General features: G+C 46.1%; 41 protein-coding genes, 2 tRNA genes and 2 pseudogenes (2 of these 45 only partly in view). 17 read left to right on the top strand and 28 right to left on the bottom strand.

Going from position 1 to position 57,671, the window contains the following annotated elements; genetic code table 11:
• The 3 genes from H9J30_RS06225 to H9J30_RS06215 all read left to right on the top strand — a co-directional run.
• Positions 1-146, top strand: the end of a protein-coding gene (locus H9J30_RS06225) for a TIGR03503 family protein (RefSeq protein WP_240130233.1). 1,360 nt of this gene lie to the left of the window's left edge; the window shows 146 of its 1,506 coding nt (coding positions 1,361-1,506); its start codon lies beyond the left edge, outside the window; it ends in the stop codon at positions 144-146.
• A gap of 157 nt (positions 147-303) precedes the next feature.
• Positions 304-380: transfer RNA gene (locus H9J30_RS06220), tRNA-Asp, on the top strand.
• 57 nt (positions 381-437) lie between these two features.
• Positions 438-514, top strand: a tRNA-Asp gene (locus H9J30_RS06215).
• 127 nt (positions 515-641) lie between these two features.
• Here the strand turns inward: H9J30_RS06215 and H9J30_RS06210 are convergent.
• A pseudogene (locus H9J30_RS06210) lies at positions 642-874 on the bottom strand (IS110 family transposase); the annotation flags it as partial.
• A gap of 317 nt (positions 875-1,191) precedes the next feature.
• Between H9J30_RS06210 and H9J30_RS06205 the strand changes: the two are divergent.
• Together H9J30_RS06205 and H9J30_RS06200 are read left to right on the top strand one after the other, a co-directional pair.
• Positions 1,192-1,737 (top strand): heme NO-binding domain-containing protein, encoded by a 546-nt coding sequence (locus H9J30_RS06205; protein ID WP_240130232.1) that lies wholly within the window; start codon positions 1,192-1,194, stop codon positions 1,735-1,737.
• On the top strand, positions 1,730-2,665 hold the full coding sequence (locus H9J30_RS06200; RefSeq protein ID WP_240130231.1) for a sensor histidine kinase: 936 nt from the start codon (positions 1,730-1,732) through the stop codon (positions 2,663-2,665). The genes H9J30_RS06205 and H9J30_RS06200 overlap by 8 nt, the downstream gene beginning before the upstream one ends.
• Here H9J30_RS06200 and H9J30_RS06195 read toward each other — a convergent pair.
• The 14 genes from H9J30_RS06195 to rmuC all read right to left on the bottom strand — a co-directional run bounded on the left by H9J30_RS06195 (position 2,662) and on the right by rmuC (position 28,232).
• Positions 2,662-3,054 carry a hypothetical protein gene (locus H9J30_RS06195; RefSeq protein WP_240130230.1) on the bottom strand — a complete coding sequence of 131 codons (393 nt, stop codon included), beginning with the start codon at positions 3,052-3,054 and terminating at the stop codon, positions 2,662-2,664. The two genes, H9J30_RS06200 and H9J30_RS06195, sit on opposite strands and share 4 nt — an antisense overlap.
• Positions 3,055-3,109: 55 nt before the next feature.
• Positions 3,110-5,254, bottom strand: a complete 2,145-nt coding sequence (gene recD, locus H9J30_RS06190; protein ID WP_240130228.1) for an exodeoxyribonuclease V subunit alpha — start codon at positions 5,252-5,254, stop codon at positions 3,110-3,112.
• Entirely contained in the window at positions 5,251-9,051 is a 3,801-nt protein-coding gene (gene recB, locus H9J30_RS06185) for an exodeoxyribonuclease V subunit beta (protein WP_240130227.1), read from the bottom strand. Before recB ends, recD begins: the two co-directional genes overlap by 4 nt.
• Positions 9,048-12,833: an exodeoxyribonuclease V subunit gamma gene (gene recC / locus H9J30_RS06180; protein ID WP_240130226.1), complete on the bottom strand. Its 3,786-nt coding sequence runs from the start codon at positions 12,831-12,833 to the stop codon at positions 9,048-9,050. The genes recB and recC overlap by 4 nt, the downstream gene beginning before the upstream one ends.
• A 129-nt stretch (positions 12,834-12,962) precedes the next feature.
• Positions 12,963-15,134 (bottom strand): transglutaminase TgpA family protein, encoded by a 2,172-nt coding sequence (locus tag H9J30_RS06175; RefSeq protein WP_240130345.1) that lies wholly within the window; start codon positions 15,132-15,134, stop codon positions 12,963-12,965.
• 23 nt (positions 15,135-15,157) lie between these two features.
• The gene (locus H9J30_RS06170; RefSeq protein ID WP_240130225.1) at positions 15,158-16,246 is read right to left on the bottom strand and encodes a DUF58 domain-containing protein; all 1,089 of its coding nucleotides are present in this window, start codon (positions 16,244-16,246) and stop codon (positions 15,158-15,160) included.
• Between the two features lie 50 nt (positions 16,247-16,296).
• A complete protein-coding gene (locus H9J30_RS06165; protein ID WP_240130224.1) occupies positions 16,297-17,208 on the bottom strand; it encodes an AAA family ATPase in 912 nt (303 codons plus the stop codon).
• 351 nt (positions 17,209-17,559) lie between these two features.
• Positions 17,560-18,339 (bottom strand): cupredoxin domain-containing protein, encoded by a 780-nt coding sequence (locus H9J30_RS06160; RefSeq protein WP_240130223.1) that lies wholly within the window; start codon positions 18,337-18,339, stop codon positions 17,560-17,562.
• Positions 18,340-19,070: 731 nt separating this feature from the next.
• A complete protein-coding gene (locus H9J30_RS06155; RefSeq protein ID WP_240130222.1) occupies positions 19,071-20,951 on the bottom strand; it encodes a hypothetical protein in 1,881 nt (626 codons plus the stop codon).
• Positions 20,900-22,468 (bottom strand): ATP-binding protein, encoded by a 1,569-nt coding sequence (locus H9J30_RS06150; protein ID WP_240130221.1) that lies wholly within the window; start codon positions 22,466-22,468, stop codon positions 20,900-20,902. The genes H9J30_RS06155 and H9J30_RS06150 overlap by 52 nt, the downstream gene beginning before the upstream one ends.
• Complete coding sequence (locus H9J30_RS06145; protein WP_240130220.1) at positions 22,462-22,848, bottom strand: hypothetical protein; 387 nt, start codon at positions 22,846-22,848, stop codon at positions 22,462-22,464. Before H9J30_RS06145 ends, H9J30_RS06150 begins: the two co-directional genes overlap by 7 nt.
• Before the next feature lie 877 nt (positions 22,849-23,725).
• On the bottom strand, positions 23,726-24,427 hold the full coding sequence (locus tag H9J30_RS06140) for an EAL domain-containing protein (protein WP_240130344.1): 702 nt from the start codon (positions 24,425-24,427) through the stop codon (positions 23,726-23,728).
• A 193-nt stretch (positions 24,428-24,620) separates the two neighbouring features.
• The gene (locus tag H9J30_RS06135) at positions 24,621-26,546 is read right to left on the bottom strand and encodes a transglycosylase SLT domain-containing protein (protein WP_240130219.1); all 1,926 of its coding nucleotides are present in this window, start codon (positions 26,544-26,546) and stop codon (positions 24,621-24,623) included.
• Between the two features lie 72 nt (positions 26,547-26,618).
• The gene (rmuC, locus tag H9J30_RS06130; protein ID WP_240130218.1) at positions 26,619-28,232 is read right to left on the bottom strand and encodes a DNA recombination protein RmuC; all 1,614 of its coding nucleotides are present in this window, start codon (positions 28,230-28,232) and stop codon (positions 26,619-26,621) included.
• A 262-nt stretch (positions 28,233-28,494) separates the two neighbouring features.
• Between rmuC and msrP the strand changes: the two genes are divergently transcribed.
• Together msrP and msrQ are read left to right on the top strand one after the other, a co-directional pair.
• Complete coding sequence (gene msrP / locus H9J30_RS06125) at positions 28,495-29,529, top strand: protein-methionine-sulfoxide reductase catalytic subunit MsrP (RefSeq protein WP_240130217.1); 1,035 nt, start codon at positions 28,495-28,497, stop codon at positions 29,527-29,529.
• Positions 29,530-29,639: 110 nt separating this feature from the next.
• Positions 29,640-30,287 carry a protein-methionine-sulfoxide reductase heme-binding subunit MsrQ gene (gene msrQ / locus H9J30_RS06120; protein WP_240130216.1) on the top strand — a complete coding sequence of 216 codons (648 nt, stop codon included), beginning with the start codon at positions 29,640-29,642 and terminating at the stop codon, positions 30,285-30,287.
• Positions 30,288-30,384: 97 nt separating this feature from the next.
• Here the strand turns inward: msrQ and gloA are convergent, their stop codons facing one another.
• The gene (gene gloA, locus H9J30_RS06115) at positions 30,385-30,795 is read right to left on the bottom strand and encodes a lactoylglutathione lyase (protein WP_011072117.1); all 411 of its coding nucleotides are present in this window, start codon (positions 30,793-30,795) and stop codon (positions 30,385-30,387) included.
• Positions 30,796-31,424: 629 nt separating this feature from the next.
• On the opposite strand from gloA, the gene H9J30_RS06110 reads away from it, so the two are divergent.
• From H9J30_RS06110 to H9J30_RS06090, 5 genes are all read left to right on the top strand, one after another.
• Positions 31,425-32,636 (top strand): cation diffusion facilitator family transporter, encoded by a 1,212-nt coding sequence (locus H9J30_RS06110; RefSeq protein WP_240130215.1) that lies wholly within the window; start codon positions 31,425-31,427, stop codon positions 32,634-32,636.
• Positions 32,636-33,097 carry a MarR family winged helix-turn-helix transcriptional regulator gene (locus H9J30_RS06105; RefSeq protein WP_011072119.1) on the top strand — a complete coding sequence of 154 codons (462 nt, stop codon included), beginning with the start codon at positions 32,636-32,638 and terminating at the stop codon, positions 33,095-33,097. The genes H9J30_RS06110 and H9J30_RS06105 overlap by 1 nt, the downstream gene beginning before the upstream one ends.
• Before the next feature lie 238 nt (positions 33,098-33,335).
• On the top strand, positions 33,336-35,429 hold the full coding sequence (locus H9J30_RS06100) for a prolyl oligopeptidase family serine peptidase (protein ID WP_240130214.1): 2,094 nt from the start codon (positions 33,336-33,338) through the stop codon (positions 35,427-35,429).
• Between the two features lie 247 nt (positions 35,430-35,676).
• Complete coding sequence (locus H9J30_RS06095; RefSeq protein ID WP_240130213.1) at positions 35,677-37,302, top strand: phosphoethanolamine transferase; 1,626 nt, start codon at positions 35,677-35,679, stop codon at positions 37,300-37,302.
• 157 nt (positions 37,303-37,459) lie between these two features.
• Entirely contained in the window at positions 37,460-38,488 is a 1,029-nt protein-coding gene (locus H9J30_RS06090) for a GGDEF domain-containing protein (RefSeq protein WP_240130212.1), read from the top strand.
• A 166-nt stretch (positions 38,489-38,654) separates the two neighbouring features.
• On the opposite strand, the gene H9J30_RS06085 is transcribed toward H9J30_RS06090, so the two are convergent.
• Positions 38,655-39,299: a DUF938 domain-containing protein gene (locus H9J30_RS06085; RefSeq protein ID WP_240130211.1), complete on the bottom strand. Its 645-nt coding sequence runs from the start codon at positions 39,297-39,299 to the stop codon at positions 38,655-38,657.
• Positions 39,300-39,615: 316 nt separating this feature from the next.
• Between H9J30_RS06085 and H9J30_RS06080 the strand changes: the two are divergent.
• Positions 39,616-40,904: pseudogene (locus H9J30_RS06080) on the top strand (NAD(P)/FAD-dependent oxidoreductase).
• 75 nt (positions 40,905-40,979) lie between these two features.
• Here H9J30_RS06080 and H9J30_RS06075 read toward each other — a convergent pair.
• Complete coding sequence (locus tag H9J30_RS06075; RefSeq protein ID WP_240130210.1) at positions 40,980-41,855, bottom strand: LysR substrate-binding domain-containing protein; 876 nt, start codon at positions 41,853-41,855, stop codon at positions 40,980-40,982.
• 232 nt (positions 41,856-42,087) lie between these two features.
• On the opposite strand from H9J30_RS06075, the gene H9J30_RS06070 reads away from it, so the two are divergent.
• From H9J30_RS06070 to H9J30_RS06055, 4 genes are all read left to right on the top strand, one after another.
• A complete protein-coding gene (locus tag H9J30_RS06070; RefSeq protein ID WP_240130209.1) occupies positions 42,088-43,227 on the top strand; it encodes an S-(hydroxymethyl)glutathione dehydrogenase/class III alcohol dehydrogenase in 1,140 nt (379 codons plus the stop codon).
• A 126-nt stretch (positions 43,228-43,353) separates the two neighbouring features.
• A complete protein-coding gene (fghA, locus tag H9J30_RS06065; protein ID WP_240130208.1) occupies positions 43,354-44,193 on the top strand; it encodes an S-formylglutathione hydrolase in 840 nt (279 codons plus the stop codon).
• Between the two features lie 347 nt (positions 44,194-44,540).
• Positions 44,541-45,383 carry a trypsin-like serine protease gene (locus tag H9J30_RS06060; protein ID WP_240130207.1) on the top strand — a complete coding sequence of 281 codons (843 nt, stop codon included), beginning with the start codon at positions 44,541-44,543 and terminating at the stop codon, positions 45,381-45,383.
• 112 nt (positions 45,384-45,495) lie between these two features.
• Complete coding sequence (locus tag H9J30_RS06055; RefSeq protein ID WP_240130206.1) at positions 45,496-46,284, top strand: S1 family peptidase; 789 nt, start codon at positions 45,496-45,498, stop codon at positions 46,282-46,284.
• 148 nt (positions 46,285-46,432) lie between these two features.
• Here H9J30_RS06055 and H9J30_RS06050 read toward each other — a convergent pair whose 3' ends face one another.
• The 10 genes from H9J30_RS06050 to hisC all read right to left on the bottom strand — a co-directional run.
• Positions 46,433-46,768, bottom strand: coding sequence for a YdbL family probable chaperone protein (locus tag H9J30_RS06050; protein ID WP_240130205.1), 336 nt, complete (start codon positions 46,766-46,768; stop codon positions 46,433-46,435).
• A 24-nt stretch (positions 46,769-46,792) separates the two neighbouring features.
• Positions 46,793-46,993 (bottom strand): YnbE family lipoprotein, encoded by a 201-nt coding sequence (locus H9J30_RS06045; protein WP_240130204.1) that lies wholly within the window; start codon positions 46,991-46,993, stop codon positions 46,793-46,795.
• Between the two features lie 12 nt (positions 46,994-47,005).
• On the bottom strand, positions 47,006-50,257 hold the full coding sequence (locus H9J30_RS06040) for an intermembrane phospholipid transport YdbH family protein (RefSeq protein ID WP_240130203.1): 3,252 nt from the start codon (positions 50,255-50,257) through the stop codon (positions 47,006-47,008).
• Between the two features lie 212 nt (positions 50,258-50,469).
• The gene (locus H9J30_RS06035) at positions 50,470-51,657 is read right to left on the bottom strand and encodes an aromatic amino acid transport family protein (protein ID WP_240130202.1); all 1,188 of its coding nucleotides are present in this window, start codon (positions 51,655-51,657) and stop codon (positions 50,470-50,472) included.
• 572 nt (positions 51,658-52,229) lie between these two features.
• A complete protein-coding gene (gene hisIE / locus H9J30_RS06030) occupies positions 52,230-52,889 on the bottom strand; it encodes a bifunctional phosphoribosyl-AMP cyclohydrolase/phosphoribosyl-ATP diphosphatase HisIE (protein WP_240130201.1) in 660 nt (219 codons plus the stop codon).
• A gap of 88 nt (positions 52,890-52,977) precedes the next feature.
• On the bottom strand, positions 52,978-53,751 hold the full coding sequence (gene hisF, locus H9J30_RS06025) for an imidazole glycerol phosphate synthase subunit HisF (RefSeq protein WP_240130200.1): 774 nt from the start codon (positions 53,749-53,751) through the stop codon (positions 52,978-52,980).
• The gene (gene hisA, locus H9J30_RS06020; RefSeq protein WP_240130199.1) at positions 53,733-54,470 is read right to left on the bottom strand and encodes a 1-(5-phosphoribosyl)-5-[(5-phosphoribosylamino)methylideneamino]imidazole-4-carboxamide isomerase; all 738 of its coding nucleotides are present in this window, start codon (positions 54,468-54,470) and stop codon (positions 53,733-53,735) included. The genes hisF and hisA overlap by 19 nt, the downstream gene beginning before the upstream one ends.
• Positions 54,471-54,606: 136 nt before the next feature.
• Positions 54,607-55,257, bottom strand: a complete 651-nt coding sequence (gene hisH, locus H9J30_RS06015) for an imidazole glycerol phosphate synthase subunit HisH (protein ID WP_240130198.1) — start codon at positions 55,255-55,257, stop codon at positions 54,607-54,609.
• 147 nt (positions 55,258-55,404) lie between these two features.
• Positions 55,405-56,496, bottom strand: a complete 1,092-nt coding sequence (hisB, locus tag H9J30_RS06010; protein WP_240130197.1) for a bifunctional histidinol-phosphatase/imidazoleglycerol-phosphate dehydratase HisB — start codon at positions 56,494-56,496, stop codon at positions 55,405-55,407.
• A gap of 81 nt (positions 56,497-56,577) precedes the next feature.
• Positions 56,578-57,671: the 3' portion of a histidinol-phosphate transaminase gene (gene hisC, locus H9J30_RS06005; protein ID WP_240130196.1), read on the bottom strand. The gene runs 97 nt beyond the window's last position; the window shows 1,094 of its 1,191 coding nt (coding positions 98-1,191); the start codon falls outside the window, past its right edge — the gene reads right to left on this strand; its stop codon occupies positions 56,578-56,580.

The following is a 57,671-nucleotide window of genomic DNA, read 5'->3' as shown; positions in this document are numbered from 1 at the left end:
TTTGGCGTAAACGTCAAAGTTTGGCTCAAGCTTTAGCCGCCGCAGAGCAGCGCATAATGGATGAAGCTGAAAAGAATAAAGCAGAGGCACCATCACTCGATGAAATTGATCTAACCATGCCTGATGAGTCCGATAATCGTAGATAACTAAAGTGGCAACGTTGAGATGAAACTTGCTGATATTTCGTTCATTTATCATAGGGTTTAGTGCATTTTGGCTAAATTTTAACTAAACGATGCAATAGAGTGAAAAAAACGGTTGACGCTTCGAACACTCAACCGTATTATTCACCGCAACTTGAGTGGAGCGGTAGTTCAGTTGGTTAGAATACCGGCCTGTCACGCCGGGGGTCGCGGGTTCGAGTCCCGTCCGCTCCGCCAGTCAAGTTGTTGAAAGTTAAAATTATAGTGCTGTAACAGCGGTATAATAAAAAGTTTGGAGCGGTAGTTCAGTTGGTTAGAATACCGGCCTGTCACGCCGGGGGTCGCGGGTTCGAGTCCCGTCCGCTCCGCCAACATTCATTAAGCCCATGCTATTAATAGCATGGGCTTTTTGATTTTTACGCTTTCTACTTACTCATACCGCTTCGCATATAGCGAGGGCATCGTTGGCATCTTCTTTTGGTTTGCAACTAATGGCTAAACATGTTGGGCAGGGATCTGTTGCACTTGATAACCAAGTGCTTGAAATAGTCTTCCCCAGTAATACGCCGTCACACAGGCTTACATAGCAATAGGCTACCTTCAGGGAGTTGTCTAATTTTATCGAGCAGCTTGTTTCTGCTAACCTTTTTCTTACTCATGATTGAGTTATCCATAAGACAAACTTGAAAAACATTTTTGGCTAAATCGATACCAATAACTTTAATATCCATGATGGAAACCCCTAGAACTATTTGTCAGCTGCGAGCTTGGCATAATACTGCAAGCTTAGGTGCTGAGCCGTCCATCACATCACTACACATCACTCAAGGTCTTTAGTCGCAGATGAGTAAGCTTAGAGCTAGCTTACGATTTATCGTGACTAAATCGCGCTATACCTTTGGTTTTATTTTTCTCTTTAAGCGTCATATAAAAATACTGGTGAACATTGAGATTGGCTGCTAATACTTTATAGGTAATGTATAGGACAAATGTGACACGGTCATGGACTGAGTCAGTCAGTTTGACGTGGTAACCCTATGAGGTGCTTATGAAAGGAATTATTTTTAATGTGCTGGAAGATATGGTCGTAGCCCAGTGCGGAATGTCAGTTTGGAACGATCTATTGGAAAAACATGCTCCTAAGGATCGCGTGTATGTGTCTGCCAAAAGTTATGCTGAGTCCGAGTTATTTAGCATTGTTCAGGACGTGGCTCAGCGGCTTAATATGCCAATACAGAATGTAGTTAAAGCATTTGGGCAGTTTCTTTTTAATGGCTTGGCCTCCCGTCATACCGATGTTGTAGACAAGTTTGACGATTTTACCTCCTTAGTCATGGGGATCCATGATGTGATCCATTTAGAGGTGAATAAGCTATACCATGAGCCTTCGTTGCCGCACATTAATGGACAGTTATTACCGAACAATCAAATTGCGTTAAGGTATTCATCCCCCCGTCGGTTATGTTTTTGCGCAGAGGGACTGTTATTTGGTGCAGCGCAGCATTTTCAGCAAAAGATCCAGATTAGCCATGACACTTGCATGCATAGTGGTGCCGATCATTGTATGTTAATCATCGAGTTACAAAATGACTGACAGCGAAAATCCCTATTATGTAGCCTATCTGCGGGAAAAAAAGGCCAGACAGGAAGTGGAGCAGCTACTTGAGGGCAGTACCCGCCAACTCTATGAGAAAAATGTGTTGTTGCAACAACAAATCGATCTGATTAAGCAGCAACAGCAATCAATGATCCAGCAGGAAAAATTGGCTTCTCTTGGTACAGTTGCCGCTGGCGTTGCCCATGAAATTAATAATCCGCTTGCCTATATTCTCTCCAATGTCAGGAGCTTAATCAGCTATGCTCAGGACTTATTGGCAAGCATGGACGAAGGCGATAAGCAACAGATTGATCAGGCTAAGTTGCAGTTTATCAAGGAGGATCTGCCTGAACTGGCAAGTGATACTTGCCAAGGTTTAATGCGTATTAAGGATATCGTTAACCATTTACTCTTTTTTGCACGAACGGATTCGACAGGTAAATCCGTTATTCAATTAGTCGATGCTTTAGAATTTACCCTTAAATTGTTGCGACCGATGCTTAACAATGTATTGATAAAAAAAGAGATTTCGCATGTTCCTATGATTTTGTTTAATGTAGGCGAACTCAATCAGGTGTTAATGAATATTATCGTTAATGCTTATCAGGCTTGCGATGTGGTCAGTGATAGACCCTCTGAAATATGGCTTAAGCTCACTCAATCTGATACAAACATTTGCTTAACGGTTGTCGATAATGGATGCGGTATGGATGAGTATACCTTGGGGAGAATGTTTGATGCTTTCTACACCACTAAGCCTGTTGGGACTGGGACGGGAGTCGGCATGTCGATTGTGTTACAAATTCTTCGCCAGCACGATTGCACGATTGAAGTGAAATCCGAGCCAGATAAGGGGACTGAGGTGATGATTCTTTTTCCAATAGATCCTCAAGCTGTTTATATGACTTCTAGCTCGATAACCTAGATAGGGTAGTTCAAATCAAAATTGATCCTTAGCCCTAATTGATAGGCGTGATCCTGCATAAGATGAGTCATCAACTCGATATCCTGCAACTGTGGTAGCGTAATTGGGCGGGCTTCCCATCTTGGGGCGTGGCCAGCATCATTCAAATGAGCAAGATACACGCGCAGTTGGCTTTGATGCAGGGTAAAAAAACGCATATTACAGCGTTCAGCAATTGATAAATAAGGTTCAAAATCAAGCTCGTACACTTGCATTGCCTCAAATTCAGACCAACGAATATAGCGTGTGCTTTCATAGTATTGAGCGGGTAACTGCGCCTCAGGCTTGATGCTATCAAATAAATTGATGACATCTTGCATCTGTTGCAGTTTTATCATTGTTTGTTCCATCAACTCCTTGCTCCTTTTTTTTGCTATTTTTATTTATTAATCAATTTTTTAAATTTTAATTGATTATCGACTTATCGCGCCAGAGTCTATCCGCTAAACCTGAGGCGCGCTGGGTAGCTTGCAAGCTAGCACGCTCGAAGACTTGCTGTGTACCTAAACAGCTAAAGTGTTGTTTTGCACGGGTAATAGCAGTGTAAATCAGCTCTTTGGTGAGCAATTGCCACTGAACTAGGCTCGGGCTTGGGGGGAGCACTAGGGCGACTCGATTAAATTCACTGCCTTGGCTTTTATGTACCGTCATGGCGTAACAGGTTTCATGGCTAGGTAGCCTTGCGGGTAGCACTTTAAGCAGTTTGCCATCGGCCTTAATAAAGTGGGCCATCAGGCGGTCAGCTCTCTCTTCATCCTGCAAAATCAAACCAATATCACCGTTAAACAGGCCTAAGTTATAGTCGTTACTTTGGATGATAATGGGGCGCCCGAGGTAAAATTCCTGCAGCGGCTGAATAAGTTTGGCCTGCGCTAACGCCTTCGTCACCGCAAGATTAATCCCTTCGACACCATAATCGCCGGTTCGCATGGCGCACAAAATGCGATATTGATTAAATTTGGCAATCGTCTCCATGGCGCTTGGCGGGCAAAATGGTTCACTCGTGTGTATTGTGGTGGCGTGCGTTGGCTGTAATAGGCGCAAATAGTCACCGTATTGCTCACAGGCTTGTGCAAGTAGCGCTTTAAGTCCGATATTGCTGCTAGGTTCACTGATTTTTGCTTGAGTTTGGCTGTGCTCTACGCTGTGTTCATACCAGGTTAATTCGGCAAGCCCCCTTTGCCAAACGGATAAAATACCTGCGAGATCGGCGCGGTTGACTGCGCTGGCCAGCAAGCCAATCCCGGCATCGCCTTTAAATCGATGGCTGTGGGTTAACATACACAGGCTATCGCCAATTTTAGGCTCACTGTGGATAAAGGGGGTTAAATTAAAGCCCGTGAGCGCGGTTAATTGCTCGGCCTGTGCTTGGCTATAACGCATTTTCCACTCGGTATGTTGAGGCTTCAGTCCGGCGCAAATATCGGCAAGTACGGCGCCTGCCTCAACTGAAGCGAGTTGGTCCTGATCCCCTAGCAATATTAAGCCTGCGTGTTCCGGCAATGCGCTAAGCAGCTTGTACATCATAGGTAAATCGACCATGGAGGCTTCATCCACAATCAAAAGATCGAGCCGTAATGGGTTACCTTGATGATGGCGAAAATGCGCTGAGTTGGGGATGACACCCAGCAGGCGATGTAAGGTTGATGCCTCCTCGGGGATACGACTCAGTGCGGTTAATAACACTTGGTTTTCTTGAGGGTTTTCCTTGCTCGCTTGTTGAAGCTCTTGCTCAAGTCTGGCTTTAGAGGCCTTAATGGATTCGCTTAAACGGGCGGCCGCTTTGCCTGTCGGGGCGACAAGTCTTATCTGCTTTGGTGTACCTAATTGTTGTAACAACAGCAATTTAGTCACCGTGGTGGTTTTACCTGTACCGGGGCCACCGGTTATCACCGCCAGCTTTCTACCGAGCGCAGTAGCGGTGGCGACCTTTTGCCAATCGATGTTTGCTTCAACGGTTTGGGTTGCGCTTGGAAATAAGCAATCCAGTTGCCTGCGTAGCTGTAAAAGTGACTGATTATCCGATGCTAAAGGCTGCGAGGGCGTTAACGAAAGCGCCGTCGCTGATAACCTTGTTAAGGCGCTGGCGACTTGGGTTTCAAAATGATGATAACGCTCAAGATAGAGTCTACCATCTTCAAAAATCAGTGGTTTATTGCTATTTGGTGCACCAATGGCGTCAAAGTGTTGCAGTGCGTCAATCAGTTCAGTAAGGCTTAAACGGATTTGACAGCGGTTTACTGGCTCTGCCATCGGATTGGTTGGCACTATATATTCGAGCACTAGACAAGTATGTTGGGCCGACAGTTGCTGACTCAACAGGGCGCACAGCAGCATAAACAGTGGCTCTTGGGCGTCATTGGGGTGAAGACGGGCCATCTCGAGGGCAAAATGGCGATCAAGTGCAGTGATAAGCCGCTCTTTTTCCCAATATTTGAGCAACTCAGCCAGTGGTGCTTTAAGTCTCAGCGCGCCTGTATTGTACCAATTGGCTGCAAGGGCTGTGGCGTTATTCATGTCGGTGCTATTCATTTCGGTGCTGTGGTTCATACCATCGCTCCCGTATTATGTTGACTCATATGGCTTTCATCTTGGCTGCGGTTAAATAGCGCATCTAAGGCGAGAATGAGTGCCTTAGGTGGCTTATCGTAGTAAACCCCAAAGCCGGGATACTGAACCGACATTCCCCGTAAAAATAAGTAATAACAGCCGCCGATATGGGTATCGTAGTCATAGTTTGGCAGTCGCATCGCTAAATAACGATGCAGGGCGAGGGAGTAGAGAATATATTGCAAATCGTACCTATGATCGCTAATCGCCTGCTTAAGCGCACCATAATGGTAAGCCTGAATCGTGTCGCCTAAATGGTTTGATTTATAGTCGGCGATATAAAACTGACCTTGATATTCAAAGGTTAAGTCGATAAAGCCCTTGAGCATGCCCTGTAATTCATCAAAATGCAGCGCGGTATCGTAACCAAATTGCCCGAGGAGTTGATTAAGCTCTGCATCTCTTAATCGATTTAAAGGCAGGTAAAACTCCATCTCCACTAAGGTGTGTTGCGGCGCGAGCGCGGCTAAACACAGCTCGGGATTGATGAGCTGATTATCCTGCGCCATTAATGCCAGCGGCGCCTGCAATATTTCCATATACCAGTCTTGCAATAAGGGTTGCCACTTGGGGGCGATGCCGTATTGCAACATAGCCTTAGGTAACTCACGCGGTAAATCGATTTCAGCTTGAGTAAAATCAATTAGCTCAAGCACTAAGTGCATAAAACTCCCCGCATTGGCGCCGCGCTCAAAGCTAAAGCGATTGAGCAGCGGTTGCTGCGGCATATCAGCGCTATCTTGCCATGAGGATTCACTTAGGCTATTGGCGGGTTCTGCGCCAAATACCGCGCTAACTTCATCATCGGCGCCCGGGCTGGCTTTGGCGTGGGGTGCATTTTTGACTAAACCTGAATAACTGCCTACTCGCCATGGGGTGCGATACTGACGGGTGACGTTACGGGCATTTAAGGTGTGGGATTGCGTTTCACCCGTGTGTAGCTTGCTATCATCAATGCTGTCAGTAACGCACTCAACGCTGATCGCTTGCGCATTCGACTCTACACCATTAAGCAGCGCCTGCGCCGCACTGTGCAGACGTGCAAAATCACAGTCGGCATCGGTTACTCCTAAAAGATAACCGATAGCGGTTTCATGCAGTTGGCTTTTGAGCCCGGCTTTTAACATCCGGCTATGGTTAGCGATGTACAAATAACACAGGTACACGGGGCGGGTGAGTGCCACATAAAGTAGGCGAAGATCTTCGGCTAAAGTTTCTTGCTTTGCCTGCTCCCAGCCTTCGTCTGTGCCTTCAATATCCCATACCACCTCCTGCGCCCCATCCGCATCAGTTCTGTGATAGAGCATGGGTGTCGGGCGGCGGCGATTATCCCGCGCAAGGCTAACAAAGGGGATAAAACACACTGGGTATTCCAGCCCCTTACTCTTATGGATAGTCACGATTTGCACCAGATTTTGCTCACTCTCAAGGCGAAGCTGCTGCTCATCTGTCCCTGTATTATCAATAAGTTGTTGCTCATACCAATTGAGTAGGGCACTGATGCCATCAATCTCAGTGGCCTTTTGCTGCAACAGCTCGGCTAAGTGGCGAAAATCTGTTAGTCGTCTCTCGCCATTGCTCGCCTCATCGGGCTCTTCGCTATCTTGGTCGGCAGTGGCTGTAAGGCTGGGTGTTTGCAGTAGGCGGGCCACCATATGGGTGGCGTTGGCTAAGCTCAGCAGCGCCGGCATAATGCCGCGCTTTTGCCAGATCTGATGTAGCGCAAAAAACTGCTCGAGCAGCATTTGGCGCTGCTCTTCATCTTGGTTAAAGGCATGAATTTGCTCGGCACTATAGCCAAGTAGCGCGGTGGCGAGAGCGCTGCGCAGGGCGCGCTCATCCTTGGGGCTGGCTAATGCGCGCAGAATGAGCGCCATTTCTCGCGCTTCAACGGTATCAAACACACTATCGCGGCTTAAAAATACCGCGCCAATCTGGCGTTTACTGAGTGCCGTTTTCATGACTGCGGCTTCGTTTCTATCCCGCACTAAAATGGCAATATCTTTGGCAATTAACGGCCCTTTTGGCGTATGGCATTGGCCATTGGCGGCCTCGGTGAGTAAACGGGTGATCTCGGCGGCGGTATCTTCGGCCAAGGTTTGTCTGGCGCTGGCTTTATTCAGCCCCGTTTCGCCCTCGCGTAACAGTTTTAACCGCAGAGCGGCACTATTGGCTGTACTTTCGACTAACTGTTTTGCCGCTGCACTGGCGGGTGTTTTTACCCTGTCAAAGGGAATCGATTGGCTAATAAAAGGATTGGGATGCTGGGCAAATAGATGATTCACTCCCGCTACCAGATTACGACTCGAGCGATAGTTAGTGTCGAGAAAATAGTGCGCCTGGGTTTGCCTGCGCGCCTCGATATAGGTGTAAATATCGGCGCCGCGGAAGGCATAAATCGCCTGTTTAGGGTCACCAATCATCAGCAGGCTTAATTTGCTATCCGTGCGAGCCTTGGGTTCGACAGCCGTCGAATTTTGAGTATCAACCCCCAAACGGGTTTGATAAATCCCCGAGAAAATCGCAAATTGCAAGGGATCGGTATCTTGGAATTCATCGATTAAGGCCACGGGGAAGCGACTTGCCACCGCTTTGGGCAAAGTGTCGGGATTGGCCTGCATCGCTGCGGCTAAGGTGGTCAGCAAATCATCCGGTGTCAGCACATTTTTAAGCTGTTTTTGTTTGGCAAACCGCTCGCTGATCCCTTGTTTAGCACTGAATAAAAATGCGGGTTTAATCGCGTTAATCAGCGTGGCTAATTGCTCCATATGGTCAAGCAGTGGCGCATCGCTCGCGCTTGGGAGTACACCGCCTTTATTGAGCTTAAGTTCTGAGAGTGACAAGGCCTCAAGCACTTTTAGCGGCGGTAAGCCATGACCAAAGGCGATAAAGTTATCCAGTTGGTCGAACATTTCCGCCAGTTTGGGGTAGCTATCGCTCGCCTTACCAAAGCGCTGGCCATTAAGCGGCAGGCTATGAAGTAACGCTAACAGCGCATCGCGGCCACGCGGCCAGGCGAGTTTAAAGCGCTGCACACTCTGGCTTAAGGACTCAGCCAAACGAGCAAAGGGCTGCACGGGTTGAAGTGGTTTAGCCTCACTGGCACCCAACAAGGCCCGAAGCTGCTTGACTAAGCCATCGGGATCGCCAAATTCGCTGGCAATAATCTGGGCTAAATATTCAGGCAGCGGATAGCAGGCTTCACGCCAAAAATCCCGCACCGCATGGTGCAAAAACTCGCTGTCGTCTAAGGTAAAATCTGACTCGAACAGTAAAGAGGATTCGAAGGCGAGATCGGCTAAGATCCGTTGGCAAAAACCGTGAATGGTAAAAATCGCTGCTTCGTCGAGGGATTTGAGCGCCAAGTCGAAGCGTCTTAGGGCGATAGCGCGCTCAGATTCTGGGATCTTATCGTACAGCGCTTGTACAAAGGGATCGTTAATTTCGAGCCCTAAGAAACACTTAAAGGCCACCTGAATGCGGCGGCGAATCCTGTCCCTCAGCTCTTCGGTGGCGGCATTGGTAAAGGTCACTACCAGAATTTGTTCGCAACTCAGTGGTTCGCTTAAGCCATCTCCAAGCAGTAGTCGCAGATACAAGCCCGAAATCGTATAGGTTTTACCTGTGCCCGCACTGGCCTCTATCAATCGGCTACCACCAAATGGCAGGCTGAGCGGATCTAACGGCAGCGCCTGTGATGTAGTAGGAAGTATCATATTGTTTGATAGTTCACTCATTGCTGCGCTCCCTCAGATATTGCGGCTTGTGGTTCTGCATTGAGCACAAACGCCTCAAGTTGGGCGAGGGTGTCTTTATGGTACAAGCTCAGCATGGGTCGATAGATCTCGTCGGCCAGTTTGCCAAAATTTGCTTCGGTAAAATCCTGGGGAAACCGAAATAGCCGCTGGTAATGGGGATCGGTGCCTTCGCCAAGCTCACCTTGTTCGTCCAGCCATTCGCTTTGCGCCGCCTCGAGCCGCACACTGTGTTGACTATCGTGTTTGCCATCAAGTTGATTGGTTTCATCCTCATTGCTCTCTGCACTGGCGTAGGCAAGGGAGGTTTTGGGCATAAAACACAGTGGATGCAACTGTCCCTGATAAAAATGTTGTAACAAGTGAGCCAGTTGAGCATGGGCCTGCTTTGGCGCAATGGGCGAGAGGGCGTGAAAATGCCCCATATCGAGTAGATAGCTAGGTTGTAGATGATCGCTAGGCTGAGTTAGTCCTGCGGCCATTAAACATAAATGGCGCAGATACAGCGCTAAAATATCCCGCCCATGGGCACTGCCGGGGCGATAACTGACCAAGCCTTTTGGACTGATATCATCAATGCGACCTTCGAGGATCACGCGCTTTACCGACACCTTAGTCGTTGCAGCACCGTGAGATAGAGGTAACTCAAAGGCGAGCCGAATATCCGCATGGCGCGTGGATACATCGCCACGCATAAATAAGGTTCTGCCGACAAGCGGCGCGATATCATGGCTATATTGGCGTAGCAGCAGATCATCAAAGGGCTGCATGGGTAAATTACCACTGGCTTTTAAACGTTGTAATAGTTCGCTACTGGGCTGCGCCTGTCCTTGTTCAAGAGCGCCTTGTTCGAGCGCATCATCGAGCAACCTTGCCTGTAACAGATAACGCTCAAGCGCATTGAGGCTAAAGGGCTCATCATTATCATCCGCTTGAATATTCAGGTTTAAATCAATCTTTAATGTGCGGTTAAAGAAATATTGCGCGGGATTGCGAAAGAATCGGATAAAAGCGGAGATATCGACATGGTCTTCTTCGCTTAGTGGCTCAACATCTTGTTGAATATCATTATCCCCAATCGTGTCATCTTCGAGCACGATCAGCGTGTTGGCATCAATAAAACGACGCTGGAGTGATTGCGTGCTGATGTCCGGTGGGCACCATTGCTGGCTGTAACTTTGTTTTATCGCCTGCGCTTGCGGCTCTGTTGACTGATACAGTTTAGGATCAAAAGGTTGTAGCGGCTGGTGGCTTATGATGGTCTCAAGCAATGCCTGTTGGGCGGCTTCATTACCCACAGCTGGCGTTTCTGCTGCAAGCGATTCTGGCACATAACACAGCTGGCAATATTCAATCAGCTCGGAGACTAGCATCGACGGAATGCGCTCCGAGTTATCCCGCTCACTGCGGCCAATATAGCTGATGTAAAGCTGCTCCCGTGCCGAGAGTAGTGCTTCTAAAAACAAGTACCTATCGTCTAATCTGCGGGAACGATCGCCTTTACGCGCACCAAAATGTGCCATCAGATCAAAGCCCACAGGATGTTGCATGCGCGGGTATATGCCATCATTCATGCCGAGCAGGCACACCACTTTAAATGGAATCGAGCGCATCGGCATTAAAGTACAAAAATTTACACTGCCCGCCAGATAACGCTGGCCAACCCGTGACTCGGTTAAGCGTTGATTAAACCATTGTGCGAGTACTTCGATGCTTAAGTTTAAGGCGTTTGAGTGTAAGCCGCTTTGGTCTAAGAAGTTGGGGGTTAAGTCGTATGCCGTTGTATAGCTGTCAGCAGGGCTGGCGGCCAGTAACTCTTGCTCTAAGGTGGCAATGGCGTCGCGGATTTCCTGTAACTGTTCACGCTCATCCTCATCGGGAGCGTAAAAAGCAGTTAACAGTTCAGTCAGTTCAAATAAACGCTGGCAAGGCGCTTGAGGCTGGGCTAATTGCAGCGTGGTTTCATCGAGGACTTCAATAAAGTTCAACAGTTTGCCAAGGGCCTGTGCCGATTGGCCTTCAACCCCAGAAACCACTAAATAGCTTGGCGCCTGTGGGCTTGCTTGATACAAGGGGGCATCGTCCCTTAAGGCATAGCCCAAGATTAACCGTTTGATACCAAAGGCCCAGGAGTTTTGCTCAAAGGCAGGCACACCATGTTTAACACGGCTTTGCTCATCGCGCCCCCAACGTACACCAGCTTCATCTAACCAACGGCGGATCAGTGGTAGCTCGTCTTCTTCGAGTTGAAAACGCCGTAAAATCGCTGGCACTTCTAGAATGCTTAAAATATCGGTCAGTCCGAAGCGACTCTGATTAATATTGAGTAAATTCAAAAAGCTATTAATGAGTGGCGATTCCTGCGCTGCGCCGCGGTCGGCAATGGCGTAGGGGATATATTCGAGCCCCTGTTTGGCGGCAAACACCGCATCGATATAGGGCGCGTAGGCGGCGACATCTGGCATCATTACCACAATATCTTTGGGCGTGAGTTGGTTGTCGCGATCCAGCAGGTCGAGTAAATGATCGTGCAAGGTTTCGACTTCGCGCAGCGGGCTGTGGCAGCTCTTGATTTGAATCGAATGGTCGCTGTTTTTTAACACTCTTCGATTGGCAACGTATTGATATAGCTCGGCATCAGGCCCGAGTACGCGGTTGAGGGTTTGCATTTCTAAGATATCGTATTGCACCCCCGCCAGCATGCTGGCGTTGCTATGCGGATCGTTAGGATCGCCGCAGGGCTCGCAGTACACATCATCGCCAAAATCGCAGTGTTCAGGCGGGAGTTCGAGCAGCATATCGAGTAATTCGCGGCCCATTTTGCCATTGTTGGCAAGCAGCGGATTGCCGACCTCGAGTTTATCTTCCCATTGCTCGGCCAATTGGCGTTTGCCAGCATATTGCAGCGCCATTCGGGCTCGATGCCGAGGATCGATAATATCGCCCCAATAATGTTGGCAGGGGCTGAGGTTAAGGATGATCACATCAATTCGGCCCGCGAGCTGGTGGAGCACGTCTATGGTTTGTGGGGCCATAGACGAAATGCCAAACACAAATAAACGCTCAGGCAATTTGGCAATGGAATGGGTGCTATCAGCCAGCGCGGCAATTAAATCCTGATGTAAATTGGCCCTGTGGTAATGGCTTTGACGCAGCTCATCACGGTTGAAGGCAATCAGCGCCCGCCAAAGAATAGGTTGCCAGCGTTGTTCCTCATTCAATTTGAGTGTATCGAGTGGTTCATTGGCCTCCCATGCTGCAATCCAGTCGGGGCGGTAAACTAAATATTGGTCGAAGATATCGGCGATACGGCCGCAGAGCTGATAAAGCTTAATATTATCGGAGGCGATTGAGTTTGACGCTTCAAGTTGATTATTTGTTGTGCTCGAGCCAGGGCGACTTGACTCCATATGACCTAAATAATGCCGCAGTGGCCCAAAGGATTCCTCCTCAATCAGGCGAGGCAGTAGCTGCATTAATTTCCAAGTCATTGCCGCTTTAGTAAAGGCGTTTTCCTTGGGGACATTGGGGAGTAAATCGTGGCACAGTTGCCAGATAAAACTGGAGGGCAAAGGGAACTCAAGTGCGGCGGCAATACCATTTTGTTTTGCAATTTCAAGGCGTAACCAAGTCGACATCCCAGGGCTTTGCACCAAAATATGCTCGCTTTGCAATAACGCCGTGCTGGGGAGTGGTTGGCGCAAATACGCAGCGAGATGGGCACAGAGCACTTCCATTTGGTTGGATTGGATTAACTTCAGCATATTCGACTCACGATTTGGGATTGCTGTTATGCATAGCCAATTGCTTTTATGCATAGCAAACGGGCTTGGCAATTCTATGTGTTTGATTTATAAGATTCAACAATCTTATCTTTGAGCTGTTTCTGGCGTCTATTTTAACTGTTTACTTGGGCCAAATAGCAGCCAGTTGAGGGCTTTGGCCGCGGCATTAAAGCGCTTTAGCGCCTCTTGATAGTCCTTATCCGCCAGGTTTTGGTATTTCAGTGCGACGTAGCTTTGGGTGAACGTGTCAAACTCACGACAAAACTGAGGGGATTGCTGCTGGTGCGTGTCAATAAGCTGCGCGGCAAAGGCGTTCGGGCCTAAGTGGGCTGGGCGGGCGATGCCAAATTTACTGAGTCGCTGGCAAATGCGTTGGTACTTAGCGCTGATGGGATCTTGTTCCCTTTTAAAGCGAAATAGCCCTACGCTGTAGGCGATATAGATGCCAATAAGCCCAATACACACACTCATAAACATCGCAACTTTGGCCTTAGTGACTTCTCCTAAAATACCGCTTAGCACTTTGTTTTGTCGTTCTTGATTAAAACCGAGCACCCACAAACTCCAGTAATAATCAACGCTAGCAAAGCGTTGCCTCAACTCGTTGAGCCAAGGCATAGATTTAAACCGTAAACTGCTAAAAGGGCTTTCTTGCAGGTAACTTTGCTCAGGGGAAAACTCGGCATCAAAGCCTTGTTCAATCCGATTAGGTGCCACCATGGCGGTCGGATCAAAACGCACCCAGCCTTCATTCTCGAGCCACACCTCGGCCCAGGCGTGGGCCATGTATTGATACACGCTGAGGTAATTGGCCTGTGGGTTGTATTCGCCTCCTTGATAGCCTGTCACCATCCGTGCTGGTATGCCGCTGGCACGCGCCATAAAAATAAAGGCAGAGGCATAATGGGCGCAAAAGCCTGCTTTGTTTTCAAACAGAAAGTCATCGACTTGTTGGCGGCCAATCGGTGGGGGCGTGAGGGTATAGAAGAACGGCTGTTGATTAAAATAGCCCATCATGGCCCAAAGTCGCTTATGGGGTTCTGGATATTTAGCCTTAAATTCAGCGGCGAGTTGGCGCGTTCGGGGATTGCTGTCCGCTGGCAGATTGAGGTTTATTTGTCGCTGTTTGGCACTTAAAGTGAGATCCATTTTCGCCTGTGGCCACGAACTGGCATTGTAGCCCATTCGTTGATCGACATTACGCAGCGCATAGAGCCGATAGTCGGGCAAGTTCACTAGCTTATCATCTTGGCTGTAGGCCACATCAAGGCCAAATAGCCAAGGTTGATGACTGGGTTCGGCAATCACTTGGTAACGGTAAACCCTTGGCTGGCTATTGCTGGTACTGTTTTGTGTTTTTGGCGTTAACGAGGGCAACTGCCGCGCAGGATCTGGCCTTGAGGGCGGAAAGAAAAACGCATCCTTTTGAATTTGTTTGATACCCGCATCTTGGCGCCATGTTAAGCCGTCATAATCTTCCAGCACTAGGGCGCGCCAGTAGAGCTCGGCTTGCGTGGGGCTGGCATCGGTAAAACTCACCCTAAATGCCAAGGCCGATGAGCGAGTGAGTTTACTGATATCGCCCACGGCAAGGGAGTCCGACAGCCCGGTTTGGGCTTCCTTCATATTGGGCACAAGCCAAAGCGGTGCAAAACGGGGCAGTACCAAAAAAAGTAATAACGCTAAGGGCATACTTTGCAGCAATAATTTAGCGCCAATCCATGCCGTGTGTTGCCAGCGATGTTGGCTTTGGTAGAGGGTGACCAGTACGCAGGTATTGATAATCGTGACGCCAATAAGGTGCACGGTATTGAGCATGGATTGGTGGTCAATAAAGGTGAGGGCAATTAGAAAATAGCCGACAATCACGACGGCCCTTACATCCCTAACACTTCGCATCTCAATGTATTTTAATGCATAACCTAAAATGAGCAGGTTGACTAAGGCGTTTAATAGCCCTATTGTGCCCGAGACCAGTGCCAGCGTGATTGCCGCGCCGATAGCAAGGCTTGTGACAAGATAACGGGGGGGTTTAGCGACTTTGCCGACATAGATACCAATGCGCCACAGCAAGCAAATAGCGCAGATCCCAAGTGTCCAAGGGGTGGTTTTATCAAATAACGGGCTGAGCACCGCTAAATTGGTGAGCAATAGCCAAAACAGGGTTTGACGACTGATATTATCCCCAGTTTGAGGTCCATTAGCATGATAAGCACTTAGCTGAGCTGCACTCGCCTTGGATGAATGAAGACGTTGTTGATCTGCACTTTTAGTGGTCATTGCTGTGGTTATTGATTTGAGGCTCATAGGCGATCCTCAACATGTGATGCAGCATGAGTGCTATGCCTGTGGGGAGGAATATGTGGCTTATGACTAAGCTCATGATTAACAAGTATTTTGTCGCTTTTATTTTGCGTTTGTGCATGAGTTCCATAAAGTGCCAGCGCCCTTTGGCAGGCGATTCGGTGCGAGTTACCGAGGGCAGGCGCAAGAATAATATCTTCCCCATTAGGCTGTTGCAGCCAAAGGCCAAAATATTGCTCAAGCTGACTTAAGCGGTTCACCTGCCAGCTTAATTGACTGAGCTGCTGTTCGAGGTGCGTAGGAGTAGGGGCTAATTTTAACCAGACCGGATCACCTTGGGGCTGTTCAAACTCCTTGGTTAACATGCCACGCCCTTGGGCCCATTGCTTCCATGCCACTTGCTTTAATGACTCACCGAGTACATGGGGTTTAAGGCCTTTATATTCATCAATACCAGCAATATATTTGCCAGCCTGCTCAAGCGGTTCGTCCTGTCCGGATTCGGTTGCGGCTTCAAGCTGTAAGGGGCTTTCAAACGGCTGGGCATAGACAATATGGGCGTTATCAAGGTCGATATGCGACCAAGCTCGGCAGAGTCCTAAAGGGTAGGTGGATTCAATTTTCAGCCGTCCAGCGGAGACTATTCCACGCTGTTGATTGGCAAACGATACCAGTGCTTGCTCGTCCGGCGTGCCAACGTGTTTGACTAAATAACCTAAATTATTCGGATAATTTAGGTTGATATGATGACTGCTGTGGTTGGAGTTAAGCAAAATAGGAAAAGTGATCGTCTCGCCCGCATACACCTCCGGCGGCGTGAGTGCCCGTAGTCGCAGTCCGGCCAAGTTTTTGTAACTATAGAGAATGCAGGTATTGAATAAGCTGAGCAGCAAAATACTCAGGCCAATCACCAGATTGTTCTGATAGTTAGTACCAAACAAGTACAGTAGCAATACCAGCCCCAGCCAAACAAACCCAAAGCCACTGGGCAGAATAAAGATACTGCGATGGCTTAGGGTGAATTCAGCACTTGGCGGCATGCGCCTTGCCAACCAACGTTGCAAAAAAGCAGAAAACACGCGTTTCACACTGTCCTCATCTTCTTATTAATATTCACATTTAATGGCGGATGGAGTCGTTACATGATCGGATTCACACCTGCGAGGATCCGCTCCGAGAGCGCTTCTCCCTGTAATTGACTGCTGGTTCTAAGCCGGTGTTCGGCCACGCTGCAAAATACCGCCTGCACATCTTCGGGCACTAAATAGTGTCTACCTTCTAAAAATGCCCAAGCCTTGGCTGCTTGTAACAGGGCTTTGGTTGCCCGTGGCGACAGGCCAATGGCGTCCGTTTGGCTTCGAGAATCATGGATTAAGGCCAAAATATAATTAAGCAGCGCATCTGATGCAGTGACCTTATCGCATTGCTCCTGCAATTGGGTTAACGCCAAAGGGGTTAAACATTGCGGCAGATTATCCAGAGTTTGTGGCGTTTGCACTGTTTTGAGCATCGCAAGCTCGGCATCGTGGCTGGGATAACCAATGGAAATCCGCATCATAAAGCGGTCAAGTTGGGATTCGGGTAGAGGGAAGGTGCCTGATTGTTCAGTCGGGTTTTGCGTAGCAATCACAAAAAATGGATTGGGCAATCTGTGGGTAATACCATCGACAGAAATTTGCTGCTCGGCCATGGCCTCGAGCAAGGCGCTTTGCGTCTTAGGACTGGCGCGGTTAATTTCATCGGCCAGCACCATCTGCTTAAAAATCGGGCCGGGATGAAACACAAATTGCGCTTGGTGTTTATCAAAAATCGATACCCCGAGAATATCGGCGGGCAGCATATCACTGGTAAATTGAATGCGTTGATAACTTAAGCCTAGGCTCTGGGCGAGGGCATGGGACAAGCTGGTTTTGCCCATACCGGGTAAATCCTCAATCAATAGATGCCCACGGGCGAGAATACACGCAAGGGCTAAGCGAATTTGCCATGGCTTGCCCAATAAAACTTGTTCAAGTTGTTGTAATAGTTGGCTTAAACCAGAATGTGCCACGGGAGACTCCTTGTGCATGGATGAGGTCATTCGCTCTACCACTATGGCGGAATATGCCGCGCTTAGCCAGTCGCTTTTACTGTGAAATCAATCGGCTTAGTGTGATTCTTACCGTCCACAGAGAGGTGAGCCAAGGCATTCCATTATCTGCACACTCTATGATTTGAGGCTGAAAAGCGTTAATAGAGTAGATAAAGCGGTGAATGATTTATTAGATTTTTAAGCTCTTTCTGAGCCTGTTTATAGGTAAGCGATTAATAAATCCCACATACCTGTACTGGTCAACCCAAACTGGACACTTTTTACTTGAGAATTTTATAGTCTCATGGCTGTCCCCGCTATTGTACAAATTTAGGTTAAAATTTTAGTTTTTTTAGCTTGAGAAAATAGTAAATCATGCAGCCTGTTCTGGATCTCTCCTTGTTCCCCTAGCGCTGAATCAAATGGTTTATCATAAGCAGTTAAATGAACTACATTCTCTAACTCATCAACATCTAACCATTCGGCATTTTTTAGTGTACTAATAGGCAAGTTTACTAATTCGAAAAAACGCTTTCCAAGCCACATTTCAGCACCTACCGCTTCTATATACCCAGACTGAAACTGCCATCGCCCTGGATTATCGGAGGTATCAATAGTCATTTCAGCTAATGGCGGTGGAAGCCCATTATGCTTTTTAGGCAACTGACTATGGTCAATACCTTCTATCTCAAAACTTTGTATACTTGTCATATTTTGTAGAAAATCGAATCTCGTATTATATATCCTTGCGTGAACAAAATTTTCATGTTCAACAATGTTCTTCAACCACTTGTCTCGCAATGATATTAAACAATCAAGATCGCTAACCACTAATCTAGCAAATGCCCTATCAACTAAATGAAAAAACCTAATAGATGGTCGCATATTTGGCTCATCCAAACCTATTTCTATATCAAATGAAATCTGTTTAGACGCTCTATCCAAATACTCTTTAATCTTATCTCTTTCAATTATTACACCTGTAAAACCATCAGTTAACACATCAAAATTACACTTTGAAATATAATCACTAAAGCAAGTTATATCCCAAATATCACTAGCTCTATAAAAATTTTCGTACGAAAAAATAAACTCTATTGATAACGTCATTATTTACTATATTCCTTAACAACCATTTTTATATCTTGACTTGCAGCATATGCCTGCAAATACTCTGTGGCAGCAAGTCCTCCTGGCTGAACCCTTAAATCAAGAGTTCGATTATGACTTAAAATCACATTATTAACCTTTAGTGGTTATCTTTCTAGTAGCTAAATCGTCTATATGTGCTTTTATATCGGTATGCCATGACACACCATTAGTATTAACCGTCTTCAAACTCACTACCATATCATTAAGATGGAAGTCAATTAATGGGAAGTTTTGTGTTATAACCTTTTTCGCTACTCCAGTATCAGGATCGACTATCAAGTAATCATCAGTATTGCCCCACTGACTATATTCGGTTTAGCTAATTCAGCTTGTATCTGACGTCCTCTGTGCATAGGGTTTACGTTAGGGTCCCATACATCATCCACTTTCAAGTATTGCCCCGTCTCTCTGGGTGAGCCTATTTGCTGCTGTGTTCCATCGGGCTTAATGTAATAGTAACTACTTGATTCTCTTTGAAATATTACATTTCCATCGTGTATTGAATACAGGGCGTTCGCATGAATGTGCATTAATTGACCATTGATGCAAAACCAGCCAAAAGGACGCTCTCCAAGTTAATATCAATTAATATTGCCACCCAATATAAATCACCAACAGCGGCCGAGCGTAGCGAGTAATTTATCCACAGCAACTTGCTATAGGGCTGCGTTCTTTCACGGTTCATCAAACTATCTGCTTTCCAGATAATCTCTTTTCTTTTCATATTCAATAGATTTTAATTTATCTTCAATCTGTTTTTCGACGTAAGACCTATGCTCAAGAAACTTAATGGAAGTAAAAAATGGTAATAAACTCTCAAGAAAGTTCTTTTCACGCTCCAATATAGGGACTAGGCTACCCGACCAAGACCGGGTAGTTAACTCACAATCTAGAGTCTGAAAGTCTTTAAATTTAGTATTAGAATTTATAAATATCCCCAGCAATTCTCGCCTTGATTTTTCGCTTAAATATTGAGCTGCATTGAATATGAAACAAATAAACTTGATGTCGTCTGCATTCTTTGTGATGGAGACCCGAAAAAACGTATCCTTTTTGAGCGATATATCCTCTGATTCAACTTTATCTTTGGTAAATAATTTACTAAATATATTTTCTCTGTATCTATACGAGTACTCATCCTTACACTGAAGGTATTTTGCGTAACCTTCTATTTCTTCTAGGTATCTTTCTCTTTCCCATAAAAAAAACAACTCCGGCATATTGGTATGTAAATCAGGCCATTTTTCATTTTCGTAAATCTGGTCGATTAACCTATATAAGAAATTAAAATTTTCATTTACCAAAATCTTTAACGCATCGCCGGAATAATCCCAGTAACGCTTCAAATTGAATCCAGCGAGATACGCATCAAAAACCAATTCCTTGTCTGGCAAGAACTCATCAAACCATTTCCCAAATATGGTTGATTGCTTGCTAAACAAGTGCTCCAGCGGTCTTGCATAGTTTTTGTCTTCATTAGACTTGAGCACCAACACACTAACAACTTTACTATAAATTTCACAGTCAACATGCTTGTACTTGTCCAAGTAATCTAACCACCCATGCAATTCATTACTTGGAGTGTTTGAAATGTGCTCTACTAATAAAACTGATTCATTTTTAGTAATAGATTCTTCAGGAAATTGTGCAAAATATGCAGATAACCACAATTTCTTATACCGGAATTTTCTGTTACTCAGTAATGACAAAACCTCACTACTTGAAAGAATGTTAAACAAATTACTAACGACAAAATGAGGGTTAATTTCAAAATGGTCATCATATTCAAGGTATTTTGATACCAATTCCGGATAAATTTCAGGTGCGGCTTCAAACAATGCTCGAAGGCACATTTCCAAACCTGTTTTTAGAGAATAATCTCTATCTCTACCAGATAAAACTTGATGTAACATTTTGCATTTTTCAATAAAATCAACAAAATCATTCATTGAAACACCTGAAAAGTGTTCAACTAAACTTTTATGTCGATATTGATTGTACTCTTCGTAGCCCATGTCGAGCATTCGGCGTTCATGCCTGTCTTCAAGAAGTAAATTTGATAATTCAAGAGTTTCATTAAAAAACTCTTCTTTCCAGGCCTTTGGAAAACTCAAACCTAGAGACTCTAAGTGGTTGCAATAATCCTGCATAATCAGACAGTTGGAGATGTTTTTCGTATTAAGGGTTTTAATAAAATGCTTTTCAAGAAACGGCAAGTCAGCCTCAGCCATTTCCTTACCCTCACGTCTTATTCTACCAACGTACTCTCTAAAGCAACCTAGAACAAAAGGTTCAAGCTCAGGGTTCGCTGCAAGGATAGTCATATTAGAGACTATATTTTCCCTCAAAGGAAGTAGTTGTTCGTCAGGAAACAGCCTAAAAGTAATTATACTTATCGTATCACCGCTAGACCATTGGTGTTCCTGGTGCTCAACTTTTAAGAATGAATTTGCGATTAGTATGAAAAGCCTGCCAAATAAGTAGTTTTCCCCTTTGTCCATTAATCCAACTAGGGTATCTATAATATGTGCTTGGATATAATATGCGTATCGCCAATCGCCAATCGCCAATCGTCAAGCTTAAAGTTATAGCACCCTGATAATGCCCGTACAACAAAACCAAGAGAAGTTTTATCTTTGACTAGATATTTAAGCAATAACTCGAAAGACATTTTAAATTCTTGCTCGCCATAATACCTAAAATTAGTTAATAGGCTAATCAGAGATGAATTGCTTGGATCGTCCTTGGATTCTTCAAAGCTCTCACTGCTCCAATCAACGTTAACGCTTGGCATTTTTTCGATGAGGTTTGCAGCAAAAAGTAGAGCCTCAGTTGGAAGAGCAAACCAAAAGGTGCTAAGAAATTCTATTGATTTTTCAACACTTTCACTTTTATAAAGTTCGTCAAATATATCCTTTATTTCATTTCTAATATCAGCAACAACTCTCTTTTGATCAAAAGCACTTATAACAGGATTTAATGAATCAACAATTGTTCTTCTATAGTCAGGATAGAAATCATTAACAATAGACGAAAATGGCACGACCTTTTTATCAAATACAGCAATGTAGAATAGATATGTAGATAAAACTTGATCTGTTATCTTTACAACTTCATCCTCATACAAATCAACTATCTCATTCTTATGCAAGAAATCAACAAGCACCCAAAATTCTTCGGACTGAATGCCAAATGAGTTTTCTACCCATCTCATTTGCTGCTCGTTCAGCTTGTCAATCTTTCTAAAAAATGAAATAGCACAGGTTACAATAATTAACTTATCATCATCAACAACCTGTTTTACATTTTCATTTCCACCAAAATAGTCTTTATATAGAGAAGTAACATTCTGTATAGATTGTATTTGATTTGTTTCTATTACAACCTTTGACGCCATGATAGCCAAACGCGGATTGCCACAAGAAACTTCCTGTATTCTTTTTTGATATTCTCCATTTTTAATGCCATATATACTTTCTGATAACTCTTTAATCTGAGCGTTCGTTAATGGCACCATAACTTGCTCATGAAGTTCAGTGTATTTTTTAACTTTTTCTATAACGGAGGTGCGGGCATAATCCCTAACAGTAGCAATTATACGAAAGGTTCTGCTTTCATCATTCTCGTTAAGATAATGGAGGAGATAATCAAGCCTATTGTCCAACCTATTAGCATCATCCACAAAAATTAGATAATCACCAGGCTCGCTTAAATTGGCTGTTATATCTCTGATTAGATCTGCGCCTTTATCAAAAAGACAAATTACAATAAGACTATTATTCTCACGTTGCAACTTCTTTGCTAAGGTCACAGATAATAGTGTTTTCCCTAGCCCTGCGGCACCAGAGACGAGTAAAAATTTTGCTGTTTCTAGTGTTTTAGTTGCGCTGCTTAGAAGGTCATCACAAAATAATAATTCATTATCAATAGGCGTTGTGAAGTTACTTTTACCATACCGGACGATAAAGTCTTCAACGCTTAGTAATTGACCAGTGTCTAATGGTAAACCTAAGTATGTTTCAGAAAGAACTGGATAGGAGTTTTTAATGCTTAACGAAATGGAGTCGAGGCCGTTAAGAGTTAACATGCCCCCCTGTCATAGCAGAGAGTTCTAAGACTATTAATTTCTTTGGTTGTGAGTTTTCCTAAGTAGCAAATAATAATTCCACTTATTTTGTCTATGGGTATACCTGTTTTAAACTCGTCAAAGCATTTACCTAAGTCATCTTCTAGTTTTTGTGCTAGGCGCTCTTGTTGAATAGTGTATTCGGAAAAAACATATGTCCCATCTTTCTGCATAAACAAACAGTCAGGAGTCCCTTTTACTACCCGATCAGTAGTTTTCATCATCCCGATTGGGTTTATGTTTTCAAACCCTTTTCGGTATAGCCAATCATCACACAGCCGTTGAAATTTACCCCCCTCCATTTCAAGCAACTTGGATTTGATTTGATTTTGACTTCCCATAATCCCTCTGAGTGGAAATTGCTTCTACATATTAGTTGGCTGGATCCGATTGATCTTATCCAGTAATAATGGACACTTTGTATCATTACTAAAGTTTGGTCAATCTTGGTACCTCAACATTAGCCTAAAGTCACACTGCTGAAGCGGAATGGGGCAATATCTTTTAGCCTAATGAACAGTTCAATGGTCGTTAAGATTGGCATTGTTGCAACAGTGACCGTTGGCGGCATGGATGCCGCCGTCGAGCCTATAGGGACATATTCACGGCGTGTCATTGGGGAAACAATGACAATTCATCCTGCACACCTGACGACAAACTTATCTCGTTTTGGGGCAATACCTTTTTAGCTGAAAGAACAGCGAAAGGGTTAGTGAAGATTGGCATTGTTGCACCAGTGACCTTCTAAAACATGGATGTTTTAGTAGAGCCCTCAGGGATGAGTTTATGGCGAGTCACTGGCGAAACAATGACAATAAATGAGCACAACTGACGACAAATTTGTATTGCTTTGGGGCAAAAGCTTTTAGCCAGATGAACAGTTCAATGGTCATTAAAATTGCCATTGTTGCAACAGTAACCGTTGGCGGCATGGCCGCTCTTTCACATCTGACCCATAGGGATATGGGAAATGCCACTATGATGTCGGGAACATCATAGGCCATGTGAACGCGGTATTTACACTTCAATGTGTTGAAGATGCCGCCGTCGAGCCGTCAGGGATGATTCCTGTGAAATAAAATGGCGGCGTGCCACAGGGGAAACAATGACAATCAATATCTGCACTATGTGACTATAAAATTCGAAGAACACTTAACATTATTAATGGCGGCAAACCAATATGCACTCTGCCATTTTTGTATAACACCTTATCCTTCCCTAACAAATTAACTTTTCGCTTTGCTCTGGGCGGATAAACCAAGGTTTAAATAAAAATCCCTGTACGAGATCGACATTCAGTTCGCGGGCTAGCTGGAGCTGGGCTTCGGTTTCTATGCCTTCGAGGATGCATTGTTTGCCAGTGCGTTTTCCAAATTCAATCAATGCACTGAGTAGTGCGATACCGTGAGGTTCGGCAACTAAATTTAGCCAGTGACGATCAAACTTCAGATAATCCACATTCATCATTAAATCGACCGACAGCATGGAGTGGGGCGCGCCGATATCATCAAGTGCCACGTTAATATTGGCTGCTTTAAATTGATGAAACAGTTGATTGGCAAGCTCTGCGTCATTAATGCAGGTATTTTCAATAATCTCTACTGTTAGTTGCGGGTGACTGGAGAGTAGGTCGAGTAACTTTTGGGTATGCACGCCGTTTGCTGCATGGGGATCGACATTCACAAATAAGCTTTGTTCAGCTGGAGCGTGTTTAAGCTGAAAGGCTTTGGCCTGAAATTCGATCGAAGCAAGTGCATCGCTGTTTTCGTGTAACTGCTCAAATACCAGATTAGGAGCGATGGCTTGACCTTGCTCAAGGTAGAAACGGGCGAGTGCTTCATAACCATGAATGTGTTTAGTGTGAGGGCAAACGAAGGGTTGGTATTCGCAACTTAAGGATAAACCGCTGAGCTTGAGCATGTAGCAACGCATGGATAATGACTAATTGCTAATTATTCGCATTTAATAGTGCTAAGTGCAAATAAGTTTGCCTGAGTGATGTGCGTTTGCTGATTTTATATACATAGCTTAACGGTATGAATTTGAAACGGTATTATGTTTGTTAATGTAATAAAGGTGGCCTTTGCCACCTTTATTACATTTAGTCTTGTCCTTAGTAATGGAACTTCAGCTCAGCCTCGTTAAATAAAGGCTGTGGCTGTTGTTTTTGCGCTTCGTAAATCAAGCGATAACTTAACACGGCTTGTACATATTCACGGGTTTCGGTGAAGGGAATAGACTCGATAAAACTCATCGCATCGAGTTGACCATTTGATTCAGCTAACCAGCGGCGAACCCTTGATGGGCCTGCGTTATAAGCGGCTGTGGCTAATACGCGGTTTTGATTGAATTCCTTCAATAATTGGGCGTAATAGGCGCTGCCTAAGTTTAAGTTAAGTTCGGCACTGTAGAGATCCTTTGGATCGTTGTACTTAGCACCGTGTTTCTTCGCAGTCGCCTTAGCGGTAGCGGGCATGATCTGCATTAAACCGCGGGCACCAACGCCAGACGTTGCATAGAGGAAAAACGCACTTTCGCGTCGGCTAATGGCGCGGATTTCATCGATATTAACCTTGTGCTTTTTGCTCGCATGTTCAAAGCCCGATTGATGCGCCATTGGGAAGCGTAGGGGGATGTCGTCCCAAAGTTTGCCTTGAATACTGGCTTCGACGCCAAAGTCATACCAGCCTTGATCATGGGCATAACGACCATAGCGGGCGCGCATGTCATTATTGCTGCGTTTAAGCAGGGCAACCCATTCATAACGGGCGTCGAAGTAACGATCGAACGCCATCAGTTCCTGTACGCGCACAAAACCCAAATCATCTTCCATTTTCGGACTGGTAGCATCAACGACAGGCTCTGGGCTTTGATTTAAAGACACGGGTTTATTGAGTAATTGCGAGGCGGCAAAACCGTAAAAACCACGCTCATTGCTAACGGCAGCAAGGGCTTTGGTCGCGCTTTCTGGGGCGTGTTTGGCATTGGTGCGATACAGCCAATATTGCCAGCGTTCTTTGGCTTGAGCTTCAGGTGATAATAAATCTAAGTAGCGAGCAATATGGGTGCTGTCCTGCTCGCGAATCGCCCAACGTAAACGACGTTCGAACATATCGTCGCTTTTCATCTCTGGCAGCAGATTATCGGCCCAGTCTTTAAAATTATCATCCTGCTCAATCAATACGCGGCGCACCAGATACTTTTGCAGCTGTAGATCTTGCGCGGGACTAAAACGTTTGGCTTTGTGATATCGAGTATATAAATCTATTGCTTGGTCGAGATCCTTACGGGCAAGGCGCTTTAAGCCCGCTGCAACGATATCGCCTACAATCGGATTTTTATCCTTAAATTTTTCGGTGTGACGCAGGCTATTGGGATCTTTAAATACGGCGACTAAGCGTTTGGCTTCGGCGCTATGGACAGTGATTTTTTGCGATAGAAAGCTCAAAAGACTGGTTTGGCCCTCATCGAAGCTCAGTAACATCCGCGCCCAAATCACCTCTTGAGTGCGCTTGCCCGCTTTGGTCCAGGAATTGAACAGAGGGTCACATTCTTTCGGACGGGAATCACCATAGACCCATAGCGACTGCGCGGCGGTATAGGCGGTTTGAATTTCGCCTTTGGCAAGTTTGGCCTCATAAAAGTAACATTGCAGCCTGACATCGGTTGGTGCGTTTTGAGCCAGTGTCAGAAAGTCGTTCCAGCGTTTTTGGCTACCGGCATTGAGTAAATATTTTGAACGCAGTCTCTGATACATGGGTGTTGTTTGATATTTATCTATCAAAAACTTAGCGTCATTACCGCGTAAATCATTGAGCCGACCTATATCGATATCATGGTCTAAATAGATTGCCAGCGGATATTCACCTAACTTTGCGCGCAGGGGCTTATAGGTTGCATAGTCTTGTTTCTTCAAGGCTTTTTCAGCTTCAAGAAAGGTCTTTTGAGTCGACGTTAAAGCAAAAGCCGCAGAGGCATTAAATGCACCTGCGATAATAATTGCGCTGGATAACACCATCTTTGTGAATGGTTTGCACATGCAGAACTTGCCTCCGGGCATCAAGGTTACAATCGATTTTTCCCTATCGATTCAGGTTTATAAGATAATGATTTAGGCGTTTTGCTGCGTTTGGGTGTTGAGTTGTTCGAGTGCGGTGGCATCCTCAGTTTTTGTTACCCTGGTTTGGTATTCAGTTGTTTTAGCTGAGTTATCGTTTTCGATCTCGCTAGTTTCATCAACATCGCTGTCGTCTAAGGCTTCATTTAGCGCCTTCTCAAGTAACATCTTATCGAGTTGTTTGCTGGTATCAACACCCAGTTGCTGCATTAAATGCGCTTGACGCACTAAATTACCTTTACCCGAGGACAATTTATTCATCGCACTGTGATAGGTTTTCTCAGCGTTATCCAATGCGCGGCCAAGTTTTTCCATATCCTCGAGATAGCCACAGAGTTTGTCATAGATCCGGCCCGCTTGTTTAGCAATGGTTTGCGCGTGCTGATTTTGGTATTCGTAACGCCAAATATTATTGATGGTGCGCAGGGCTACCAAGAGGTTGGTTGGGCTGACCAGCATGATATTTTGCTCAAGGGCAAAGTTGACCAAACTGGGGTCATGCTCCAATGCCAGCAGAAAGGCTGGCTCAATGGGGATAAACATCAACACATAATCTAAGCTTTTAAGCCCATGTAAACGCTGATAATCCTTTTGGCTCAAGCCTTTAATATGGTTGCGAATGGATAGTACATGTTCATTGATGGCCTGCTCGCGAACGAGGGGGTCTTCACTGTTAAAATAACGCTCGTAGCTGATAAGTGACATCTTAGCATCGATCACCACGTCTTTATTTTCAGGCAAATGCACGATAACGTCAGGCTTAAAGCGCTTACCGCTGTCATCTTTAAGGTCTTGCTGGGTGTGGTATTCGTGACCTTCGCGTAGGCCACTTTCCTGTAACACTCTATCTAAAATGACTTCTCCCCAGTTGCCTTGCTGCTTATTATCGCCTTTTAGGGCTTTTGTCAGATTGATGGCATCTTGGCTCATTTTTAAGTTGAGCTCACGCAGGTGCTCTAATTGATGCTTGAGGGCGCTACGCTCGGATTGCTCATGGTTGTAGGATTCGCGGATTTGTTGCCTAAAACCTTCTAACTGTTGCTTTAACGGCCCGAGTACGCCTTCTAATTGATTAGCATTTTGATGTTTAAAGTTCTCGCTGCGTTCTTCAAAAATACGATTGGCAAGATTTTCAAATTGGGTTTGCAGACGCACTTCGGCACTTTCTAAGGTGGCAATTTTTTCCCGCAGTGATTCTTGCTGGGCGTCGGCCTTAGCTTGAATGGTTTGTTGTAGGGCATTGGATTTAGACAACGCCAGTTGTAATTCGAGCTGACGGCGGTGGCTATCGCTTAATTGCTGCTCTAAACTCGGCACGCGCTCGGCTAAGGCTTCAGCTTTGCCTAGATGTTCGATTTTTTGCTCTAAGCGCTGCTGGCACAGGCGAAGTTGGCTATCTTTGTCATCCACTAAAATTTGTTGCTGCGCGAGGGAGAGTTCTGCATCTTCGTTAACTTGCCGCATTTCTTGCTCTAACTCGTCCTTTAACTGTTGCCAGCGTGAACGGGTAAGACGTTGATTGAGTAGGGCACCGATTAACAGTCCTAAAAAGGCCACGGCGATAAGGCCGATGATCTGAGCGAGGGAAAATGATTGTGAAAATGGCATCGTACTAGCACTCCTTTTGCGATGGCGCTTAGGGTCGCATGCCCCTAGAAAGGCTTCAAGTGCTTTGGCAAACAATCTGTTGGGGAATCGCTTGAATGAACAAGTCTTAGTCGGTGAGATTGATAAAGTGTCGCGATGAAATTTTTTTGCGGTTTTCTGTGTCTATATTCCTACAGCTTACCAACACAGGTTCAATGACCTGTGTGATACTGGCGAACGCTTTCGTTAGCAAAACCGGTCCATATTTCAGTAGAGGTGTCAATTGGCCAATCATTCACGTTTTACACCGGGTATTTTAAAAAAAGCCCGCTGGCATATGCAGGATAATCAAGTTACGCCTGAGTCAGTCTTTAAGGCGCGCCGCCACATTGTTAAAGCCATGGGCTTAGGTGCGATTGGTGCCAGTATTCCGGGTTATGTGCAGGCGGGATTATTTGATTTGTTTGGTGAACAGCCCAAAACTAGCTTTATTACTACGCCATTGACGTTTGAAGCTAATGCTCGATTTGGCCAGGATGAGGTGCGCACACCTTTTGATAAGGTCTCGACCCATAACAACTTTTATGAGTTTGGCACCAGTAAACAGGATCCATCAGATAATGCGCAGCGGTATAAAGTCGAGCCTTGGCAATTGCGTATTGAGGGGGAAGTTGAGCGCCCCATTACGCTTGATTATCAGGATCTGACTAAGATGTTTCCGCTAGAAGAGCGTACCTATAGACTGCGGTGTGTTGAAGCTTGGTCGATGGTGATCCCTTGGGTCGGGTTTCCACTTGCGGCGTTATTGAAAAAAGTGGGCGTAACCAGCAAGGGAAAATATGTCGCTTTTGAGACTGCCTTCGATCCCGAGCAAATGCCTGGGCAAAAGAGTCGCTTGATGGGGGGCGGCATTCATTATCCCTATGTGGAAGGCTTAACCATTGCCGAGGCCATGAATGAACTGACGCTGATGTCAGTCGGGCTGTATGGTAAAACCTTACTCCCGCAAAATGGCGCGCCGATCCGCTTAGTGGTGCCGTGGAAATATGGCTTTAAGAGCATAAAATCCATTGTGCGTATTCGGGTGATGGACAAGCAGCCGCCCACCAGTTGGAATCAACTTGCGCCCCATGAGTACGGGTTTTATGCCAATGTGAATCCTGCAGTCGATCATCCCCGTTGGTCACAGGCGAGTGAGCGGCGCATCGGTGAAGGTGGGTTATTCTCGGCGCAGCGCATCGATACATTGCCTTTTAATGGCTATGGCGAGTTTGTCGCCTCTTTATATGACGGCATGGATTTGAGGCAGTTTTATTAACCCATTCGGCGACCGTATTCTAGGCGCAATCGATTGCACCAATAAGTTGCAATATCTGTCTAGCGAGAGAGTTGTTAGCGCCTTTAAAGGGGAAAAAGAGTAGGAGTCTTATGTTCAACATCACGGCGTTAAGAGTCTCGCCAAAACAGCTGCTCTGGGTAAAGTTAGTCTTTCATTTGATTGGGCTTATCCCGATTATTTGGTTGGTTTTTACTGTGTTGTCTGGTCGTGCAGGTGGTGACCCTGTGCAGCATATTATCCACTTTACTGGAATTGGCGCACTCAATGCGCTACTGGCAACACTTCTGATTTCACCGATTGCCAAGAGATTTAAGTTAGGTTGGTTAATGCAGACTAGAAGGCTTGTCGGCTTGTATGTGTTTGCCTATGCCACACTGCATATTGTGGCGTTTTTCAGCTTAGATCTGTTGTTTGCGTGGGGGTTGTTTTTTACTGAAGTAGCTAAACGGCCTTATATTTTAGTTGGCGCCGTGGCTTATGTGATAGTGAGCGCTTTAGCGTTTACCTCATTTAAGATCCTAATGCGTAAAATGGGGCGACGCTGGCAAACGTTGCACAATGGGGTATATCTTGTGGCGATACTGGCACCAATCCATTTTTATTGGTCGGTAAAATCCGAAATCGTTGAGCCTAGCCTGTATATTGTCGGGTTTAGTTTGTTACTGGCCTGGCGTTTACCGATTTGGCAGAAGATGCGCACCAGTCGTTTGGCAATGGCTGCAAAGGATAAGCAATAATTTATTGTATTTGAATAAGTTAATAAAATAAAACGGCGTTTACAGATCATGCAAACGCCGTTTTCATATTAAGTTGTCGCATGATAAGCGTTATGGCTTAGCCTAAACCCTGCGTCGCTGACTTCATTTGAATAAATTCAATCTTATAACCGTCAGGATCTTCAACAAAGGCGATTTCTGTGGTTCCACCCGCGACAGGACCTGGGGCGCGAGTCACTTTGCCACCCGCGGCTGCAATGGCTTCACAGCGAGCATAAATATCATCATCACCAATGGCGATATGGCCAAAGCCTGTGCCGAGATCGTATTTTTCTGTGCCCCAGTTATAGGTCAATTCAATCACAGCTTGACCTGTTGACTCTTCACCGTAGCCCACGAAGGCTAAAGAATATTTGTATTCTGGATTTTCTGAGGTGCGTAGCAGCTTCATGCCAAGCACTTGAGTGTAAAAAGCAATACTGCGCTCTAAGTTACCAACGCGGATCATAGTGTGTAACAGTTGTGACATAGGATTATCTCGGTCAATGAATTACGCCTGGCAGTATAACAAAATTCGTTGTTAATCGAGCTCAAATGTTAATCGAATAAACGTATTGCGCTACCTTGATTTTTGAAATTATCTGCGCTAGGTAAAAGCACGCACTGTGATCTAGGTCGCCTCATGATAGGTTTCGGTGTGAAAAATCCCCATTTATGTAGCGCTTGCTCACAAAATAACTATCTCAATATAGGCATTTATCTCAGGCTTGATAATAATGTGGCTATACCCACTAGGAGAGTGAATATGAACACCGAACTTAAAATGGCTCTAGGTACTACAGTTGTAATTGCTTTATTTTTCAGCGCATTCTTTGTATCTATGTTCTGATACTGCATTCTAATCTAATCCTGTGCTAAGGCGCTTAAATCTACTGATTTAAGCGCCTTTGTGTTTTTATACCCCACCATTCTTACGTATCTGCACGCTTTAGCATTCAGGGATTCACAGCCACATCGATGTAAATAGTTTGAAAATTGATTATTTTGATATTTATATATTTTGATTTTCAAACTAAAATGCTGGCATTAAGTCATCAAACACCACAAGTACTGTTGCCTCCATCGGTTAGATAAGGGCAGGGAGCGTAGGAAAAGACAATGAAAATAACACCCTCAACAGAAACGACTCAGCCAAGTAATGGCCTTGGACACTCTATCGCCCAGTGGCAACATCCCCATGGTTTTTCCAAGCAAAATACTGATGGTGAAAAAAATACCCGCTATGTGCTGTATTTAACGGTTATCACTATGGTGGCCGAGATTGTGGCGGGGACGATTTACGGCTCTATGGCCTTGCTTGCTGATGGTTGGCATATGGGAACCCATGCCGCTGCCTTTATGATTACGCTGTTTGCCTATTCCTATGCCCGTAAGCACGCCAATGATCCGGCCTTTGCCTTTGGTACCGGTAAGGTCAGTGTACTTGGGGGATATACCAGTGCAATTGCTTTAGGACTGGTAGCACTTATCATGCTTATCGAATCAGGGATGCGTTTGATAAACCCTGAGAATATTCACTTTAATGAAGCCATTTTCGTGGCCTTGATTGGGTTAAGTGTGAACGTATTAAGCGTGTTCCTATTAAAAGATCACCATTCCCACGATCATGGACATTCACATGGGCATTCACAGCATCATGCACATGACAAACATGAGCATAAAGCACATAAAGAAAATCATTGCTGTGCTGGGCACGAACATCATGCTGCTGACCATGACCATGACCATGACCATGACCATGACCATGACCATGACCATGACCATGACCATGACCATGACCATGACCATGACCATGACCATGACCATGACCATGACCATCCACACAATCATTCACATGGACATTCTCAAGCGCATTCGGGCCATGATCACAACCTTAGGGCGGCCTATTTCCATGTGCTCGCTGACGCATTAACCTCAGTGTTAGCGATTGCGGCGCTGTTATTTGGTAAATATATGGGCTTAACCTGGCTCGACCCGATTATGGGGATTGTGGGCGCCATTATTATTAGCCGCTGGTCATGGGGACTCATTCAACAAACCAGTCCAATTTTGCTCGACGGCGGGGTAAATATCTCGCTACAACGTAAAGTGCGTGAAGCCATTGAAGCGGTTCCGGATCACCAAGTCGCCGATTTACATATTTGGCGCGTGAGTGCCGATCACCATGCTATTATGGCATCCATAGTGTCCCACTCACCGAAAGAAGCCAGTTATTTTAATCAGTTACTGAGTCAATTTCCTGAGTTATCCCATATTACTATTGAGCTGCATACTTGCCGTCAAGGTGAGTGTGTGGCTAAGGAAGCCTAATGACAGTTGCACCGCAGCATGATGCTTTATCAGCCTCGGCCATCCATTCTACGGATCAGGCCTTGAACCATGTGATTATCGAGTTTTATGAAAAATTATCATCGTGGGAGCATGCTATTGTGCGAGATAAAGGTTTTAGCCTATCGCAGGTTCATACCATTGAATTATTGGGGGTGCACGGCGCGATGCGGATGAAGGAACTCGCCGATAAAATTGGGGTAACGACTGGCACGCTTACGGTGCAAATCGATAAGATGGTGGAATCTCAATGGGTCATGCGCCGCCCGCACGAAACCGATAGGCGCTCGATTTTGGTTGAGTTAACCGAAAAGGGCCAAGCACTTTTCCTTGAGCATGATGCGCTGCATTTGCAGCTCACCACGGATTTGACCGCTAAGATGAGTGCAGAAGAGCGAAGCCTGCTGCTGAACTTGCTCACGCGGATGAACCAAGAGTTTTAAGGGTTTGATTTATTGTTCGATTAAGCGCCTTCAACGGCGCTTTTTTTATGGCATAACAGCTGCAATGTTTTTCTATTGATTCTCGATTAATCGTCTCTAATTACAACATCTTATCTTTTGTTACATTCTTGTTGGATTAAAAGTTGAACTCAAAGTCAATTAAGGTAATGTAGAGCAGAAATTGAGATAGGCTCTGTTTAAGGACTCTATTTAAGGACTCGGTTTAAAAAGGAATAACATGAATCGTAAATTACTGCCTTGGTGCATTGCAGGTGTACTCACTATGACTGCTCAAGTCCACGCGCAAGAAGACAAGTATATTTGGCTTGAAGAGGTTGAAGGCGCCAAGCCTATGGAATGGGTTAAGACCCAAAATGCCGTTTCTGCCGCTGAAATTAAAGCCTTTAAAGGTTTCGATACCTTAGTCGCTAACAGCCTCGCTATCCTTAACGATAAAGAGCGCATTCCCTACGCCACCCATATTGGCGATAAGTTGTATAACTTCTGGAAGGACGATACCCATGTGCGGGGGATTTACCGTCGCACTACGATGGAAGAATACGCTAAGGTAGATCCCAAGTGGGAAACCGTGCTCGATGTCGATGCTTTGGGTAAGTCGGAATCCGTCAACTGGGTGTTTAAGAGCATTGATTGCCAATATCCCGATAATCAGCGCTGCTTTGTGTCTTTGTCCCGTGGCGGCGCCGATGCGGTGGAAGTGCGTGAATTTGATTTAACCACTAAAGATTTTGTGCCAGCAAAAGATAAACCATTCTTTTTAAAAGAAGCGAAATCTAGTCTAAGTTGGATAGATAAAGACCACGCATTTGTCGGCACCGACTTTGGCGATGGTCAAAGCATGACGGACTCAGGTTACCCCCGCGTGGTGAAGTTATGGCAACGTGGTACGCCGCTCGAGCAAGCAACAACCATTTTCAGTGGCGATAAAACCTCTGTCGCGGTATCGGGTTGGGTGATGTTTGACGATAAATCTCCGCTCAGCCTTGTTACAGAAGCACATACTTTTTATACCGCGACGCAGTATGTTTACCAAGACGGCAAACTGATTAAGCTACCCATCCCACAAGATGCTGAGATTAAAGGTTATTTCCAAGGTAAGTTGTTTCTTGAGCTAAAGAGTGACTTAGCAACGCCTGCAGCGACATTCAGCCAAGGCGCTGTGGTGTACGCTAATGTCGCGGATTTAATTGCCCAAAAAGCATCCTTTACTGAATTTGTGAGCCCAACGCCGACCGCATCAATTGCACAGCTAAGTTTCAGTAAGAGCGCGATTTTTGTTAATTGGCTCGATAACGTAAAAAGCAAATTGGTGCGTTATGAGCAAGATGACAAGGGCACATGGCAAAGCACGCCAGTCTCCTTTGAGGCCAATGGTGCGCTAACCGTGATGAATATGGAGCGCGACAGTGATGATTTTTTTGTTAATTACACTAGCTTCCTTGAGCCATCGAGCCTGTATACCGTTAATGCTAAGGCACTTAAACCTCAAAAAATCAAAGGTATGCCTCAGCAGTTTGCTGCGGATAAATTCAAAACCGAGCAGTATTTTGCTACCTCAAAGGATGGCACTAAAGTGCCTTATTTTGTGGTCATGGCAAAGGATCTCAAGTTAGATGGTCGTAATCCAACATTGCTTTATGGTTATGGCGGTTTTGAAGTGTCACTGCGCCCAGCCTATTCAGCCACCATTGGTAAAAACTGGTTAGAACAGGGCGGAGTCTATGTGCTGGCCAATATCCGTGGCGGTGGCGAGTATGGCCCAGCATGGCATCAAGCGGCGCTAAAACAGAATCGTCATAAAGCTTATGAAGACTTTGAGGCCATTGCTGAGGATTTGATCGCCCGTAAGATCACTTCGAGCAAGCATTTAGGTATTCAAGGCGGCAGTAACGGTGGTTTGCTAATGGGCGCTGCCTTTACCCGTCGTCCCGATCTCTACAATGCCGTCGTGTGCCAAGTGCCATTACTCGATATGTACCGCTTTAACAAGTTACTCGCGGGAGCTAGTTGGATGGGGGAATACGGTAATCCCGATATTCCACAGGAGTGGGCCTACATTAAAACCTACTCGCCATACCATAACCTGCATAAAGACGTGCATTATCCAAAGGTCTTTTTCACTACCTCAACTCGTGACGATAGGGTGCATCCTGGGCACGCCCGTAAGATGGTTGCTAAGATGAAGGATATGGGCATTGATGTGCTTTACTACGAAAATATCGAAGGCGGGCATGCGGGGGCCGCAGATAATAATCAAGCTGCGGAACTAAATTCAATGGCGTTTGCCTACTTATTACAGCAGTTAAAATAACCGCACTTGTAGTCGCAAAAAATTAACAAATTGTGGTTAGTTCCGAGCAAGTCCCTATAGGTTGGGGAGTCAAAAACGGTCGAATTTCTCTGATTCGGCCGTTTTTTTAATCCGTATTTTAACTTGTTAATTATAAAGATGATTTCATTGAGCTGGATCTGGCTACTTGTTAAAATGACACAAATAAGATTGCCTTAAGAAAACTAAGTTAGCTTCGGCTTACTATTGATTTGAGAGACTACAACCTGTGCTGACGAGATTTAAAACGCTGAGCGTGAATCGCTTCACCTTTATCACCGCCTTATTTTATGTTGGTGTTTTTAATATCCCGTTGTTTGAAATCATCAAAAAAGGCATAGAAAAACAACCGGATGTGGATCTCATCTTTATCGCAACTATGCCCCTGTTTTTACTCTTTGCACTGAGTTTTGTGTTTTCGCTGTTTACAGTAAAATATCTGCTAAAGCCCTTTTTTATCATCCTCACTTTATTGTCATCGAGCGTGTTTTTTGCAGCTTTAAAGTACAATGTCGTGTTCGATTACGGCATGATTGAAAACACTTTCCAAACCAACAGTGCCGAAGCACTGATGTATGTGAACTTTGCCTCCATACTCAATATGCTGTTAACGGGGGTGTTGCCTGCCTATTTAATCTACAAAGCGGATATACAATACCAACCTTTTTTCAAAGAGTTATTGCGTAAAATTCTGTTTATGCTAGCGATGTTAGCTGGGGTAGGGATTATCGCGTTCTTCTATTTCCAAGATTACGCCGCCTTTGGACGTAACAATGATGAGATTAAGCGTTATATCGTACCAACCTATTATATCGGTGCGGCGGCCAAGTATCTCAATGTGCATTACTTACAAACGCCAATTGAATATGAAAAGCTGGGTTTAGATGCCAAAAATGTCAGTCCCAATACTAACGGTAAGCCCAATTTATTAGTGCTGGTGGTGGGCGAAACCGCCCGTTCAATGAACTATCAATACTATGGCTACGATAAACCGACCAACGCCCATACTCAGGGACAAGGATTGTTGGCTTTTAAAGATACCCATTCCTGCGGTACGGCAACCGCGGTATCGCTCCCTTGCATGTTTTCCCGTATGGGGCGTGAGGATTATGATTCTCGCCGTGCCTATGCCCAAGACACTGTGATTGATGTGCTCAATCACGGTGGCATTAAAGTACAGTGGTTTGATAATGACTCAGGCTGTAAGGGCGTGTGCGATCAGGTTGAGAACATTACTATTGATTTAAATAGCGATCCTGCCTTGTGCTCTGGGCAATATTGTTTTGATCAAGTGCTGCTAAATAAACTTGACGAAGCGTTAGCTAAAGCCGAGCAAAAAGATACTGTGATTGCGTTACACATTATTGGCAGTCACGGACCGACTTATTATCTCCGTTATCCGCCAGAGCACCGTAAATTCACCCCAGATTGCCCACGTAGCGATATCCAAAATTGCAGCACTGAGGAGTTAATGAATACCTACGACAATACTATTTTGTATACCGATTACATCATCAGTGAAGTCGTCAATAAGCTTAAACAACAGCAAGAAAAATTTGATACTGCCATGTTCTATCTATCCGATCATGGCGAGTCTTTGGGTGAAAAAGGAATGTATTTGCATGGCGCCCCTTACAGCATTGCGCCCATTGAGCAAACGAGTATTCCTATGCTGGCTTGGTTTTCTGAGGATTTTAGTCAAGACAATCGGTTGAATATGGCCTGTCTTGCCAAAGAAGCTGAAAAGGGCGGCTTTTCCCATGACAATTTATTCGATAGTCTATTGGGGTTGATGAATGTTCAAACCCAAGTCTATCAAGCTGAGTTGGATATTTTTGCCCGCTGCCGAGGCTAATCCGTCTTTGGAATAACAGAAAAATCACTGGAGGATGGCAACATCCTCCTTTTGTTTTGCACTGGATCATAATAATTTTTGCAGCCAGTATCCAAAATCAAGGAGTTGAGTTAACTTAAGTGATACAAAAATATAACAACTCTTGAGTGCAAGATTCATGTCTTCTCCCGCTGCAAACAAAGAGCTCGATGCTTCAGCACAAATTTTACGCTTAGCTGTACCACAAATGTCCGCACTTGAAATTCCGGTAACGCCAGAAAACTACACGGTTTGGTATGAGTATTTTGCCCAGTCGAATCTTGATTTGAATCGTGCTATCGATGGTTTTCTTGCTAACAACGTGGTATTTACCAAAGAAGTGAATACCAGCCTGTACAAGAATTTTATCCAAGAAAAGTCCCCTGAAGTTATCGAAAATGTCCAGATTGAAACCCAGATATTGATTAACTCCCTCATCAGTAAAATTACTCAGCTAAACCAAGGAACAGAGGCCTTTTCTAACACATTAGCGGACTTTGGCCTACAGCTCCAATCTTCACCCGATGTGAGCACCTTAAATCAATTGGTCGATGGGGTGATTGATGAAATGCAGAATCTATTGGTCAATAACCAAGTCATGGAGCAGAGTCTCAATGCCATGGGGCAAGAAGTACAAAATTTAAAAACAGAAATGGAGAATTTAAGTCTGGCGGCAATGACAGACCAATTGACCTCACTACATAACCGCCGTGCCTACGAAATTGCCATTCAAGACCATATTCACCGCGCACAGGAGCAACATACCCGTTGTAGTTTATTACTTATCGACATCGACAGATTTAAGGTGTTTAACGATACCTATGGTCATCAGGTTGGTGATAAAGTGTTGGCTTATGTTGCGCTTGCTTTAAAACAATGTGTGCGTGGCGATGACTTTGTGGCCCGTTATGGGGGAGAAGAATTTGTGGTGTTATTGCCTAATACCCATTTCCATGATGCATTGCAAGTGGCTGAGACCTTACGAGGGCGGATCTCCGAGCGCCGCTTGGCCATAGGCAAAGATAAAAAACTTTCATTGGGCGCCATTACGGTGTCAATTGGCTTAGCCTCTTTGCAAAAAGGCGATGATGCAGAAACCCTATTTAGCCGTGCTGATAAAGCCTTGTATGAAGCCAAATCCGATGGCCGTAACTGTGTACGGGGCTAAGTGCCACTGAACTTTATTGCTGGCTTGGTGGTGATTCTTGGCTAATACAACGTGATAAATAATAAAGAGTTAACTCAGCACTTATTCATGAAATCACCTTTGCGTTACTTGATCACTTAAGCTTCAGATACTAAACAGTGATTTAGGGATGAAGCGTTTGAGCGCCTTACGCCAATAAATGCTTAAAATGCAGTAAGCGGTTGTTGGCGGGCATGGCGATATCTTCAACTAACGTCAAGCCTTGTGCTTGGGCAAGGGCGATAATCCATTCGATATCTCGAATACCACTTTCACTATCCCGTTGTTTTAAAAAGTGATCAAATTGGCGATTACTGTTGCTGGTATAGTGTCCTTGATAATTAAAAGGCCCATAGAGACATAGGGTGTTGAGTTGCGGTAAATATTCACCTAAGCCATTAAAAAACGCTTCAACCATGGATTTGCTCATAATATGCATGGTATTGGCACTGAATACTGCATCGATATGTGTCCCATTTACAGGCCAAGGTGCTGTCACATCAAGTGTGATGGGCAAGCCTAGATTATTAACCCCAAGTTGATGACCTTGTTGTAAACATCTTGCACTAATGCCTTCAAGATACTCGGCTTGATCGCTCGTTTGCCAAAAAAGCTGAGGGAGATGGGCTGCAAAATAAACCGCGTGTTGGCCGGTGCCGCTGCCGATTTCAAGTACCTGTGTGGTATTGGCAAAAGCAGATTTTAATACCGCAAGAATGGGCGCTTTATTATTTTCGCAGGCTTGAGAAAAGGGCAGCTGTTGTGTGGCTTGTGGTTGTATATCCTGCGACATGGTTTCTCCTGATAAGCCTTGCTGACGAGTGGTTGTTTAATCGGTCCTTATTGAATTCATCTTTCTAAGTGACGATTCCTCAAAGACGATAAGGCAGGCTAAATTTAGACATCACCCTTGCGGGTAGCGCCTAGCTTAAATCAATAAGCATATTCAGCCAATTTCTTAAGTTGTTTTGCCAAACTTGCTCATTTCCCTGTGATGGTGGGCATTCTTCTGTTGACCATGATAATAGCTTGGTTATACTCAAAAATTCTGAACGAATGTAAAAAATATAAAACAAAATAACGATAACAACATCCTGTAAGGAAACCCTATGTCAGCCAAACGCTGCGCCTCTTATTACAATGCTACCATTAAGCAAGAGTCTGATTATCCTGAGTTTGAAGGTGATATTCGCGTTGATGTCGCCATCATCGGCGGTGGGTTTACTGGTGTGGCAACGGCTGTGGAATTGTCTGAAAAAGGCTACAAGGTCGCATTATTAGAGGCAAATAAAATTGCCTGGGGCGCGACAGGCCGCAATGGTGGCCAAGTGACCGGAAGCCTATCTGGCGATGCCGCGATGACCAAACAATTACGTCGTCATCTTGGTCAGGATGCCGAGAATTATGTGTGGAACCTGCGCTGGCGTGGTCACGATATTATCAAAAACAGAGTGGCGAAGTATGGTATTGATTGTGATTTAAAATTTGGCCACATTCAGACAGCGTATCGCCCTGTGCATATGCAAGAATTACAGCAGATGTTTGATGAGGCCAATCGCCGTGGCATGGGGGAGTTTATGACCTTAGTGTCAGCGCAGGAGATGCCTGGGTATTTAGGTTCGCCCCTATACCACGGCGGTTTAGTTAATCGGCGCAATATGCATCTACATTCAGTGAATTTGTGTCTCGGTGAAGCGCGATCGGCCCAATCCTTAGGGACACAACTCTTTGAGCATTCGCAGGTAGTGGATATTCTGCCCGGAGAGCTTGCAACTGTGGTCACGCCCAAAGGAACGGTAAAGGCAAACAGTGTGCTGATCGCCGGTAATGCCTACCACAAATTAGGCCGCCCCAAGTTACGGGGGATGTTATTTCCTGCCTCCCTTGGCAATTGTGCAACGGCCAAATTACCCGAAGAGCTTGCAAACAACTCAATCCGCAGGATTTAGCTGTGTATGATTGCCGTTTTGTGCTTGATTATTACCGCTTAACCGCCGATAACCGTTTGATGTTTGGTGGTGGCACTAATTACAGTGGCCGCGATCCTAAAAACGTTGCCGCTGAGCTGCGTCCGGCGATTGAACGCACTTTCCCGCAGTTAAAAGGTGTCGATATTGAATTTGCCTGGGCAGGGATGGCGGGGATTGTGATTAACCGTATTCCCCAGCTGGGTAAAATTGCACCTAACATTTTCTATTGTCAGGGATATTCGGGCCATGGCATTGCGACATCCCATATTATGGCCGAAATCATGGGGCAGGCGATCGATGGTCAAATGCAAGAGTTTGATCTGTTTGCCGCGATGCGCCATATTCGGATCCCGCTGAATGAATGGTTTGGTAATCAAGCACTGGCGCTGGGGATGCTGTATTACACCCTGAGGGAAAATTGGCGTTAGTTTGCCTTGTGTGCAGCAGCACTGATGTTTGTCTTAAGCACAAATGATTAGCGTCGCGATGATGTTAATCGCGGCTTAACCGCCAGTCAGTTTTTCCGCTAGATAATCCACTAATACCCGTACTTTTGTGCTCAGGTGACGATTTTGAGGATAGAGCGCCCAAATGCCTTCCTTGGCTTCGCGGTGTGCATCGAGGAAGGAAATCAGTCTGCTGGCGTGAATATCCTCTTCAATATAATAATCAGGTAGTTGTACTATCCCAATACCCTTTAATGCCGCATCCCGCAGGGCATAACCGCTGTTGCAGAGCAGGTTGCCTCGTACTTTAATATTGCGCTCGCGGCCATTTTCAATAAAGCGCCAATAATTGTGATTCCCGATCAAGCAATTATGTTGATTTAACTCCGAAAGTGTATGGGGTTCGCCATATTTTTCAACGTAACTTGGCGAGGCCGCTACATAATGGGTGCGGCTGCTTAAGGGTTTAGCCATTAGGCTTGAATCGGCGAGTTTACCAAGGCGAATGGCCAAATCGTAGCCGCCTTCGATCAGATCTAAGGTTCTGTTGGTCAAGTCAACATTACATTCCACGCTCGGGTACTGCACCATAAAGTCATTGAGTAACGGCATAATAAATTTTTCACCGTAGGCCACGGGCGCGGTGAGTTTTATCAGTCCTTGAGGCGAGTCTTTAAGATCGGTAATGGCCCGCTCGGCCTCCTCTAATCCGGTTTGCAATTGGCGGCAATGGCGATAATAAATGGCACCTTCTTCGGTGAGGGATACCTTACGCGTCGTACGGTAAAACAGCTTAGTGCCGAGGCGATTTTCCAGCGCGCCGATTTGCCGACTCACGTGGGCGGTGGACACATTGAGGCGCAGTGCAGCCAAGGTAAAGTTCTCGGCTTCGGCTACAGCCACAAATTCGGATATGCCATCCCAAAGGTACATTGTTGCTTCTCAGTAAAAATGAATTGCCAAAATGCTAGATTATCAATCATCAGGAAACAAATACAATCTAATAACGCGATTATTTAACTCTGATCCTTAAGCTTATTTGTCCGTCCATTTCTATTCTTAAAAGCAGTGTTTATAGGTCAGGCTGCTGAGTAAGCAGAGTAGAGGGTGAGTTGTAAAGTTTCAGTGTGGATTGGCTCATTTATTAAAAGAAGGAAACCCAAGCATGTCGAACGAAAAACCACAGTTTATCAAGTCTAAGGCCGCGGTGGCTTGGGGCCCAGGGCAGCCGCTTAAAATTGAAGAAGTCGATGTGATGTTACCCAAGGCTGGTGAAGTTTTGGTGCGTATCGTGGCGACTGGGGTGTGCCATACCGATGCATTTACCTTAAGTGGTGACGATCCTGAAGGTGTGTTTCCTGCAATTCTTGGTCATGAGGGCGGTGGTATTGTTGAGCAAGTGGGCGAAGGCGTGACCAGTGTACAAGTGGGCGATCATGTGATCCCACTTTACACGCCAGAATGTGGCGAATGTAAGTTCTGTTTATCGGGTAAAACCAATCTGTGCCAAAAGATCCGTGCGACTCAAGGTAAAGGTTTGATGCCCGATGGCACCACGCGCTTTTATAAAGATGGCCAGCCGATTTTCCATTATATGGGTTGTTCAACTTTTTCCGAATACACGGTATTACCTGAAATCTCATTGGCTAAGGTGAATAAAACCGCACCATTAACAGAAATCTGTCTGCTGGGTTGTGGTGTGACGACAGGTATGGGCGCCGTGATGAATACCGCTAAGGTTGAAGAAGGTGCTACAGTGGCGATTTTTGGCTTAGGTGGCATAGGTCTATCGGCCATTATTGGTGCGACCATGGCCAAAGCCAGTCGGATTATTGCCATCGATATTAATGAATCTAAATTCGAGTTTGCCCGTAAATTAGGGGCAACCGATTGTATTAACCCTAAGCATTTCGATAAACCGATCCAAGAGGTGATTGTCGAGATGACCGATGGCGGCGTGGATTACTCCTTCGAATGTATCGGCAATGTCAATGTGATGCGCAGTGCGCTTGAGTGTTGCCACAAAGGTTGGGGCGAGTCAGTTATTATTGGCGTGGCAGGTGCGGGGCAGGAGATTTCGACTCGTCCGTTCCAACTGGTAACGGGCCGCGTATGGCGCGGCTCTGCCTTCGGTGGTGTGAAAGGACGCTCGCAATTACCTAAAATTGTTGAACAATACCTAGCGGGTGAGTTTAAGCTCGATGACTTTATCACCCACACTATGGGACTTGAGCAAGTCAACGAAGCCTTCGACTTGATGCATGAAGGCAAGAGTATTCGCAGCGTGATCCATTTCGATAAATAATCACGCTCTTTGGTATCACAACAGCAGATAACCGCAAACGGCTTATCTGCTGCTTATGCGTTTTAAGCTTGTGATAGGCCTTGAACGGCAAGCTAAACGTTAAAAGTGAACAGGAAAGGGATTGAAATGACCATAGAAAATATCAGCTGTAACAAGAGTTTTGGTGGTTGGCACAAACAGTATCGCCATCAATCTCAGGCGCTGAATTGCGAGATGCGCTTTGCGATTTATCTGCCACCCGAGGCGGCCAACAAACCTGTGCCTGTGTTGTATTGGCTATCGGGTCTTACCTGCACCGACGAAAACTTTATGCAGAAGGCGGGCGCGCAGCGTATTGCGGCTCAATTGGGGATAGCCATCGTTGCCCCCGATACCAGCCCGCGTGGTGATGATGTTGCCGATGCACCGGATAAAGCCTATGACTTAGGCTTAGGCGCTGGGTTTTATTTAAACGCGACCAGAGCGCCTTGGAATCGCCACTATAAAATGTACGACTATATTGTGCATGAACTGCCAGCGCTGATTGAAGCCAATTTCCCCGTGACAGATCAACGCGCTATCTCTGGCCACTCCATGGGCGGGCACGGCGCGTTAGTCATAGGGTTAACCAATCCTCATCGATACAGTTCAATCTCGGCCTTTAGTCCTATCAGTAATCCAAGTAATGCGCCTTGGGGGATGAAAGCCTTTACCGAGTATTTGGGCGAGAATCGCGAGCACTGGCGCCAATATGATGCCTGTGAGTTACTCAAATTGGCGATCAGCGAAGTGCCTATTTTAGTCGACCAAGGCGATGCCGACAGCTTTTTAGAAGCGCAACTGATGCCACAAACGCTTAATGATATCGCCAAAGCAAAAGGCTATCCCTTAGATTTGCGTATGCAGGCGGGGTACGATCATAGCTATTATTTTATTGCGAGCTTTATTGAAGAACACCTTAAATTCCATAGCTTGTACTTTAAATAAGGCTGCCTAGCGTTAACCCCCAAGCATTAAACTCTAGGGTTTAATATAAAAAGCGCAGTGAACATTAAGTTCACCGCGCTTTTTATTTTCTACGGACAAATTGCGATGTCATTCAACATGTCATGTTGATCCATTGCGCCTGAATGATTTGAATGCAGCGGCTATATCTCAAATAAGTAAAAGCTGTTAAGTTCTCGCCAATAGGGATAGTGCGGTGCAATAGCAATAACTGAGTTGAAATAACGAGATTAAAATAACTAGCTCTAAATAACTCAGCTGTCATTGCTTCGCGTGGGCTTTTTGATTGAGTTAATCCGCTCGCCCTATCTAAATGGCATCGGGACATAATGCGTATCACTCTAACGATTTTACTCCTCTGTTTTAGCCTATCGGCGTCGGCCATTGTGGTGCGCCACGATGTGGATGCGCAAAAGTACCTTGCTGACGCGAGCGATTTTCCAGCCTTAGCCACTTTTTATATCGATGGCGCCCATGGCGTCTTAATCAAGCCTGATTGGATTGTGACCGCGGCTCACACCACTTTTTGCATTACGCCCGGGAGTGATATCCGGATACTGGATACATACCATAAGGTCGACAGTGTATTTGTGCATAAGGGGTATCAGCCAGGCACTCGCCACGACATTGCGTTAATCAAATTAGTTGACTCCGTAAAAGGCGTGACGCCTGCTCGACTCTACGAGCAACCCGATGAATTAGGCAAAAACATCTGGTTTATAGGGACGGGTGGCACTGGAAATGGTTTAACGGGCCAAACCGAGGATAATGTCGCCAATGCAGGAGTGCTGCGCAAAGCGCAAAATAGCGTCGAATTTGCTCAAGGGCCATTATTAACATTTACATTCGATTCAGGGGATAGCGCGTTACCCCTGGAAGGGGTTTCTGGCGGCGGTGATAGCGGTGGTCCAGCTTATCTCACGCTTGAGGGCATACACTACTTACTTGGGATCAGCTCCAGAGTGGATGGGGGCGAAATAGGCAAGTATGGCGTGGTCGAAGTGTATTCCAGAGTGTCTTTCTTTACCGCTTGGATTGAGGATATCACCAGTGGCGACGCCAAACTGCAGCAGCAATTCGCCCTGCCAAAACTGGATAAACTACCAGCAGGACTGACGGTGCCAATGCTAGCTGAAGTCTGTGCTGAGATCGGGTTAAAACCATCTCTTTAATGCGGTACATTTAACCAAGGCTAATTCTACTTAATACCAACTTATGTCACTGCTAAGTGCGCGGTTAACTGAATAGTGGCGAAAGACAACATACAACGATAGGGAGTTCAATATGAAGTGGATGTTCGTACTGTTACTGGCGATAACGAGCACCGCTAATGCCATGATTATCAGGCATGATGTGGATGACGCAAAATATCAAGCGGCGGCGCAAAGCGATAATTCGACGGTCACCTTTTTAGGACTTTATAAAGGTGATGAAATCGTAGTTGGTACTGGCAGCCTTATCGATAAGCAATGGGTTGTGACGGCGGCGCATGTGGCTAATGAGCTAAAGACAGGCAATAAAGTGCAATTTAAAACGGATTTTTACTCGATCAAAGATGTGATAAAACATCCACTTTGGAAAGAACGGCACTTTCCCTACGATATTGCATTGGTTCAATTGGCTTCTCCCATTAAAGATGCAACACTTGCTAAATTAAATCATGCCTCAACCGAAATGGGCAAAATCACCACCTTCGTCGGGCGCGGCGATTATGGTAATGGGCTGGTGGGTGTCGCGGGGGCTGATAAACAATTACGCGCGGCACACAATGCCGTGGTTGGTGTGCAGGAGCAATGGCTGCAATTTGTCTTTGACCGCGACGCAAATGCTTTGCCATTGGAGGGGATAAGTGGCCCAGGAGATTCGGGCGGCCCCGCGTACCTTGTCTCGGCCGATTCAGTTTGTCTTATGGGTATCAGCTCATGGCAAAATGCCGAGTCAACGAATTGGGAAGAGGGCAAGTATGGCGTGATTGAACATTACTCACGTATTTCATACTTTCGGGATTGGATTGAACAAAGGTTATTTCAGGCATCAAATATTAAGCTCGCTGGCTGCTCTGATAGCGAATAAAACTTATGCCCAAAAGTGCTGCAATTGATGCGATATGGGCGAACAGCCTTAACATAAAACAAGTGCGTTTTCATTCCGGAATCAATGATAGATACCAAAACGCCTGCAATTGCAGGCGTTTTGCTGAGTGCTTAGCAGTATCAACACACTACTTTTTAACCCATTTACCCTGGGCATTCTGCACATAGTTGCCTTTATCTGTGGCTGCGATGGCTTTTTCGCCAGCCAGTTTGGCGACATCGGCGGCAGAAATATTGTTCTTTTTAGCAATGGTCTCGTAGTGGGCGCGGCGCTTGTTGTTTACTTCATCCATCACGGCTTTGGCATCGCTATTATTTTGTACTAGGCCTAAATAGCCATTGGGTTGCTCGCCTAAATAGCCTTGGGATTTGGCATCCTGTAATGACATGGCAAAGGCATTTAAGCTTAATAAGCCCAGACTTAATAACAGCAGTAATGTTGGCTTTAGTCTCATCAATTTCATCGTATATTCCTTAATTCTTTGTGATTAGAACAATTTATCATCCGATAGAAGCTGATCTAGCTCCTTATCCACTTTGATTTTTATCTCGTGTTCAATTTTCACATTGAGATTAATGACAATCGGTTTATCCGGTGGCTCAATCTTTACCGTCGGTGCACAGCCTTGCAATGTGCCCACTAGCAGCAATGCACCTAAACTGACTTGCTGTAATTGAATGATCTTCACTGAGGTTTCCTTTTACTTCACGGATTTTTCGATTCTATCCTGCAGATCGTTACCAATCTGAAGGCTCCTGAATAATTGCAGCATGTTCTCTTCATGAGAGTAATTCAAGTGGATGGGACGTTCAATCCCTTGGCTGCGGCCTTTGACTTCTACCAATAGGGCGGCATCGCCTGTGTTATCCATATCGAAGCTACTGGATAACTGGCTGTATGCTAAGTGCTCGAGCGCCGAAAATACAAAATCCAAGTAAGGCTGCGATTGGCGCATTTGATCGACTGCCGGATTGCCCGAAATCGCAATTAAGCCGCCAGGGGCGCGGGCCGCTAATTGTCCGCCGCTGATCGAGACTTTACCATCGACCAAGTCCACGGGTAACACGCCATCGAATATGCCATTGGCATAGATGCCTATTTGCGGCTGAATGCGCAGCACTTCTTCAAGATCCATGCCCTGTAATAACAAGTAAGCGTGGGATTTATCCTGTAATTTTAAATTAAAATCAGGCAGTAAGAACTGGCCGCTCAATACGTTGCCCTTAGCCGTCATTGATACATCGGTATCACTTAAGCCCGTGACTTGTTGTAACCAATTATCGGGTAGCCTCTCAGTATCCCTATCTAGGATAATATCGGCATTGACCTCGATATCGGTCAACGGGAATCCAGGGTCGAACAATTTAAAGGTCATGATCGTTTGAGGGCAGTTTAGGCGACTTAACATGTTGAAATCACCTGATGCGTGGGGCATTTTATAGGATTGGCCCCAAGTGAACTCGCATTGGGCCTGTAATTTCCCGCCTTCGAAGAGGGTGTCTTTGTAAAAACCTTCAAGCTCGGTCATCGACTGGGTAATTTGCATCGCAAATTGGGTTTGTTCGGGCTGATGTGTCAGCTTAAATTGTGCCTGTAATTGGTTATGCCCGGTCATATTAAATTCAGTGGGTAGCGGCTGAGTTTGATTAAGCAGGGATAAGGCTTCTGTCATGCTGGTATCTACCACCCATTGCCCAGTTAACAGCAGTGGCAAGTTTGCATTGGCGAACTGCAATTGATGATGACTTTGAAGTTGAACATTGCCGACTTGCCACTGTTCATCACCGATAAGCATGCTATTTTTCCAAAATAAATCTTGCACTAGGGCTAAGTTATCCAGCTTAAGCACAGTTTGTTTACGTGTGCGTCCCTTCGCCGAAAGTTGTTTTTCAATCGATAACTGTTTGGCTTGCCAGTTGAGTGTATTTTTGATTTGGCTCGATTGAATCGCTGTTAAAAAAGGAGGTTGGCTTGAGAAATTCACTGTCAATCCCTTTGATAATCCAAGGGAAAAATCCTGCACAGTGATATCACTACGGCTGCTCAGACTGGTTTTCGTGCTGTGATCTAAGGCCTGCGTTTGCTGTTGTGCATTGGCATTGTCATTGTCTATTGCAAGCGTTTCGACCGTTTGGCTAAAACGCAACTGCTTAAGAGCGAGTGACATTGGGGGCACGTTAAGCGCAAATTGGTTTCCTGCTGCAGAACTCGCATCCTGTGCTGGTAATGATGTTGAGCTAACTATGAGTGGAGCCTTGGCGTTTAGCTGAATACTCCCTAAGCCCAACAGGGTCTGTTTATTTTGAGTGGCAGATGCTTGTGTCGCATTTTGTAAGTGAATATCCCCAAGGGCTAATTGCAGTGTGTCAGTTGACTCCTTGGAGATGGGCGCAGTTTTAAGTTGCCAATCGATGCCTTGGGCTGACTGATTAAGGCTGATAACTCCAGCAGTTTGCAAAGCACCCGAGCCCCAATTTAACGCTTGAGGTGCATCTTGCCAACGCTTGTGTAAGTCAAGGTCACGTAAGTTAAGCGGCGTATTTTGTTGAAGCGCGAGGTGCCACTGAGTTTGCAACGTCCATGTATTCGACTCTTGGGTTAACTGCTTGTTATCTAATCGAGTGTTCGTGAGGCGAATACGCGTCTCGAGTTTACTACCTAAGGTGGTTAATTCCATCGCAGGCAAGGTGATCTCGCCTGATTCTGCCAAGGCATAATGCAGCGGCTCAGTCATTAAGAATGCCAGTCCAACAGGTGCCTGCGTGCTTTTAAGCCCTGAAAGTAAAGTGTTAAGCGCTTGATAGTCAGCATCATTTAACTGCAAAGAGTGATTTAGGGTATCTAATAACAGCGCTTGTTGCGCGGCATTGGGCGTTAACGCAAGGCTAAAAGGTTCCAGTGTCAGGTTTAGTGCAGCTAATGAACCACTGACACCAAATGCCAGAGTTGGTTGTGGTGCTAGGGTGAAGTCTGCAAAATGCGCCAAAGTGACACTCGGTTGGATAAACTGATGGTCACTCTTTATATCGCCCGTCGTGAGCTTGAAAGTACTTTGCGAGACTAACTGACCACTCAGAGTGATGCCAAGCGTTTGCCACTGTTGATCCCATTGTATCAATTGGCTAAGAATACTGGTTGGCGTTTGGCGTAGGCTAATTTGATGCAGGCTCTCAAGCAGCGGCGCGATATTCAGTTTACTTTTTAACGTCCATTCATTGCTGCCGAGTGTTGCGATTAAGCTGATTAGCGGCTCGTCCTCATGACTAAAGGCGGTAGTTAATTCCCCATGTTTATCAAGGCTGAGTTTATCCATTACCAGTTGATAGGCGCTGTGATCGGCTTGCGCCGTTAAGCTCAGTGTGGTTTTACCTATCTCAATTAAGGGTAATGATTTGATATTTAATGGTATTGCAGGCGTTTGTTCATCGGCAATGCTGGGGCTTCGCTCAAAGAGCGATTGACCGAGCTCGACTTCAATCTCACCTGTACTAATGCGTTGGATTTTTTGGCTCAAGACATCAAGCTGGCCAAGCTGCAGCAGTTCTGCAACACTGTTGGGCCAATTAAGCGCAAGTTGAATATCCAGATCTTTTACCACTAAGTGCGAGTCATGCACGCGCAGGCTTACTGAACTGACTTGCCAATGTGTTAAGCCCATGGAGCCTAAACGAATATCGGTAAGCTCACTGTCCATGCCGCTTAAGGCATAATTGGCGGCGCGCAGAATAAGGGTTTCGGTCTCACTATTGACAATCCATACTGTGAGCGCAATACCCGCTAACATACCTGCCAGTGCGGTGGCGATAAGGCTTTGTTTGACGCGCTTTTTCATTGTTGTTTTGCGCCTAGGTGCGCCAGTTTCTACCATTTGGGAATGTGACGTTACAGCCGAGCTCGCCTGTGGGGCGGGTTCGGCGCTAGCCTTTTTCAGTGGTATTGGCGTCTTAAGCATGTGAGTCGACTATCATCCTTATCATTATCGCGCTTTGGCTTACCTTAGTGCTGGAGATTTGAATGCCGGCGATAAAAGGCAAGCAGGATTAGCGGCAGTTTAGCATTCAAGCGCGTGGCTGACTAATCCTGATATTGGCAAAAAAGTTTAAGAGCCTGTAGTTAATCATCTTGAATTTACAGGCACTTATACTGCAGTGGTCTAAACCGACTCTAGCCTAAAAGCTGCGCACTAATCACCGCAAGGCCACATAGTAGTGCGAGAACTAAACCTAATTTTCCCCCTGAGACGCGGTAACCTTGAGGTAGCTTTGCCTTATCGCGTGCTTGTCTTTGTACCCACACCATGGCTACAGGTAAAAAAATTGCGAGGATCACTAGGGCTATGGCCGCATAACCTAGGGCGGTAATAAATCCCTGTGGGTAGAAAAGCGCAAAACCTAAAGGTGGCACAAAAGTGATCGCCGCGGTGACACTGCGACCAGTCGCATTATCTTCTTGCCTTAAGTTGGCGGCTATAAAGTCAAACAGACCTAGACTCACGCCTAAAAAGGAGGTCGCAAGGGCAAGATCGGCAAATACACTAATCGCTGAGCTTAAGTATTGGCTGTGCAGTACACTCGCTAATTGATTAATAAAGCCAGAAAGACTCTGATTGGTCATCAGTTGGCTTTGGCTGAGTACGCCTTGGCTGCCCAGTTGCCACAGCAGGTAAATCAGCAGGGGTAACGCCGAGCCGAGCAACATGATTTTGCGCAGGCTTTTAACCTCAACGCCTAAGTAGCGCACCACGGACGGAATCGAACCATGAAAACCAAACGAGGTAAAAATCACTGGGATGGCCGACACAATAAGCCCTTGTTCCAGTGGCAACTCGAGTAAATGTGTGCCTTCCACCTGCGGCAGTAATAACGCCAGCATCAAGATCAAGGCAATGATCTTTAAGCTAAAGAGCATGCGGTTAATTAAATCGACGCAGTGGGTGCCTAACCCCACAATCGTGCCGACTAACAGGGTAAAGAAGATGGCGCCCGCCTGTGGCGGCAGTGCTAACCCTAACCAAGAGCTGAGTTTTTGATGGACTTGCTCACCGCCGCCAGCAATGTAGGCGGCGCACAGGGCGTAGAGTAAAAACATTAATGCGATACTGGCAACCACTTGGCCTTTAGCGCCCAGCAGATTTCGGGCTAATTGGTTGAGACTGGCATCACTCGGAGCAAATTGGTGGATTTCGACCATGAGTAGGGCGGTGTAGGCCATTAATGCCCAGAGGATCAGCATGATCATGCTCGACATGCCAAAACCAAGGCCTGCCGATGCGATGGGGAGTGCGAGCATGCCCGCGCCAATGGTGGTGCCTGCGATCAGCAGTAAACTGCCGAAAAATTTATTTTGTGTCATAACTTACGCTCAAACGTCTTAATGAATGGCTCGAATATCTCAGATGAGATGAAGGCTTAAGCAGAATGGCGGCGCGATACAGCGGCTGAGAGTCGTACTTGTGTGAGTACAAAGCGTTGGGATCGTGGCGCAATCTGCGGATCGTTGGGGATATGGCCACAATGGAAGGTCAGGCGAGAGTGCCTATCTATGCCATTGCGGCTACAGATAGGGATAATAAGCTGTTGTTGTAATACACATAAAACGCGCCTTTTTAGCAAAATTTGCAGTTGATCTTAGTCTATGCGTTTAAGGCAACAGACGTTGATCTAAAATTTTATCTTAAATGTTAATAAGTTGGATCTTTCCTCGGATGTAAATCGAGGATGCGGGTTACGATAGGTAGTTAAGCTGTACTTGTCAACCATTACAACAGTATTTTGCTGATTTATTGACAGAGGCACGCTCTGGGGGCTTGGTCGGTTACCGTTTGGGGACGATATGTTGCGTTTACTAAAGCGTCGAACTACAACTCTGCCGAAGCCTTAAAGGCTTGCGGCAGATACAGATGCAGCGGTGCTGGTGGTTCAGGATTATTTTCGCTGTGCTTTTTGATGGCGAGCGAGCAGATTAGCCGTGATATCACTTAAGCTCAGTTGCTGATCTTCAAGCAGCACTAATAAGTGGTATATAAGATCCGATGCCTCATTAATCAGCTCTTCTTTATCGTGGGTGGCGGCAGCCAGTGCGGTTTCGAGCCCTTCTTCACCGACTTTTTGGGCGATGCGTTTTGTGCCTCGGGCAAATAAGGAGGCGGTGTAGCTCGATTCTGGACTCTGCCCTTTACGTGAGGCGATAAGCTCGGCCAGATTGTTTAAAAAGGGGTGTGCTTGGCCGTCGAGCCAGCAGCTTTCTGTGCCTTTATGGCAGGTTGGGCCATTGGGCAACACCTGTACCAGCAGGCTGTCGTTATCGCAGTCTTTATCGACGGCGACCAATTTTAGGGTATGGCCAGAGGTTTCGCCCTTGGTCCATAAACGTTGCTTAGAGCGGCTAAAAAACGTCACATCACCAGTTGCCAAAGTCTGTTCCAGCGCGGCTTTATCCATATACCCGAGCATTAATACCTTGCCAGAGAGGTGATTTTGCACTACCGCAGGGATTAACCCCTGCTGTTTTTCCCAGTCTAGACCGTTGACCAGATCCGTGCTTGCTTTGTCTTGGCAACATCTTGAAATTATTCCAGTTGTCATATTTGAGTACCTTATTCTTTTGTCGCAATCGATGAGCATTTGGTTTGGCCAATATTGACTATCGATATTAATCGCTCTGATCTAAAAGCTATTGGCGAATCGCAATACCTTCGGCGGCTAAATACTGTTTTAACTCGCCGATGTTGATAATGGCTTTATGGAACACGCTCGCCGCAAGCGCCGCATCGACCTTCGCATCAATAAACACCTCGCGAAAATGCGCCATCGTGCCCGCACCGCCCGAGGCGATTAAGGGCACATCGCACAACTGGCGTACTAGGCTTAACTGCTGGATATCATAGCCGCCGCGTACGCCATCTTGGTTCATCACGTTGAGCACGATTTCGCCGCAGCCGCGTTTTTGCACTTCTTCAACCCAGTCTTGGGTGTACCAAGCGGTTTCTTTGGTGGCGGCTTCATCGCCGGTAAATTGCTTCACTTTATAACTGTCGCTTGCCGCATCATAAAATGAGTCGATGCCAATCACGATACATTGGCGGCCAAACTCATCCTGCAGGCGTGAGATTAAACTCGGGTCGCTCAGGGCAGGCGAGTTGACCGAAATTTTATCCGCGCCAAAGGCGAGTAGCTCGCGGGCTTGGGTAATGGTTTTAATTCCACCCGCCACGCAAAAGGGGATATCGATTTGCTCAGCCACTCGGCTCACCCAAGATTTATCGACTACTCGGTCATGGGCACTGGCGGTTATATCGTAAAACACCAGCTCATCGGCGCCTTCTGCGGCGTAACGCGCGGCGAGTGGTACGATGTCGCCCACAATTTCATGGTTGCGAAACTGTACACCTTTGACCACGCAGCCATCTTTCACATCTAAACAGGGGACTATTCGTTTGGCCAGCATTGGATTGCCTCCGCCACATTAAACTGATTGATAAGTAAAGCTTTACCGATAATGATGCCCGCGGCGCCACTGTCTCTGACGGCGGCAACATCCTCAAGGGAAGCAATGCCGCCCGAGGCTTGCCAAGCGATGTTTGGATAGCGGCAGGATAGCTCGCGGTAGAGTGCGGTATTGGCGCCTGTGAGGGTGCCATCGCGGCTGATATCCGTCACCAGTGCATGTTTAAGTCCCACTTGGCTAAAGTCTTCAACGATAGATTCTAGACTCTTGCCGCCACCGCTTTGCCAGCCAGAAACCGCGACGATTTTCTCGCCGCTCTGATTGATATTCACATCCAGAGCAAGGCATATTGACTCGCTGCCGAATGTGTTAAACCATCCTTTGACTAACCCGGGTTCTTTAACGGCGAGTGAGCCAATCACTACCCGTTTTACACCAAGGGATAATAACTCGGCGACTTGCTCTTCAGTGCGGATCCCGCCGCCGACTTGAATATTGGCGTTAAGCCCTGCTGTTAGCGCTGCAATCAAAGCCGTTTGGCGTTTAGCAGGATCTTTGGCGCCAGTTAAATCGACAATATGCAGCCAGCTTGCCCCTTGGGCTTGGTAGGATTGTAACTGGGCCAGCGGGCTTAAATCGAAGGTCGTTTGCTGCCCATAATCCCCTTGGTAGAGCCTCACTACCTTGCCATCAATTAAATCAATTGCTGGAATGATCATCTTTTGTCCTTAATTCTTTTTTGCGCATTTGCTGCCGCGCTTTATTGCCCAATGTTGTGGCTGAAAAATACTGGTGGCTCAGCCAAACTTAGCTCCCCCACACTTAAATCAGTCAAAAGCTAATAAGCGATTGCATTTACTGCATTTTTAAAAAGTTACCTAGGATTTGTGCTCCCACGGCGGCGCTCTTCTCGGGGTGAAATTGCACGCCCATAAAGTTGTCTTTACCAATAGCGGCGCTAAAGTCTTCACCATAACGGCATTGTGCCAAGGTGTAGTCGCTTAATGGCGCGCGGTAGCTGTGAACAAAATACACATAACTGCCACTTGCCACTCCGGCAAACAACGGGTGAACCTGAGAGGGGTTGCTGAAAGTTAGTTGGTTCCAGCCCATGTGCGGCAGAGGCAGGCCTTCGGCTTTAAGGGTTTGACGGTCTAGCTCGTCAATCTCGGTTGGAATAATCCCTAAGCATTGGCAATCAAGCGCTTGGCCGCCGCGTTCTTTAGAAAGCAGGGTGAGCATTTGCATCCCTAAACACACGCCCAGTACGGGCTGAGTTAACCCTTGGATTAATTCGACTAAGGCTTTTTCGGTTAATGAGGCCATGGCGGCGCCGGCGCTGCCGACACCTGGCAATACCACCCGTTTGGCGGCTTTAATGCTGGCCTTGTCATCGGTGACTAACACCTTAGCGCCAAGGCGCTCAAAGGCGAAACGTACCGAACTTAAATTGGCGCAACCTGTGTCTATGATGACAACATCAAATTCATCTGTGTTCGCTGACATTGGGTTTTCCTATTGATGGATCAATGGTGAAGCGGTTTGTCGCGGCATTCCCGAAACTGCCCCTCGTTAAAATCATCAGGCTTTATGTTATTTGCTCATGTACCTATTTTCAGTCAAGAAGCAGATAACAAATCTTGTAGCACAGTGTTAGAGCACGCCTTTACTCGATGGCAAGACATCCCCTTCGACTTTTACTGCTTGACGCAGCGCGCGGCCCAGCACCTTAAAGAGCGCTTCCACCTTGTGGTGATCGTTTTCACCTTCGGCCGTTACATGTAGCGTGCAGCGTAAACCATCGGCGAAGGAGCGGAAAAAGTGCGGCACCATTTCGGTGGCCATTTCACCGACTTTTTCCCGTTCAAATTGGGCGGCGAATTTAATAAAAGGCCTGCCGGAAAGATCCAGTAAGCATTCGCCCTTGGCTTCATCCATCGGCAAGCTAAAACCAAAACGGGCAATACCACGTTTATCACCCAGCGCTTGGCGCAGCGCATCTCCAATTGCCAATGCGGTGTCTTCAACGCTGTGGTGATCGTCTATTTCAAGATCGCCATCGACATTCACCTCCATTTTGAAATTTCCGTGGGTGGCGATTTGATCCAGCATATGGTCGAAGAAACCAATACCGGTGTTAATCGTGCCTTTGCTGGCATTGTCGAGATCGACAGTCACGCGAATATCGGTTTCCTTGGTGGTGCGTACCACAGTCGCGCTGCGGCCCTTGTTGAGTAAGGCATCGGCAATGGCGTTCCAACCTAGACTGCCTCGCTGATATTGAAAGCTGTTAATCCCCATGGCATTGCCCAGTTCCACATCTGTGTGTCTGTCACCAATCACCGCGGACTGGGTAAAATCGATACAGCCTTGGGTCAAAAAGTCTTTCACCAGTCCCAGCTTGGGTTTACGGCAACTACAATTCTCATCGTTAAAGTGTGGGCAAATCAGCACATCTTCAAACTTAACCCCTTGGCTGGAGAGGATTTGCATCATCATATTGTGCGGCGCATCGAAATCTTCCTGCGGGAAGGATGGAGTGCCGAGTCCATCCTGATTGCTGACCATCACCAGCCTAAACCCAGCTTTTTGCAGGCGCAGTAAGGCGGGGATCACTTGGGGCTCGAATACCAGTTTGGCAAGGTTATCCACTTGCTTATCTGTAACCGGCTCTTCAATCAAGGTGCCATCGCGATCGATAAAAAGTATTTTTTGCGCGACATTAGGGGTAAATACTGGGTTCATGCTGCTACCTTTCAATTCAGTTTGTTATCTTTGTAAAATCAATCTATTAGGCAATACCGTGTCTTGGCTGGTGTCAAACGCTTACCGTTTTTGCGACTCAAACAGCGACACAATACGGTCAGTATCGGCCATGGAGCTAAAGCTAAAACGAATGGCTTTAGCCAGCCTTGGGTCCTTATAAGCCCGCGCGACAATGCCATTGTCGATAAGCAGTTGTGCCACTTTGGTTACGTCGTCAAATTCGGCTAAGACATAGTTGCCATTGGGTTTTAGCACGGCGCCGCCCCATTGCTCGCAGTACAAATTCAGCGCCGCCGCGAGTCGCTCGCCCTGAGTATTGAGCTCATTCACTTGGGTCTTCATCCGCGCAATCCCAGCAGGTGACAGCGCTTGCACGGCCACTTCACTCACGGGCAATGGCACGGGATAGGGCGCAATTACCCGCATGATGATTTCGATAATCTCTTCATTGGCAAGCAAAAAGCCGCAGCGTGCGCCTGCTAAGGCAAAGGCTTTTGAGAGGGTGCGCAGTACTACCAGATTTGGGTAAGTCTCGAGTAAATCCGCGACGCTATATTCTGGGCAAAACTCGATATAAGCCTCATCGACGACGACAATGGCATAGGGCAGGGCTTGGATGGCTTGCTCTATGCGCACCTTATCAATCACAGTGCCAGTTGGGTTATTCGGATTACAGATAAACACTAACTTAGCGCCGCGTGCGGCCGTTGCAAAGTCGGCAGGTAGACCGTACTCAGCCGTTAAGCCTAACGCCTTAACGCCTACATTAAAGGTTTGTGCGCTAATGGCATACATGCCGTAAGTGGGCCCAAAGATCGCAATGGAATCGATGCCAGGGGTACAAAAGGCACGAATAAGCAGCTCGATGGCCTCATCTGCGCCGCGACTGGCGACAATTTTGCTCTTCGCTACAGCGCTATATTGGCTGTAGGCACTGATTAATGCGGGTGGTTGGCACTCGGGGTAACGATTTAACTTAGTTAAATCGAGCTCGCCGACTGCCACATTATTGAAGGGTGATTCGTTGGCGTTGATCCAAATATCCCCACGACCACCCAGCCTGCGAGCACTTTGGTAGGGCGTTAACTCGAGCAGTTCGGGCCGCGCAAGACGTGCGGCAAGGTTTGTTGGTTCGATTGCCATTTTATCGAGAG

The organism is Shewanella cutis (assembly GCF_022410515.1).
GTDB classification, from domain to species: domain Bacteria; phylum Pseudomonadota; class Gammaproteobacteria; order Enterobacterales; family Shewanellaceae; genus Shewanella; species Shewanella cutis.
Note: the sequence above shows the minus strand (reverse complement) of the source record. Positions and strands in the feature narration are given on the sequence as shown.

What these genes read in the sequence shown, in the direction of transcription:
- H9J30_RS06140 (WP_240130344.1), bottom strand. Translation starts at nt 24,427, where the DNA reads ATGCTCAAGCTCAGCGGTTTATCCTTAAGTTGCGAATACCAACCCTTC.
- H9J30_RS06040 (WP_240130203.1), bottom strand. Translation starts at nt 50,257, where the DNA reads ATGCTTAAGACGCCAATACCACTGAAAAAGGCTAGCGCCGAACCCGCC.
- H9J30_RS06200 (WP_240130231.1), top strand. Translation starts at nt 1,730, where the DNA reads ATGACTGACAGCGAAAATCCCTATTATGTAGCCTATCTGCGGGAAAAA.
- recC (WP_240130226.1), bottom strand. Translation starts at nt 12,833, where the DNA reads ATGCTGAAGTTAATCCAATCCAACCAAATGGAAGTGCTCTGTGCCCAT.
- H9J30_RS06205 (WP_240130232.1), top strand. Translation starts at nt 1,192, where the DNA reads ATGAAAGGAATTATTTTTAATGTGCTGGAAGATATGGTCGTAGCCCAG.
- hisF (WP_240130200.1), bottom strand. Translation starts at nt 53,751, where the DNA reads ATGCTGGCCAAACGAATAGTCCCCTGTTTAGATGTGAAAGATGGCTGC.
- recB (WP_240130227.1), bottom strand. Translation starts at nt 9,051, where the DNA reads ATGAGTGAACTATCAAACAATATGATACTTCCTACTACATCACAGGCG.
- fghA (WP_240130208.1), top strand. Translation starts at nt 43,354, where the DNA reads ATGACCATAGAAAATATCAGCTGTAACAAGAGTTTTGGTGGTTGGCAC.
- H9J30_RS06135 (WP_240130219.1), bottom strand. Translation starts at nt 26,546, where the DNA reads ATGTGCAAACCATTCACAAAGATGGTGTTATCCAGCGCAATTATTATC.
- H9J30_RS06195 (WP_240130230.1), bottom strand. Translation starts at nt 3,054, where the DNA reads ATGGAACAAACAATGATAAAACTGCAACAGATGCAAGATGTCATCAAT.
- H9J30_RS06050 (WP_240130205.1), bottom strand. Translation starts at nt 46,768, where the DNA reads ATGAAATTGATGAGACTAAAGCCAACATTACTGCTGTTATTAAGTCTG.
- H9J30_RS06100 (WP_240130214.1), top strand. Translation starts at nt 33,336, where the DNA reads ATGAATCGTAAATTACTGCCTTGGTGCATTGCAGGTGTACTCACTATG.
- recD (WP_240130228.1), bottom strand. Translation starts at nt 5,254, where the DNA reads ATGAACCACAGCACCGAAATGAATAGCACCGACATGAATAACGCCACA.
- gloA (WP_011072117.1), bottom strand. Translation starts at nt 30,795, where the DNA reads ATGTCACAACTGTTACACACTATGATCCGCGTTGGTAACTTAGAGCGC.
- H9J30_RS06075 (WP_240130210.1), bottom strand. Translation starts at nt 41,855, where the DNA reads ATGTACCTTTGGGATGGCATATCCGAATTTGTGGCTGTAGCCGAAGCC.
- H9J30_RS06090 (WP_240130212.1), top strand. Translation starts at nt 37,460, where the DNA reads ATGTCTTCTCCCGCTGCAAACAAAGAGCTCGATGCTTCAGCACAAATT.
- hisA (WP_240130199.1), bottom strand. Translation starts at nt 54,470, where the DNA reads ATGATCATTCCAGCAATTGATTTAATTGATGGCAAGGTAGTGAGGCTC.
- H9J30_RS06035 (WP_240130202.1), bottom strand. Translation starts at nt 51,657, where the DNA reads ATGACACAAAATAAATTTTTCGGCAGTTTACTGCTGATCGCAGGCACC.
- H9J30_RS06105 (WP_011072119.1), top strand. Translation starts at nt 32,636, where the DNA reads ATGACAGTTGCACCGCAGCATGATGCTTTATCAGCCTCGGCCATCCAT.
- H9J30_RS06055 (WP_240130206.1), top strand. Translation starts at nt 45,496, where the DNA reads ATGAAGTGGATGTTCGTACTGTTACTGGCGATAACGAGCACCGCTAAT.
- H9J30_RS06070 (WP_240130209.1), top strand. Translation starts at nt 42,088, where the DNA reads ATGTCGAACGAAAAACCACAGTTTATCAAGTCTAAGGCCGCGGTGGCT.
- hisIE (WP_240130201.1), bottom strand. Translation starts at nt 52,889, where the DNA reads ATGACAACTGGAATAATTTCAAGATGTTGCCAAGACAAAGCAAGCACG.
- H9J30_RS06160 (WP_240130223.1), bottom strand. Translation starts at nt 18,339, where the DNA reads ATGACGTTATCAATAGAGTTTATTTTTTCGTACGAAAATTTTTATAGA.
- H9J30_RS06110 (WP_240130215.1), top strand. Translation starts at nt 31,425, where the DNA reads ATGAAAATAACACCCTCAACAGAAACGACTCAGCCAAGTAATGGCCTT.
- H9J30_RS06150 (WP_240130221.1), bottom strand. Translation starts at nt 22,468, where the DNA reads ATGTTAACTCTTAACGGCCTCGACTCCATTTCGTTAAGCATTAAAAAC.
- hisH (WP_240130198.1), bottom strand. Translation starts at nt 55,257, where the DNA reads ATGTCAGCGAACACAGATGAATTTGATGTTGTCATCATAGACACAGGT.
- H9J30_RS06145 (WP_240130220.1), bottom strand. Translation starts at nt 22,848, where the DNA reads ATGGGAAGTCAAAATCAAATCAAATCCAAGTTGCTTGAAATGGAGGGG.
- H9J30_RS06175 (WP_240130345.1), bottom strand. Translation starts at nt 15,134, where the DNA reads ATGACCACTAAAAGTGCAGATCAACAACGTCTTCATTCATCCAAGGCG.
- msrQ (WP_240130216.1), top strand. Translation starts at nt 29,640, where the DNA reads ATGTTCAACATCACGGCGTTAAGAGTCTCGCCAAAACAGCTGCTCTGG.
- H9J30_RS06060 (WP_240130207.1), top strand. Translation starts at nt 44,541, where the DNA reads ATGCGTATCACTCTAACGATTTTACTCCTCTGTTTTAGCCTATCGGCG.
- rmuC (WP_240130218.1), bottom strand. Translation starts at nt 28,232, where the DNA reads ATGCCATTTTCACAATCATTTTCCCTCGCTCAGATCATCGGCCTTATC.
- hisB (WP_240130197.1), bottom strand. Translation starts at nt 56,496, where the DNA reads ATGAACCCAGTATTTACCCCTAATGTCGCGCAAAAAATACTTTTTATC.
- H9J30_RS06085 (WP_240130211.1), bottom strand. Translation starts at nt 39,299, where the DNA reads ATGTCGCAGGATATACAACCACAAGCCACACAACAGCTGCCCTTTTCT.